Below are 57671 nucleotides of genomic sequence, written 5' to 3' on the forward strand. Positions count from 1 at the left end.
TGCGGAACGGATTGTCGAGGCCAGCGGCGACGAGGCCGACGAGATCGGAGCGTTTGTTGGTGAGGCTTCGAGCAAGATAGTTCACCCGGTAGCCGAGTTCCTTGGCGGCCTGATAGACCTTCTCGCGCGTCTTCGGCGAGACGCTGGCATCCGGCGTGAAGGCGCGCGACACGGCGGCGCGCGAGACGCCGGCCACACGCGCCACGTCGAAGGAGGTTACCTTGCGCGGTCCCTTATCCTTGTCTGCCAACTGCTTTTTCCTTGACCGCCGATGGCCGCATCAGATCGGGCAGATCCGTGCAGATGCCGAGAACCGGAAGCTTCATGAGGTCATCGAGAACAGCCGGCCGTTCCTCGTGCCAGAGCACGATCTCGCGGCCCGCATCGAAGGCGCGGCGCCTTAGCGCGTCGGTCACCAGATCCTGCGGACGCTCGCCAGCCCTCTCCCAGCAAAGATGCAGGATATCGGCGCAGGCCTCGTCGCCGAGCGCGTGCGGATCGTGACCGACCCGGATCAGCACCGAAAGCGGAAAATCGCAGGCCGCGTCGCTAAGTTCGCGTACCTGCGCCGTGTCGAAAGAGCCGAGACAGGCGAAACGCTGGTTCATCTCGGCAAGGTGCTGCCAGCAGCGAATGCCGGTCCCAGGCGCCTTCAGTTCGACATAGAGACCTGTCCCGGTCTCGCGGCCGAGCGCGGCCACCTCCGAAAAACTCGGCACGTCGACGCCGTCGAGGCCGGCGAGCTCTGCCGCCGTCATCTCGGAAATGCGGCGGTCGATGCCGAAGACGCGCTCGAGGTGATCGTCATGCGAGACGACGACCACGCCGTCCCTGGTCAGCTGCGTGTCGAGCTCCCACATTTCCGCGCCGAGTTCGGCGGCGCGGCGAAAAGCAGCGATCGTGTTCTCGCGTTCATGGCCGCTGGCGCCGCGATGGCCGATGCAGAAGGGAAGTCGGCCCTTGCCCAATGGCCAGCCGTAACGCTCGAAAAATGCAGAGAAATCGCGGGTCATCAGAGCCTCCTGCCATTTTCGTCGAAGATGAACACGCCGCGGCTGTCGATCGCCCAGCGGACGTCGTCGCCCACATGGATATCGCTGCGCACCGGCTGGATCGAGCGCAGCAGCGGTCCGCCGGCAAGAGCCACGTCGTAGAGGTTTTCGCGGCCCTGCGTTTCGGCAAAGGTGACCTTGCCCGGTACGGCGATGTCGCCTGCCGGCGTGAAATGCTCCGGCCGAACGCCGAGCATCAGCTTGGTGCCGTCGGCGGCACCGACAGAATCCGGCAGCGGCACGCGGATCTCGCTTTGCGGGATGATGAAGGCGCCCTTGTCCACGACGCCACGCAGGAAGGTGATCGGCGGATTGCCGAGAAAGCCGGCGACGAAGGCGGTCTTCGGATCATTGTACATTTCGGCCGGCGTGGCGATCTGGACGATCTCGCCTTCCTTCATGATGGCGATGCGGTCGCACATGCTCATCGCCTCCACCTGGTCGTGGGTGACGAGAATGGCGGTGATGCCGGTTTCGCGTTGCAGGCGGCGGATTTCCGAGCGCATTTCGAGGCGCAGCTTGGCATCGAGATTGGCGAGCGGCTCGTCGAGCAGCAGCACATCGGGCTTGCGGATCAGCGCGCGCGCCAGGGCCACGCGCTGCTGCTGGCCGCCGGAAAGCTCGGCCGGCCTGCGGCCCATCAGGTTGCCGATGTGAACGAGGGTGCCGATGCGATCGACTTCCTTGCGGATTTCGGCGGCCGGCATGCGCTTCACCTTCAGCGGAAAGCCGATGTTTTCGGCAACCGTCATGTGCGGATAAAGCGCATAGGACTGGAAAACGACGCCGACATTGCGGGCCTGGCTCGGCAGGTCCGTGACGTCGCGGTCGCCGAAGAGGATGCGCCCGCCGCTCGGCCGGTGGATGCCGCAGACGGAAAACAGCGTCGTCGATTTGCCGCAGCCGGAAGGGCCGAGCAGCGCCAGCATCTCGCCGTTGCCGACTTCGAGCGTCATGTTCTCGATGACCTTGGTGGAGCCGAAGCTCTTCGAAAAATTGTCGAGGAGGATGCGCATCAGCCTTTGCTCCCGCCGCCATAGATGTTCATGAGGTATTTGTTGAAGAGCGCGTAAACAATCAGCACCGGAACGAGGTAGAAGACGCCGACCGCTTTGAACATGTTGAAATCATAGTTGTTGTCGTCGGCGAGGAATGCCGCGAGATAGACCGAAAGCACCTGCACCTGGTTACCAGGCGCCAGCACCTGCGGCAGGATGAACTCGCCCCAGCCGGAGAGGAAAGAGAAGAGGCCGAGCGCCATGATGCCGGGCTTGACCTGCGGCAGCACGAGGCTGCGCCAGACCCGGAAGCGCGAGGCGCCGTCGACGACGCCGGCCATTTCGATTTCCCACGGCACCGTGTCGTAGAAGCCCTTCATCAGCCAGATGCCGAGCGGCAGGTCGATCGCCGCCTTCACCAGGATGACGCCGATCAGCGAATTATAGAGGCCGATCATCTGCAACACGATGAAGATGGCGATGATCAGCGTCACCGACGGAAAGGCATGCAACACCATGACGCCGGCAAGGAAGAAGCCGCGCGCCGGCACGTTCAGCCGCGACAGCACGTAGCCCGCCATCGACGAGACGATAAGCACGAGGCTGGTGGTGCAGGCAGCAAAGAGCAGCGTATTCACAGTCACCTGCCAGATGTTCGCCTTGCCCTCCGTCGTCTGCCACAGGAAGCGCCAGTGATTGAGCGTCAAGCCCGAAGGCAGCAGCGCGTCCGCCTGCTTCACGGTTACGGTGTCGAGGAAGAGATAGACATACATCAGCAGCAGTGGCAGGCTGACTATAGTCAGCGCCGTGATGACAGGCCAGCTGCGGTAATTTGCCGAGGGCTGCGATCGTTCGGCCATGGTCAATCCTCGATCAAAGGCTTGGCGACAAGCGTGCCATAGCTGAAGACGCGCAGATAAAGGAGCGACATCGCCACGCCGATGACGACCAGCACCAAGGCCATGGCGGCACCCAACCCGTATTCCAGATTGCCGGCATAGTTCCTCAGCGCAGTGTGATAGGCGGAGAGCGCCCAGACCTCAGTCGCATTACCCGGTCCGCCATTGGTCGCAAGCAGGATTTCATTGAAGGAGGCAAGCAGCGACAGCGTCTGATAGCAGGTGACGAAGAGGATCGGCCAGCGCATCTGCGGCAGGATGATGTAGCGGATCTGCTGCCAGCGCGAGGCGCCGTCGACCTCGCTCGCATAGAACTGGCTCTTCGGAATGGCCTTCATCGCCGAAGAAAAGACCAGCATGCCCATCGAGGCGCCGATGAAGCCGTTGATCAGCACGACGAAGAACCAGGCGTTGTAAGCGTTATCGAGAAGATAGTTCTTCGGCGGATAGCCGAACTTGCCCATCAGGATCGAAATGAACCCGGTGTCCCAGGCGAGCCACTTCCATAGCATCACGTAGATGACGACAGGGGTGATGCGCGGCAGCAGCCAGATGCCGCGGAAGATCGAGGCTGGCGTCGGCGGCATGTAATGCGTCCAGATGGCCAGCAGCAGCGCATAGCCGACATTGAACAGCATCAGCACCAGTGCGACGTAGAGCACGGTATTCAAGAGGACGCGCGCCATATCGGGTGACGTGGTCATGCGCGAGAAATTGTCGGTCGTCCAAACCCAGCCGGTATAAGTGGCCTTGGCGACCGTTTCCTTCTGCTCGGGTGTCAGTTTGAACCCCAGACTGTCCAGTGCCGAAAAGAGCTGTTCCTTGCTGTCGAAGCGGGTGTTGAGGACGGAGCGGTTGAACTGTTCGGAAATCTGTTTGACGTCGCGCGTCGAAGGCCGGTCGGCGAGATCCTTGATCATGCGCTCGACGTCGCGGCGCGCCGTGAACACCTCACCTGCATGTTTGGCGCGCAATTCCGCGGCAATCCCCGGTGTAAGCCCCAGGCCCTCGACGGCTTTGAGGCCCGCCTCGTCGATCGTGTAGCGTGGTTCGGCCATTTCGGCGGCAATGTCCGGTATTGCCGATTTCAGCGCGATCAGGGAGTTGGGCGCGATCTGGTAGACACCGCCGGAAATTCCGGTCGCCGTCGTCATGCTGGTCATCGAAAAGACCGCCGTCAGAACGACCGGCATCAGGAAGAAAAGAACGATCATGATCGCCGCAGGCGCGATCATCACCAGTCCGAGCGTTCTGGACGATTTCATGGAAGCCTCCTCGCGGACCGACCGGGCAGCGTTTCCGCCGCCCGGAAGAGTGCTTCGATCCTAGAGCATGATGCCGAAACGTGTGAGCGGCTTTCGGACGACATCATGCTCTAACCCTTTAATTTAGAACAGGATTCAGATTTCAGGCCGAGCCGGCCTGATATCATCCTGTTCTAACGGATGACGATCTTGTCGCCGAGCGTGCTCTTCAGCTCGCTTTCGGCGTCACCGATCGCGGCGTCTACGGTCTTGGCGCCGGTCCAGGATGCTTCGAGGTTCTTCCACATGATGTTCCAATATTTGCCGAAATCGGAATTGTTCGGCATCGCATTGGCATGCGGCAGCAGGCGCTCGGTGGCTTCGCGGGTCCAGCGGTCAGCCGAGTAGAAGTCGACCGTGGATTCCGACTTGGAGATGCCGAGATGGGCCGATTTGACCGCATGCAGCGCGTTGGTGCGCGGCTCGGAAGCGATCTTGACCAGCTGGGCGGCGATCTCGGTGTCTTCCTGATCGTGACCTGCGGTCAGCAGGTAGACGAGCGGATGGGTCAGCGTGTTGGCCTTGCCGCCTTCGCCGGCGGGGATCAGCGTGAAGATCACGTTGCCGAAGAAGTCCTTCAGGCCTTCCTGGTTGACGAGGCGGGCGTAGTGCCAGGTGCCGCCGTCCCAGATGCCGGCCTTGCCGGTGGCGACTTCCTTCCACCACTGGTCGCCCGGCATGCCGATGTGGTTCTTCTTGGTGACGCCTGCCTTCACGGCATCGGCGAAGAACTGATAGGTGCGGGTCATCGCGGCTTTGTCGAAAACGAGCTTGCCGCCTTCTTCCATCGTGCCGCCGAAGCTGGTGTAGAACTGCCAGTAATCAGGACCGTTGCTGGTGCGTGGATAAAAACCGTAGCCGGCCTGGACGAGGCCCTTGTCCTGCATCTTCTTGGCGTCTTCGAGCAGGTTCTTCATGGTGTACTTGCCGTCCTGGACGCTCTGCGGCAACGCATCCAGATCGGCGTCGCTGTAACCGATCGCCTTCATGTAAGGCTTCCAGAAGAACATCGGACGGGATTCGGCGTCCTGTGGGATGCCGTAGACGGTGCCGTTATAGGACGCGATCTGCAACAGGTTTTCATAGATGTCGCTGAGCGGCCAGGAGTCGAGATCGACATAATCCTCGATCGGAACGATAAGGCCTGCCTGCGACCATGGCGCGATGTCTTCATGGCCGCTGACGACGATGTTCGGGGCGGTCTTGGCTTCGGCGGCGAGGGTCAGCGCCTGCTTGAAGTCCTCCCAGGCCGAATAGGGCTTCTTCTCGACGGTGATCTTCAGCTCTTCGCCCTTGAGGGCGGCTTCGCGTTGCAGCTGCTGGGCTGCGATCTCGATGGCGTCGAGGCGATAGACGTCGTTCGGGCCGGTGCCGCCGGCCCAGACGCTGATGTGGACGTCCTTGGCGAGTGCAATTGCGGAGGTCGAAGCCAGGATGGCGGCTGCGACGGCAAGCGATTTCAATGTCGGCAAAATGGTCATCTTCTTCATCTCCCTGGAAGAGCAGTGTGAGGCCTCTTGACGGGTCATCACTGTTGCGTGACGGCCGTTCCGAAAACCCCACGAAAACGTGGCGTATCCCGCTCTAGGGGGCGAACGTAACGGCCGAATGACAAAATTGAGCACGTGTGCAAAATTATTATGACGATGTTCTCGACGTGGTCAATTGCCGATGCAAAGATCAGTTCAGCTGAAAGTGGAATTCGACATCGACAGCGCTGACGTCAAGTCCGTCGTCGCAACAGCGGCCTTGCCACAATGGCACCCCCAGCCTCAAAGCCCCGACATTCCGCTCTTGCCTGTCTTTTGTCGATCGGCTAATAATTGTGCCGGAGCAATTTCAAGAATGGAGGCGTGCAATGACAGATATTTCCTCGTCCAACGCCTCTTTGGCATAGGCTTCCGAAGCTCCCTACCCTCGATTCAATCCGAGACCTTTCAAGCTTCACCATCCGAAGACGGCACCCGTTTCGCATGCGGCGCCTGGGCACGGCAACGTCCGCGCGCCATGGCGCTGCGATCTTCAGGTTTGAGAGAAGGGCGGTTCAGATTTCTGACCGCAATTGATCATGAACAATCAGCACGCCGGCGAGAGCCTGGCGACATCCATGAGCGAGCTTTGCTCGCGATTTAGCTTTCGAGAGATTTTTGTCGCAACCATCATTGCCCGATGGAGACGTCGTCGCATGGTGAGCAGCCTCGACTCTTTTCCATCATGGCTGCGCCGGGACCTCGCTCTGTCCGAGGAATAGATCGACGCCTCGCTCATATTGTCGGAGAATATCCGGCCGGGATGGTTTCAAGGCAAATCATCCCGGCCGGCTTGCCGCCGTGAAGGCATATGGCTTCTGATTATGCCATCACCGATCTCTACAGCGGCCAAGAGGTCAATCTTCCAAATGCAATTCGACCTCGCCACGCTTTGATTGAAACGCCTAGAACTTTGAGTTACGGAATCATCCTTGGTTTTCTGCATCCATCGCATCCCGCATCTTCCGATCATCATTTTGCACATCCGTTCCATGAGCCTTGAATCCGTCCGCGCCTTCTTCCGCGCCCATGCACCCGATATCGAAATCATCGAAACCGCCGAGAGCTCCTCGACGGTGGCGCTTGCCGCCGAAGCACATGGCGTCGAGCCGGCCCAGATCGCCAAGACGATTTGCCTGCGTGTCGGCGAGCAGATGATGCTGGTCGTTGCCGGCGGCACGGCGCGGCTCGACAATCGCAAGTTCAAGGACACCTTCGGAGCCAAGGGGCGAATGCTCGATGCCGAAGAGGTTGTGGCCGTCACCAGCCATCCGGTCGGCGGCGTCTGCCCCTTCGGCCTGCCCTCGCCGTTGCCCATCTATTGCGATATCTCGCTGAAACGCTTCGATGAAGTCGTGCCGGCCGCCGGCTCGACAAACTCGGCCGTGCGCATCGAAACCGGACGGCTGGCAGAGCTGACCGGCGCCAGCTGGGTCGACGTCTGCCAGTAATGGCGCCGAAGAGCTTCACACGGCGGAAAGAGTCCCTATATTACATCTCGACATGCCGTGATTGCGCATGACAGGAGATCAGGAATGCCGAGTGCCGTTTCGCGTTTTGCCAAGATCGCGGCCATTGCCGCTCTGACGAGCGCCACCGTTTTTGCTTCCCTCGACGATGCCGAGGCGCGCCGGGCCGGCAGCTTCGGTTTCGGAAGCCGCGGCACGCGCACCTTCCAGGCGCCGCCTGTCACCAGCACCGCGCCTGGGACCGCAGCACCGATCGAACGGTCGATGACGCCACGTCCGCAGACCACCGCACCTGCTACCGCTCAGCAGCCCCTCGGCGCTCAGCGCCCCGGTTTCTTCGGCGGCTTCGGCCGTTCGATGATCGGCGGCCTGATTGCCGGTGGCCTTCTCGGCATGCTGCTCGGCCACGGTTTTGGCGGCGGCTTCGGCTTCCTCGGCATGTTGCTGCAGATCGCATTGATCGGCGGCGCCGTCATGCTCGCCATGCGTTATTTCGCCAACCGCCGCCAGCCTTCCTACGGCGTCGGTGGCGGTCAGAGCCGGTCCTATAATATGTCGCCCACGAATAATTCGTCCTTCCAGATCCCGACGATCGGTTCGGGGGGCGGTTTCGGCGGGCAGTCGCGCGGCAATCGGCCGAGTGACGAGATTGGGCTGACGCAGGCCGATCTCGATCAGTTCGAGGAACTGCTGACCCAAGTGCAGACCGCTTACGGCGCCGAGGATTACGGCACCTTGCGCCGGCTGACGACGCCCGAGGCGATGTCCTATCTCGCCGAGGAGCTTGGCGAAAACGCCACCAACGGCGTGCGCAACAGCGTCTCCGACGTCAAGCTGCTGCAGGGCGATATTGCCGAGGCCTGGCGGGAAGACGGTCAGGAATACGCGACGCTCGCCATGCGTTATTCCTCGATCGACGCGATGGTCGAACGCGACAGCGGCCGCGTCGTTTCCGGCGACGACCGCCGTCCGAGCGAAAGCACCGAGGTTTGGACCTTCGTGCGCAAGTCTGGCGCCGACTGGAAGCTTGCGGCGATCCAGGGTGCCGAGCAGCGCGCCGCTTGATGTGGCGCTCAAAACCAATGCTTTGTCTTTAATTCACCGCGACCGGTTTGGAACGCATGCGGGAGACCGTCTCGCGTTCCGCCCGTTTGCAACGCATCGGCGGCAGTCCGCGATCCATCAGGTCCATGTCTTCGAGCACCATGTCGCCCATCTTCTTGAAAGCGCTGTCGAGCGCGCCGGCCCTATGCGCCGAGCGGATGAAACCTTTCAGGCTCCGCACCGGATGATTGGGCGGCAGCGGTTCCTCGGGGTAGACGTCGCTCGCCGCGACGATATGGCCTGACGAAACCGCCGCCATCAGCGCATTGAAGTCGACGACATCGGCGCGGCTGAGCAGGATAAAGGCCGCGCCCTTGCGCATGCTGGCGAAGGACTGAGCGCCGAGAAATCCTCTGTTTTCACTGGTGACGGCGGCGGCGGCGAAGATGAAATCGCTCTTCGTCAGGACATCGTCCAGGCTTGCCGGCTCGACATCGTTTTCTTCGAGGATCGATTGCGGCAGCCAGGGGTCGAACACCCTGATGCGGGCCCTGAAGCCGGAAAGCACCCGGCGCAGCGCCCTGCCGAGATCGCCGAAGCCGACGATGCCGATCTCGGAGCCGGCGATCAGCCGCGCATTTGCATTCCCCTCCCCGCCCCAGAGTTCGCTGCCTTGGCGGAAAGCGACGTCTGCATCGACGATGCCGCGCGCCAAGGCCAGCGCGAAGCCGAGACCGATTTCGGCGACCGGCTCGGCAAAGACCTGGCCGGTCGTCACGACGTGGATACCGCGCTGGAAGAGTACCTCATAAGGCATGTTGTTGAGCAGATTGCTTTCGACATTGAGGATCGAGCGCAAGCCCGGCATTCTGGCCAGCGTTTCCGCCGAAAGCGGCGGCTGGCCGATGATGTAGCGTGCCCTGCCGAGGATGCCGTCGCCGAGCCCGGCGATATTCTCGGGGTCGGCCTCGACGATCTCATATTTCGCCTGCAGTTCGGCGCGCGCGCTGTCGCTGAAAATCAGATCGAGCGTGCGCGGCTCGGGCGCGCTGATCGCCAGCGGCCGTTCGGTATTCGTCATGGGCGTCTCCTCCATCGCGGCGGTTTGCACCGTTTCTGCCGGACGATTGATAGCCCCTGTGCGGAGTTGTTTCCAGTTCGATCTTGAGGCGCGGCGCGTCGGGAGAAGCTATCGAAAGTGGCATCTGCCTGTCAGATAAGCAGTTGAATTGGCTCGGTATTTCATGGTATTTTCGTTGACGGCGTGAATTCTTTGAACTAGCGTAATGCGCGCGACTTGGAACCGTGCCTGTGTTCGGCCGCCGCAGGATATTCGAAAACTCACGAGGGGAATCGAGCAATGAAATCAGCAATCAAGAGCGGCCTGCTTGCCTTGGCTGCCGCAGCGCTTCCGGCCGTCGCCTATGCCCATCCCGCCATCGGCGAAGCTGCCGGCTTCAGCCATGGCTTTGCCCATCCGATCTCTGGCCTCGATCATGTTCTCGCCATGGTGATGGTCGGTGTTTTCGCATTTCAGCTCGGCAGCCGCGCCACTTGGCTCGTGCCGACGACCTTCGTTCTGGTGATGGCGCTCGGTGGTGCCCTCGGCGTTGCCGGCATCAACGTTCCCTTCGTTGAAATCGGCATCGCGCTTTCCGTTGTCGTCCTCGGCGCCGTCGTTGCGCTCCACGTCAAGGCGCCGCCCGCCGCAGCACTCGGTATCGTCGGCCTCTTCGCCGTCTTCCACGGTCATGCACATGGCGCCGAAATGCCGGAAAATGCCGCCGGTGCCGCCTATGCCGCCGGTTTCATGGTCGCGACCGCACTGCTGCACGTCGCCGGCCTCGTCCTTGGTTATCTCATCGGCCGCGCCGGTGAACGTCATGGCCTCTTCGTGACGCGCACGACTGGCGGCATTGCGACGATTCCCGGCGTCGGCATCCTGACCGGCTTGATCTAAGCCGGGCCGCATTCCTGAAACCTGGGCGGCAGCGATTGCAGGCCCTAACATCTCAATCCGACAGAACGCCCGGCATGCGTAGCGCATCGCCGGGCGTTTCTGCGTCATCGCTGCAAACCGCTACGACTTGACCCAGGTCAAATCCAGCCACGTCGCGTCCGGTTATATCTAGCCCACGATCAACGAACGGACATCCAAATTGACGCAGGCATGCCTTGCCGATTGCCGGCGAGACGCGAAAGTCAGTATAGTGATTTCAGAAATTTCTGAAATCACAGACGCAACGGAAACGGCCATGAACCTTCCGCCTCTCGTTCAGTCCTTCGTTCTCCACTTCGGCGAAATGGGGTCCCGCTGGGGAATCAACCGCACCGTCGGCCAGATCTATGCCCTGCTCTTCGTCTCGCCCGCGCCGGTCTGCGCCGAGGAAATCGCCGAGTCGCTCGGCATCTCGCGCTCTAATGTTTCGATGAGCCTGCGCGAACTGCAGGCCTGGAACCTTGTCATCCTGAAACACAAGCCAGACGACCGCCGCGATTTCTTCACCACGCCTGAGGATGTCTGGCAGATATTGAGGACGCTTGCCGAGGAGCGAAAGAAGCGTGAAGTCGATCCGACGCTGTCGGTTCTGCGTGAGATCCTGATGCAGCGGCCGGCCAGCGACGCCGAGCGGCATGCGCAGCAGCGCATGAGCGAGATGCACACGCTGATCGAGCAACTGACGCATTGGTATGAAGACGTAAAACAACTTGAAACAGAAAGGCTCGCAACGCTACTCTCGCTGGGCGCGAAAGTGACCAAGCTTCTGGAGGCCAAGGACCGGGTCGTTTCGCTCGGCCGCAGCCGCCGGCCAAATCCTGCGAACAAGAGTTAGCGCCATGAGCACTGCTTTCTTCGACGCGAAGGACGGATGGGGCGCCGAGCCGGTGCCGGACGGCGATACGGTCTCGTCTGTCACCGGCCCCGATGATGCGAAAGGTGCGCTGCGCAGAGCGGCAATGCTGCAGGCGCTGGCTGCTGCCGTCTGGATCCCGCAGGCCGGGTTGCTGGCCGTGTCGGTCGGCCGCATCGCCGATGGCGGCGGAATGCATGACGTTCTCTGGCCCGCCCTCGGCGTCCTCGCCCTCGGAGTTGCAAGAAGCTGTCTCGACGCGGCTGGTGGCCGCATGGCCTTTCAGGCCGCCCGCGCCGAACTCAGCCGCAGGCGGCAGATCGCCGTCGCGGTACTTTCCATGTCGTCGCCGCTCGATCGCGACCGGCCTGCCTCCGGCAAAGCCGCAAGCGTCATTGGCGACCAGGCCGAACTGATCGTGCCCTACCTCGCCCGTTTCCAGCCGGCGCGGATGAAGGCGAGCCTCGTGCCGCTCCTCATCCTTGCCTTCATCCTTCCGGTCTCCTGGATCGCCGCGCTGGTTCTGCTGTTCGCCGCGCCGCTGATCCCGATCTTCATGGCGCTGATCGGCTGGCGTGCTCGGGCGGCTAGCGAAAGGCAACTCGTCGCGACCGGCGGCCTCAACGGCTTCCTACTTGATCGGCTGCGCGGACTGGCGACCATTCGTGCGCTCGACGCAGTCGATGCAACGGCACTGCGCCTGCGGTTGGAGGCGGAGTCGCTGCGTGTGCGCACCATGGCGGTGCTGAAAATCGCCTTTCTGTCCTCGGCGGTGCTCGAGCTTTTCGCCGCACTCGGCGTGGCGATGATTGCCGTCTATGTCGGCTTCAGCCTGCTCGGTGAGATCCGCTTCGGCACTTGGGTAGGCCGGCTCGACCTGACCGAGGGACTGTTCATCCTGCTGCTCGCACCGGCCTTTTTCGAGCCCCTGCGCGAACTCTCGGCTGTCTGGCACGATCGGGCGGCCGGCGAAGCGGCGCTGAAGGCCCTGGACGCCCTCGCTGCCGGCGGAGTGTCGATCCGAGGAGCAGCCGATGTCGCGCCGGCGGTATCTGCCGTCGCCGAAGCGCCGGCCATCCGTCTTGAGAATGTCGATTTCCGCTACAACGCCGCCGAACCGTTGATCCTCGACGGTTTCAACCTCGATGCCGCGGCCGGCGAACATCTGGCGCTTCTCGGCGCCAGCGGTTCCGGCAAGTCGACGCTTCTTTCGCTGATTTCAGGACTGGCGCCCTGCACCGGTGGCCGTATCGTCATCGGCGGCACCGCACTTGCGGATGACAGCGCCCACGCCTTGCGGGCCAGCATGGCATGGATCGGCCAGAGACCGCATATTTTCGCCGGCACCATCGCCGGCAATATCGCGCTCGGCAGGCCCGGTATCCTGCGCGGCGACGTGACGGATGCGCTCGACGCCGCCAGGCTCGGAAAAGTCGCAGCCGCCTATGGCGACCGGCCGCTCGGCGAAGGCGGGATCGGGCTTTCCGGCGGCGAAGCGCTGCGGCTAGCGATTGCGCGGGCGGCCTGCAATCCGCATCTCCGGATTATCCTGGCCGACGAGCCGACCGCGCATCTCGACGCCGCCACCGCCGCCGAGGTGACCGAGAGCCTGCTTTTGCTCGCCAGGGGCCGCACTTTGATCGTTGCGACCCACGATCCGCTGCTTGCCGCCCGCATGCATCGCACCATGCGCGTCGATGCCGGCATCGTTATGAGGGAGGCCGCCGAATGAGCGGACTTGCCGCCGACCTCAAGCCGATCCTGCGCCTGTTCCTTGCCGAGCGCCGACGTGCGCTGCTGCTCGGCGCAGTACTTTCGGCGGCGACGGTAACCGCCGGCATTGCTCTGCTCGGCCTGTCCGGCTGGTTCATCACCGCCACCTCGCTCGCCGGCCTTTCCGCCGCCGCCATCACATTCGACGTCTTTGCGCCGTCAGCCGGCATCCGCCTGCTCGCCATCGTCCGTACGGCCGCGCGCTACGGCGAAAGGCTTGCGACCCATGACGCAACGCTCGGCGTGCTCGCCGCCCTGCGCGAAAAGCTGTTTCGCGGCTTTGCCGAACCGGGTGCTGCCCGCGCCCTGCTCCATCGTCCCGCACGGCTGCTCTTCCGACTGACGGCCGATATCGATGCGCTCGATTCCCTCTACCTGCGCATCCTCGTGCCGGCCGTGGTGGCGATCGGTGCGGCGCTGGCGGCAAGCCTCGTGCTGGGGCTGATGCATCCCCTGTTCGGCCTGTGTTTCGGCCTTTTTCTTGCCGGTGCCGGCCTCGGCCTGCCTGTCATCGCCGGGCGAGCGGCGCGCAAACATGCCCGCAGACGCGCCCATGGCATCGAGGCGCTGCGGTCGCGGACGATCGATCTCGTCGCCGGCCAGACCGATCTGCTGATGGCCGGCCGGCTTGCCACGCAGAGGGAGACGATTGCCGCGGCAGACCATTACTCCGCCCGCGCCGACGACCAGTTGAACCGCGTTGAGACCGGTCTGACATTCGGCTTCGGCCTTGTCTCAACCCTGCTGCTCACGGCTTCGCTGCTCGCCGTCGCAGCACTTGCGGAAACGAAGGCGATCACCGCCCCTGTCGCCGCGCTTGGCCTGCTTGTCGCCTTTGCGGCAGTCGAACCCTTTGCGGCGCTCCGCCGCGGTGCCCTGGAACTTGGGCGGACGCTGCTTGCGGCAAGGCGCATCGCGCCCCGGCTTGCCGTCGCGGCGACACTCGAACCATTGGGAGTGCCGTTGCCGGGATGCGTTTTTTCGCTGGCGAAGGTGTCAGCCTTCCATGAAAACTCCGCCGTGCCGGCACTCGAGGATATCGACCTTGCGCTTCAACCGGGCGAACGCCTCGCCGTCATCGGCAGCAGCGGTGCCGGCAAGTCGAGCCTGCTTGCCCTCCTTTCCGGTGAATTACCGGCAAGGACGGGAAGTATTGCAGTGGCAAAAGCGACCCTGCTGACGCAACGGACGGAACTGTTCGAGGACAGCCTGCGCGGCAACCTGCTCCTTGCAAACCCGGATGCGAACGAGGCCCATCTTTGCGAAGCGCTCGCCGCCGCCGGCCTGCTTGCCGATATCGAGGCCATGCCGCGGGGGATCGATACCCGGCTCGGCGAAGGCGGGCTCGGTGTTTCCGGTGGCCAGTCGCGCCGGTTGGCGCTTGCCCGGCTCTTCCTGCGCGACACGCCGCTCTGGTTGCTCGATGAGCCGACCGAGGGTCTTGACGGCGTCACCGCCCGCGACGTGCTCAGCCGGCTGTCGGCGATGGCGGCAGGCCGTTCGCTGGTGATCGCCACGCATATCCGCCGGGAGGCCGGGATCGCCGACCGCATCGCCGTCATCGAAGGCGGCCGTATTTCAGAGATTTCGCGCCGCGGAGAGGCGGCGTTCGAAAAGGCGCTCGACCGGCTTCGGCCGGACTGAGCGAGACCGCATGCCCTGAGCGCTGATCGGTGCTGAGGAACGCTTGTATCCCGTGGGACCGTGGGAGAAAGACAATGGAACTAGATATCGTCGCGTTATCGCGCTTCCAATTCGCGCTGACGGCGCTTTACCACTTCCTGTTCGTGCCCTTGACGCTCGGCCTGTCCGTGCTCTTGGCGATCATGGAAACCGTCTATGTCATGACCGGCCGCCAGATCTGGCGGCAGATGACAAAATTCTGGGGCACGCTGTTCGGCATCAATTTCGTGCTCGGCGTCGCCACCGGCATCGTCATGGAATTCCAGTTCGGCATGAACTGGAGCTATTACAGCTATTATGTCGGCGACATCTTCGGCGCGCCGCTGGCGATCGAAGGCCTGATGGCCTTCTTCCTCGAGGCGACCTTCGTCGGCCTGTTCTTCTTCGGCTGGGACAAGCTGTCGAAGGTCGGCCACCTGGTCGCCACCTGGGCTGTGGCGCTGGGGTCGAACTTTTCAGCACTCTGGATCCTGATCGCCAATGGCTGGATGCAGAACCCCGTGGGATCGGCGCTCAATCCGCAGACGATGCGCATGGAGATCACAAGTTTCTTCGACGTGGTCTTCAATCCCGTTGCCCAGGCGAAATTCGTTCACACGGTGTCGGCAGGTTATGTCTGCGCCTCGATCTTCGTGCTCGGCGTCTCGGCCTGGTATATCCTCAAGGGGCGGCATATCGAGCTTGCCAAGCGCTCGATGACGGTCGCCGCCTCCTTCGGTCTCGCATCGGCCCTTTCCGTCGTCGTGCTTGGCGACGAGAGCGGTTATCTCGCCACCGAGAACCAGAAGATGAAGCTCGCGGCAATCGAGGGCATGTGGAAGACGGAACCGGCGCCGGCGGCCTTCACCGCCTTTGGCTTCCCCGACCAGGAGGCGCGCGAAACGCATTTTGCCGTGCACATTCCCTGGGTCATGGGCCTGATCGGAACGCGGTCGCTGACCACCGAAATCCCCGGCATCGACAAGCTCGAACAGCAGGCCGAAAGCCGGATCCGCGACGGCATCAAGGCTTACGACGCGCTGATGCAGATCCGTGCAGTACCGGCACAGGATCAGGTTGCACAGGAAGTGCGCACTTCCTTCGAGGATCTCGGCCATGATCTCGGCTACGCTCTTCTGCTGAAGCGCTACGTCGACGATCCGCGCCAGGCGAGCGACGAGCAGATCGTTCAGGCTGCGCGTGATACGATCCCCCACGTGCCGACGCTCTTCTGGTCCTTCCGTATCATGGTCGGCCTCGGTATCTTCTTCATCCTGCTGACCGCCACCTTCTTCTGGCTGTCGGCGCGCCGCCATCTCGACAAATATCCACTGCTTCTCAGAATTGCCGTGCTGACGATCCCCCTGCCCTGGATTGCCATCGAACTCGGCTGGATCGTCGCCGAGTTCGGCCGCCAGCCCTGGGTGATCGAAGGCGTGTTGCCGACGGCCGCTGCCGTCTCCAGCCTCGGCGCCGGCACCGTGCTTCTGACGATCATCGGTTTTGGCGCACTTTATACCGTGCTGATCGTCATCGAGATGGGCCTGATGATCAAGGCCATCAAGCAAGGACCGGAGCCGGACGACGAGCCGGAAGCGATTCTGATTTCCGAAACCCTCGTCCCGGCCGCGGAGTGACCTGCCATGATCCTTCACGAACTCATCGACTATGAAACCCTGCGTCTCATCTGGTGGCTGCTGCTCGGCGTCCTGCTGATCGCTTTTGCGACGACCGGCGGCTTCGATCTCGGCGTCGGCACACTTTTGCCTTTCGTCGCCCGGACGGATACGGAACGGCGCGTGGCGATCAACACCATCGGCGCCACCTGGGAAGGCAACCAGGTCTGGCTGATCCTCGGCGGCGGCGCCATCTTCGCCGCCTGGCCACCGCTTTATGCGGTCTCCTTCTCGGGCTTCTATCTGGCGATGTTCGCGATCCTCTTCGCGCTCATCCTGCGTCCGGTCGGTTTCAAATATCGCTCGAAGCGGGAAAGCGCCCGCTGGCGCAACGGCTGGGACTGGGCGCTGTTCATCGGCGGTTTCGTGCCGTCGCTGATCTTCGGCGTTGCGGTTGGCAATGTGCTGCAGGGCGTGCCCTTCCGCTTCGCCGACGATATGCGGATCTTCTACGAAGGTTCGTTCTTCGCCCTGCTCAACCCCTATGCGCTGCTCTGCGGCCTGCTCTCGGTCGCCATGCTGACGATGCACGGTGCGGCCTGGCTGGTGCTGAAGGCGAGCGGTCCGATCGCCGACCGCGCCAGAAGTTATGGCAGCATCGCCGCCCTTGCCGTCATCGTGCTTTTCGCACTCGGCGGCCTCTTCCTCTGGATCGGCGTCGACGGCTATCGCATCACCAGCGATATCAGTCCGATCGGCCCCTCCAACCCGCTCTTGAAAACCGTGGCGCTTGAGAAGGGCGCATGGCTCACCAATTACGGTGCCCACTCGTGGATGATCATCGCGCCCGTCCTCGGCTTCGTCGGCGCGGTTTTAGCCTTCATTGCCATGCGGGCAAAGCGCGAGGTCATGACACTGCTTTTCAGCAAGGTCGCGATCTTCGGCATCATTTCGACGGTCGGCCTCTCGATGTTCCCGTTCATCCTGCCCTCCTCGCTCGATCCGCGATCGAGCCTGACGGTCTGGGATGCATCTTCCAGCCACATGACGCTGTTCATCATGCTGGTCGTGACGGTCATTTTCCTGCCGATCATCTTTGCCTACACAGCCTGGGTCTACAAGGTTCTGTGGGGCAAGGTCGACGAGAAATCCATCACCGACAAGAACAGCCACGCCTACTAGAGCGGTTCAGCAGAACCGCGCTAACCTTTTGTTTTTACGCAATTCCGGACGGAAAACCGCTTCGCACTTTTCCTGGAATTGCTCTGAGGGAGACGAAACAATGTGGTATTTTGCATGGATCCTCGGCCTGCCGCTAGCCGCCGCCTTCGCCGTCCTCAACGCCATGTGGTATGAGCTGATGGACGACGCGGCCAGGAAGAAAGCTTCCGAGCCGCGCAAGTAGAAATGCAAGGGCGCGGTTCAAACCGCGCCCCCGGCGGAATGGGCGGCAGGGTCAAGGCGCCTTGACTTCGCCTGGGCTTGGGTTACCGTGTAATTCGCTGTATTACGGAGCGATAAATCATGCTGAACAGTGAAAAATCTCAAGTTTCTCTGAGGCTGCCGACGTCCCTGGTTTTGGAGTTCGATCGTATCGCCGCAATTCTTGACCGTGATCGTACCTGGGTAATGCAGAAGGCGCTCAGTCAATATCTTGCAATTGAAGGGGCCGAAATCCTTGCAGATGCTCAAGGTCTCGATGAACTGGATCGCGGGGACAGCGTCGATCTGGAGGACGTGCTTGAGAAGGCTCGCGCAATCGTCGATGCCGCCGAATATCGACGCCGTATGCGGGTGGGTTGATGCCTCGCGTTCGCCTTTCCAAAAGTGCAGAACGCTGGTTTTTGAGCAGGATTGCCGAACTCGCAGAGGTTAACCCAGCCGCCGCAAAGAAACTCGTTGAACGCCTGGAAAGGCAAAGAGAGCTTCTTTCATCGTTTCCCCAAATGACCGAAAGGGGAATCCTGGAAGGAACGCGCAAGGTAAGTATGCCTCCCTTCGTGCTCACAATTCGCTCGCGAGACGGCATTGTTGAAATTGCGGCAATCAGAGATGCACGGCAGAAGGATGCTTACGCTCCAGTCGAGATGCTGTCCGTAGACGACGATGATGAAATCCACCATGCGAAACACCCCTGATAACCGAGGTTACAAGGGGTGTTGATGAAGCAATGGCTAAGAGGGCTGGCGGCTCGCACCGCGCCCTTTGCCTGTCTCGTCAGCCTTCCAGCCACTTCACCTGCTCGGGCGTCAGCTTGATGTCGAGCGCCGAGAGGCTGTCTTCCAATTCGGCGACGGTGCGCGGCCCGATCAGCGGAATGACCGGGAAAGGCTGGGCGATCACATAGGCGAGCGCGATGTGGATCGGATTGCGGCCGAGCTTGTTGGCAAGCTCGATAGCGCGGTCGCGGCGTCCGAAGTTGCGCTCGGAATACCACACCCGCACGATCTCCTCATCATCTCGCCTGTCGCGGCCGGCGCGATCGGTAAAGAAGCCGCGGCCCTGGCTCGACCAGGCAAAGTTCGGGATCTGCTTCTCGTTCAGCCATTTCTTCCAGTCGTCATCGGAAGCGGCAACGCAGCCGGCCCAGATCGGATCGAGCATCTCGGCGAGCGAGAAGTTGTTGGAAAGCGCTGCCGGCGCCGCCTTGCCAGTCTTTTCGGCATAGGCGATTGCTTCGTCGAAGCGGGCTCGCGTCCAGTTCGAGCCGCCGAATATGCCGCGGATGCGTCCGCGCTTGACTTCGGCATCCATGGCATCGACGAACTCGCCGACGGGCACGTCGGTATTGTCGCGATGCATGAAATAGATGTCGACATAGTCGGTCTTCAGCCGGGAAAGCGACTGGTCGAGCTGCTTTGCAATCATGTCGGGATAGCAGAGCGGCGAGTGGGCGCCCTTGCCGATCAGCACGATCTCCTCGCGCGGCACCTTGCGGCTCGTGTGCCAGTCGCCGAAGATCGCCTCCGTCTTGCCGCCGCCATAGACATAGGCCGTATCGAAGGCATTGCCGCCGGCCTCGTAGAAGGCGTCGAGCGTCAGCGAGGCGGCGGCGAAGTTCGGGAAGAACTCGAAGCCGAGTGTGACGACCGAGGCCGGCTTGGAAATGCCGGGGATCTGACGTTGCGGAACGCTGTTGCCGCGCGCGATCGCGCCGCCGGCAATGTTAGTCGTACGTTTGCTGGCTTTTTCCACGCCGTATTCGAGGCCGACCGAGGCACGCCACTGGTCGAGCACGCGCAGGTTTCCGATCGAATCTGCCCAGCTCATGCCGGGAGAGCTGAACTCGGTCTTGCCGGCGCGGATGGCATCGCCCGCCGCATCCGCCTCGAAGGAATAGAGCCAGCGATCCTCCCTGAGTTCGACGGTTTCTTGGCTGCCGCCCTTGAAGATGTCGATCTTGCCGACGCCGCCCTTGTGACCGGAGGCAAACCAGAAGTCCTGGACCTCGATCCGGCCTTCCGAGCCGATGATGCGCAGCACATTGTCCTGCTGCGCCATGATCGAGCAGGAGACTTCGGCGATGATCTCGTTCGGGAATTTGAGCACGGCTGATGCCCATTCATCGACACCGCTCTCTCCGAGATGGGCGACGCCCGACACCTTCTCCGGTTCGAGGAAGGCCTTGCCCTCCACAGCGCCTGATATCAGCCTGGCCATCGATACCGGATAACCGCCGACGTCGAGAATGCCGCCGCCGGCGGTGTCGTTGGCGAAAAGCCGGTGTTCCGGCTTATAGCTGCCCATGTTGAAGCCGAAGCTCGAGCGGATAATGCGAACGGTGCCGATGACGCCGCTTTTGACGAGTTCGACCAGCTTCTCCGTCTGCGGATGCACGCGATACATGAAGGCCTCGCCGGCAAAAACGCCGGCCTTTTTCGCCTCGTAATAAACCGCTTCGGCATCATAGGCCGAGAGTGCGATCGGCTTTTCCACCAGGATGTGTTTGCCGGCACGTGCCGCCTTGATCGCCCATTCGGCATGGCCGGTGTGGGGGACGGCGATATAGATCGCATCGACCTCCTTGTCGGAGAGCAGCGCCTCGTAACCGTCGACGATGCGGGCGCCGGGGAAACCTTCGGCAAGGCCCGGCTTTGCCGGATTGCGGGTGGCGATCGCCACCAGTCTGCCGGTGCGTGAATGGGCGACGCCGTCTGCAAAGGTGCGGGCGATGGTGCCGGGGCCGATGATGCCCCAGCGGATCGGTTGATCTGAAGTCATGGAAAATCCTCTTTCGTCTTTCTGTCCTGGGATTTGGTTCAGCGGAGCCGTTTACCGGCGCCGTCGAAAAGGAATGTGCGGTTGGCGGGAAGGCCGACCGTCAGCGTTTCGCGATTGCCGGCGACGCGCGATTCCGGCCGCTCGATGATCAGTTGCTCGGGGCCTATGGTGGCGTAGATGTAACTGGTATTGCCGAGGTGTTCGGCGACGTCGATGGTGACGGTGAGGTCGGCATCGCCCGTGCCCGCATCGACGAAATGTTCGGGACGGATGCCGAGCGTCACTTTTGCGCCGGCTTCGATGGGATCGGCGACCGGCAGCGTCAGGCGCGTATTGGCGTCGCTTTCCAGCGCAATCACCGCCCTGCCCGGCTGCGTCTCAGCCACCACGGCCTTGAGGAAATTCATCTTCGGTGAGCCGACGAAGCCGGCGACGAACTGATTGGCGGGATCGTCGTAGAGGTCGAGCGGTGCGCCGATCTGCTCGATATTGCCGGCGCGCAGCACGACGATCCTGTCGGCGAGCGTCATCGCTTCCGTCTGGTCGTGGGTGACGTAGATCATCGTCGTGCCGAGCTGCTTGTGCAGCCTGGAGATTTCGACGCGCATCTGCACGCGGAGTTCCGCATCGAGGTTCGACAAAGGTTCGTCGAACAGGAAGACCTGTGGTTCGCGGACGATGGCGCGACCGATCGCGACACGCTGGCGCTGGCCGCCGGAAAGCTGCTTCGGCCGGCGCTTCATGAGTTCGGTGATCTGCAGGATCTCGGCGACATGGCGCACGCGCCGCTCGGTGTCGGCTTTCGGATTGCCGTTCATGCGCAGGCCGAAGCTCAAATTCTCTTCGACGGTCAGGTGCGGATAGAGCGCATAGGACTGGAAGACCATGGCGATGCCGCGATCGGCCGGTTCGACGTCGTTGACGACCCTGCCGCCAATCTGAAGCTCGCCTGACGTAATGTCCTCGAGGCCGGCGATCATCCTGAGCAGCGTGGACTTGCCGCAGCCGGAGGGGCCGACGAAGACGACGAATTCGCCGTCCTTCACCTCCAGATTGGCGCCGTGGATGATCTCAAAGCCGCCGAAGCGCTTGACGATGTTGCTGAGTGAAAGCTCTGCCATGCAGCCTCCCGATTTATTTGCCCGATTATTTGATTGCGCCGGCCGCGATGCCGGCGATGAAATGGCGCTGAAGAGCCACGAAGATGACGAGGATCGGCGCCGTCAGCAGTACCGCGCCGGCCATGATGCCGCCCCAGGAGACCTTGGTGAGGCCGATCAGCGTTCCCAATGCCACAGGCGCCGTCATCATCCCCGGTCTGGAATTGATCAGCAGCGGCCAGAGGTAATTGTTCCACGAGTGCAGGAAGAGAATGATCGCCAATGCTGCCATGGTCGGGCGGGCCAGCGGCAAGGCGATGCGCAGGAAGATCTGCCATTCCTTGACGCCCTCGACCCGGGCCGCATCGAAGAGCTCGCCCGGCATCATCGAGAAGGATTGCCGCATGAACAGCACGCCGAGCGAATTGAACAGCGGCGGCACGATCAGAGCCACCCAGGTGTTTGCCAGCTTGAACTCGCGCGCCACCATGATGAATTGCGGGATGACGACCACGGAGAAGGGAAGCGTGATCGTGCCGAGGATGATGGCGATGACGACGGAGCGGCCGACGAAACGGTAACGTGCCAGTGCCCAGCCGGCCATCGAAGTCAGCAGCACCGAGAGCACTGTATAGATCAGCGCCACACCGATGGAGATCACCATTGCCCCGATGAAATCGGTATCGGCCTGCAGGTTTTTGAAATTCTCGACGAAGTTGGTCGATGGCCAGAGCACGATGTCAGGGCTGAAGATGCCGTTGTCGGGCATGGTCGAAAAGACGAACATCATCCACAGCGGAAACAGCCAGATCAGCGCCAGCGGCGCCAGTGCGGCATGCAACGCGATCTGGCGCAGCAGAAGGGATTGCGATTTGGATTTCATTTCGGATCCCTCCCGACCCAGAGATTGAGAAGCGAGATCGCCACGGCAAGGGCAGCCATCGTATAGGCGATCGCCGAGGCATAGCCGAAGTTCAGCGAGGTGAAGCCCTGTCGATAAAGCAGCAGGCCGAGCGTCTCGGTGCCGCCGCCGGGACCGCCACGATTGGTGATGAGGAAGGGCTCGGTGAAGAGCTGCATAGTCCCGATCACCGAGAGCACCACGCAGAAGAGGATGATCGGTTTCAGGAGTGGCAGGGTGATGTGGAAGAACTGCTGGACCTTGCTTACCCGGTCGAGCGTCGCCGCCTCGTAGACATCATCGGGAATTGACTGCAGGCCGGCGAGGATGATGATGGCGTTGTAGCCCGCCCAGCGCCATGTGACGGCAAGGATGATCAGCGCCATGGCGGCATTGGCATTGTCGAACCAGGAGACCGGGCTGAGACCGACGGCCGAGATCAGCTTGTTGATGATGCCGAAATCGAGGCTGAACATCAGCCGAAACACCGCGGCATAGGCGACCTCGCCGACGACCACGGGGGCGAAGAAGGCGAAGCGGAAGAGCGGCCGCGCTTTCAGCAGCGGCGAATTGAGCATTACGGCCATAACGGTCGCAAGCGCGATCATGACAGGCACCTGGATCACCAGGATGATCAGCGTGTTGTAGAGGGCATTGTAGAAGGCCGGGTCGTAGAAGAGCCGACCCCAATTGGACTGGAAACTATATTTCCACGGGTTGATGCGGGTGTTCTGAAAGGAAATCAGGAACGAATTGATGATCGGCCACACCCAGAAGGTGGCAAAGATCAGCAGATAAGGGGCGAGGAACGCATAAGCGCTCCGGGTTCTGAACGGCATCGAGCCTCCTCCTCACAAAACCAACGAATGACCAGCCGCCTTGCGGCGGACGGAGAGCCGGGCGCGTCAAGCGCCCGGCTTCGTCATTCACTGCGCGATCGGAAGGCCGGTCGCCGAAGCGATCTGGTTGGCGGCATCGTCGAGAGCCGCCTTCGCATCGGGATAGCCGCCGGAGAAGAACTTCGTCTGCGTCGCCTTGAAGATCGCCTCAGCATCGCTCTGGAAGGCGGTGCCGCGGCTCGGCACGATCTTCGGCAGCGTGGCGAGGATATCGGCCCAGACCTTCTGACCGCCCCAATAGGGCTGCGCTTCGTTGACGAAGGGATCTTGTACGGCCGAGAGCAATGATGGCACCAGGCCGAATTCCTTCAGCATCGTAACCTGGCCCTCGTTCGTGCCGAGGGCGTAGTTCACGAATTTCCAGGCGGCTTCCTTATTTGCGGAGGTCGCCGAAATGGCGAGCGACGAACCGCCGAGATTGGCGGCATGCGGGCCGTCGGCCGTCAGGCTCGGCATCTTGTAGACGCCCCACTTGCCCTTGAGATCGGGCGAGGTCGAGCGGACGGTGCCCTCATACCAACCGCCATACAGCTGGCTCGCGGCCTTGCCGGCGGTGTTGGCCTGGATCTTTTCGTCCCAGTTGGCCGCCGTCAGCGTTCCGGCATCCTTCATTTCCTTCACCTTTTGCAGCGAGGAAACGCAGGCCGGCTGGTTGATGGTGATGGACTGACCGTCGGTCGAGTAATAGCCGCAGCCCTGTTCGTTGGCGATCATGCGAAACCATTCGCTGTCGCCATTGAAGTCCGCCTGGGCCATGACGACGCCGGGATTGGCGGCGGAAATCTTCTTGCCGGCGGCAATAAAGTCGTCCCATGTGCCGATCGTGCTTGGATCGACGCCAGCCTTTTCATAGAGATCGCGGCGATAGAAGACGGCGACAGGGCCGGAATCCCACGGCATGGCATAGGCGACGTCGCCGACTTCAAGTTCGGTGCGCTTGAATTCGGGGAACTTCGCCTGGATCTCGGGCGTGTAACCGAGCTCCTTCAGATTGGCGAAGCAATCCGGGAAACGGCTCCAGAAGATTTCAGCCTCGAAATTCTCGATGCTGACGATATCGGGCAAACCGTCACCGCCAGCGGCGCAGGCAGCCAGCGTCTTGTCGAAGACCTGGCTGTTGCCAAGATCCTCGACGGTGATCTTGATATCGGGAAACTGTTTGTTGAAGCCTGGAAGCGTGGACTTCAATGCCGACGCGGCGACATTCCAGCTCCAGATGGTGAGATTGGCCGACTGCGCGTATGCGGAGCCGGAAGCAAGCACTGCGACAGCTGCGGTCGCAGCGAGAAGTTTGAAGCGCATTGAAAATCCTCCCTTTTCAATTGCCGATCTTTCACGAACGCGGTTAGACTATCTGTAAGGGAGCGGGTGTCTCCTAAAAAGGGAACATGAATTTGGCGGAAAGTAAGGTCGGCACACGTGCAATCTATCAGCCCGGCGCGAGCAGCATCGAGGGTTCGCCGACAACGCTGCAGATGTTTCATGCCCATCCGCCTATTATGGCCATGCCGCACTGGCACGCGCAGGTCGAGGTCAACTACGTGATGCGCGGCACCGTGCACTACCGGATGAGCGATCACGAATTCCGGCTGAACGCCGGCGAGATGTGCCTCTTCTGGGGTGGCCAGCCGCATCAGATGGACGAATCCTCGGATGATTCGCTCTATGCCGGCGCCCACCTGCCGCTCGTCTATTTCTTCCGGCTGCGCCTGCCGATCAGCGTTTCCAGCCGGCTGATGAAGGGTGAGACGCTGCTGACCTCGGCAACGGATGCCGCCGACAGGGAGAACTTCACCCGCTGGTTCCGCTATGCCAACTCAGGCGATCCCGCCAAGGCCCAGCACGCTGTCGACGAGCTGCTGCTGCGCATCGAGCGGATCGCGCTCGAACCCTATTCGATGACGTCGCAGGCGGCCATCAATCTCGACGGTGATCACCCGTATCCGCATTCCTCGCGCAGCGTCGCGCGCATGTGCGATTTCATCGCCGCCAATTTCCTGCACGACATCGATTCGGTCGATATCGCCCGCGCCGCGGACCTGCATCCGAAATATGCGATGAACCTGTTCAAGCGATCGACCGGCATGACGCTCAGCAAATATGTGACGCTGCTGCGGTTGTCGCGCGCCCAGGCAATGCTGATGAGCGAAGGCGCCAATGTGCTGCAGGTGGCGATGGACAGCGGCTTCGGCTCGATTAGTGCCTTCAACAAATCCTTCCGCCATATCGCCGGCATGTCGCCGTCGGACTTCCGCCGCGATATCCGGCTGGTGACGACGGTCCCGGCCGGGGCCTTCCGGAACTAGCTCAGGGCCAGCCGCAATTCGGCGTTCTGTGCGTTCTGCCTGCCGCTTGCTTTTCACTGGGCAAAGAATAACCAACGCCTAAGGTGTCGGCAGAATGCGCACATTTTCTGTGCAAGTGCATGCACTATTGCATTTTCCGGGAATTGACGCCATCGCACTCTCAATAAAATCAATAGTTTATAATTTGGCACACACTTTGCTTCGATATTTGCAGAGTTGGTGGCTAGGGTTCCGGCGTCGCAAGACGCGCTGGTCCGAGAGCTGCCACCGGCGAGGGAGACATCCCGCCGGGTGCACGGCGGGACAAAAGCCCGGGAGACCTCGTAAGCCAAGGGATTGGCGGCACGATGGTCATTGCCGATCCCTTTTGAAGAAAAGCAAAAGGGGAATTTCAATGCAGACTTTTTCGAAGATTCTATCGATTACCGCACTGACGGCGTCCCTGGCGCTGGGACTCGGCTCCATCGCCAAGGCCGAACAGAAGACCGACTTCAAGGTCGCCTGGTCGATCTATGTCGGCTGGATGCCCTGGGGTTATGCCGCCGATCACGGCATCGTCAAGAAATGGGCCGACAAATACGGCATCAAGATCGAGGTGACCCAGTTCAACGACTACGTCGAATCGATGAACCAATATACGGCCGGCGCCTTCGACGCCGTGACGCTGACCAATATGGACGGCCTGTCGATCCCGGCTGCCGGCGGCGTCGATACCACGGCCGTGATCGTCGGTGACTTCTCGAACGGCAATGATGCGGTCATCCTGAAGGACAAGGCGAGCCTTGCCGACATCAAGGGACAGAACGTCAATCTCGTCGAATTTTCCGTCTCACATTATCTGCTGGCCCGCGCGCTCGAAAGCATCAAGCTGACTGAGCGCGACGTCAAGGTTGTCAACACCTCCGACGCCGATATGGTCGCCGCCTACAAGACGGCAGATGTCACCGCCGTAGTCACCTGGAACCCGCTGGTCTCGACCATCCTCGAGGATCCCACGGCCAAAAAGGTCTTCGACAGCTCGCAGGTGCCGGGCGAGATCATCGACCTGATGGTCGCCAACTCAAGCGTGCTCAAGGACAATCCGAATTTCGGCAAGGCGCTCGCCGGCATCTGGTATGAAACCGCAGCACTGCTGACTGCCGACAGCGCCGAAGGCAAGGCTGCCCGCGAGGCGATGGGCCAGGCATCAGGCACCGATCTCAAGGGCTTCGAATCCCAGCTTGCCGTCACCAAGCTGTTTGCCAAGCCGGCCGATGCCGTTGCCTTCACCGCCTCGGACGGCCTGCCGAAGACAATGGATCTCGTCCGCAACTTCCTGTTCGAGAAGGGCCTGCTCGGCAACGGCGCGCCGTCGGCCGACGTCATCGGCATCGAAATGCCCAACGGCAAGGTTCTCGGCGATAGCGGCAATGTCAAGCTGCGCTTCACCGAGACCTACATGAAGGCGGCCGCCGACGGTTCGCTCTGAGCGATGTCAAAGCAGCGGTGCGGTTTTGACCGCGCCGCCCAACCTTCATCAGCGGAGCTTTCCTCATGCGCTGGATCAACACGAGGCCGAGCCGGGGCGCGCAGCTAGCCTTGACGCTGCTGCCCTTCGTGCTGCTGATCGTTGCCTACGCGGCGGGCTCGGCGGCACGGCTGGCGGAAAACGCCAACGACAAGCTGCTGCCAGGACTTGCCGGTTTTGCAGATGCGATCGACCGCTTTGCCTTCATCGCCGATCCGCGCACCGGGCAATACCTGCTCTGGTCCGATACGGGCGCGAGCCTGGTCCGCCTGTTGGCCGGCCTCGGCATCTCGACGATCACTGCGCTCGTCATCGGCATGCTGATCGGCATGCTGCCTTATCTGAGAGCGCTGCTCTCTCCCTTCGTCGCCGTTATCTCGATGGTGCCGCCGCTGGCCCTGCTGCCAATCCTCTTCATCGCCATGGGTCTCGGCGAAGCCTCGAAGATCGCGCTTATCGTCATCGGCGTTGCGCCAACGATGATCCGCGACCTTGCGCTGAAGGCGCTGGAACTGCCACGCGAACAGATCGTCAAGGCTGAAACACTCGGCGGCTCCTCCTGGCAGATCGGCCTTCGTGTCGTGCTGCCGCAGATCCTGCCGCGGCTGATCACTTGTCTGAGGCTTCAGCTCGGCCCGGCCTGGCTGTTCCTGATCGCGGCCGAGGCGATCTCGTCGGATTCCGGCCTCGGCTACCGCATCTTCCTCGTCCGCCGCTATCTCTCGATGGACATCATCTTTCCCTATGTCGTCTGGATCACGCTGCTCGCCGTGGTCATGAACTATATTCTCGATCGCATCCGCATCGCCGTCTTCCCCTGGTCCGAGCTGGAGAAGCAGGCATGAGCGAGTTGGTGATCGAAAAGGTCTGGAAGGAATATGGCGACCAGATCGTGCTTGAAGACGTGTCGCTGACCGTCGCCGCGCGCGCCTTCGTCGCTCTCGTCGGCCCATCCGGCTGCGGCAAGTCGACGTTCCTGCGTATGCTGCTCGGCCAGGAGCGCCCGACCAAGGGCACGATCCTGCTCGCCGGCGCGCCGCTGCCGTTTGAGCCGGGACCGGATCGCGGCGTCGTCTTCCAGCGCTACTCCGTCTTCCAGCATCTGACCGTGCTCGGAAACGTGCTGCTCGGGCGGGAACTCTCTGCGTCCCGCTACAAGGCCAAGCTTTTCGGCGCCGCCCGCCGCGACGCCGTCGACGAAGCCCGGAGGCTGATCGGCGAAGTCGGCCTTTCCGGCGCTGAGGACAAATATCCGGCGCAACTATCAGGCGGCATGCAGCAGCGCCTGGCGCTGGCGCAGGCCCTGATCATGAAGCCGAAGGTGCTGCTGCTCGACGAGCCCTTCGGCGCGCTCGATCCCGGCATCCGCGCCGAGATCCACACATTGATGAAGCGGCTCTGGCACGAGACGCAGATGACCGTCGTCATGGTGACGCACGACATGCGCGAGGCCTTCACGCTGGCGACGCGCGTCGTCGCCTTCGAGCGCAAGCGTGACCGCCCGGAGGAAAAGGAGCGCTACGGCGCGACGATCACCAAGGACATTTCCATCTGGCCGCCGAGGCTCGCCGGCGCGCCCTCCATCTTCAGCCCCGACCGGGACGGCCCGGTCATTTCTCTGGGCCTTCGCCGGGACGACCCGGCTTCCAGTCCGTCAGGAGAAAAACCATGATGCATGTCAGGCGTTCGCCCGAAGAGATCGCTGCCAACCGGCGGCGTTACGAGGAACATCAGAAGAAGGGGCTGGAATTTGCGCCGAAGGCCTTGCCGGCGCCGAGCCCCTTGCCCGCGCCCGCAATCGATGCGGCTGCGATCATCCACCAGGAAACTATCCCCGGCGGCTGGTACTGGTCGACTGTGCTGAAGCGTGGCGAGGCGCTCCGCATCGATCAGGGCGAAGGCGGATCGACCGTGGCGCTCGTCGCCTGGAACGCCACTGACACCAGCGAACGACTCAATCTCGTCGATACGGTCAAGGTTCAGTGGACGACCGCCCTCGGCAAGGGCCGCGTCATCTTCTCGGATATGGGCCGGGTGATGTTTTCGCTGATAGAGGATAGTTCCGGCGCGCATGACTGCCTGATGGGCGGCTCGACGGCAGCTTCGAACGCCGCAAAATATCCCGGCGTCAAGACCCGCAACACCCGCGACAATCTCGTGCTCGTCGCCGGCAAGCTTGGTCTCACCAGACGCGATATTCCGGCAATTCTCAATCTCTTCGCCCCGGTCCGCGTCGACGATGACGGCGGCTTCCACTGGCGCGGCAAGCTCTCCAACAGCGGCGATTATGCCGAGCTGCGCGCCGAGATGGACATGATCGTCGGCTTCTCCAACTGCCCGCATCCGCTCGATCCCGATCCGGTCTACGCGCCGAAGCCGGTCATCGTCACCCGCTTTCGCGCGCCCGCACCCGCAGTCGACGACCTCTCGCGCACGGCGACTGCCGAAGCCCTTCGCGGCTTCGAGAATAACGCCGCGATGCTGGCCTGAGGGAAGATACGATGACCGATTTCATCAAGACTTCAGCTTCGCGCAGCCTCGAAAATGCCGTGCAGGATCATTTCATCGCGGCCGAAGCGCCATGGTCAGGCATCGTGCGCAAGGGCCAGACGATCCGCATCGAGGATAGTTACGGCCAGCAGGCGATCGACACGCTGTTTTATCGAGCCGACGACTTTGCCGAGCGTTATTCCAACCAGGATACGATGCGGGCGCAGAGTGGCGCCTATATCGGCACCGGCACGAAGATCATCTCGAACGAAGGCAACGTCATGCTTGTCATGACGGCCGACAGCTGCGGCCGCCACGATACATCGGCCGGCGCCTGCTCCTGCGAGAGCAACACGGTGCGCTTTGGCCACGGCACGAAATACCTGCATGCCTGCCGCGACAATTTCGTGCTCGAGGTGACAAAACACGGCATGAGCAAGCGCGACATCGTGCCGAACATCAATTTCTTCATGAACGTGCCGATCAAGCCGAACGGCGAGATGACCATCGTCGACGGCATTTCCGCGCCTGGTGACTATGTCGAGCTGGTGGCGGAGATGGATGTGCTGTGCGTCATCTCCAACTGCCCGCAGATCAACAATCCCTGCAACGGCTTCGATCCGACGCCGATCCGGGTGCTGATCTGGGACGGCGAGGACTGATCGATGTTCACCAAAGTCCTGATTGCCAATCGCGGCGAAATCGCCGTCCGAGTCATCCGCACATTGAAGCGGATGGGCATCGCCTCGGTCGCCGTTTATTCCGATGCCGACCGGTTCTCGAAGCCGGCACTGACCGCTGACGAGGCCGTGCGCCTCGGCCCGGCGCCCGCTGCCGAAAGCTATCTTGACGTCGACGCCGTCATCGCCGCCTGCAAGGCAACGGGCGCTGAGGCCGTGCATCCGGGCTATGGCTTTCTCTCAGAGAATATCGGCTTTGCCGAGCGGCTCGCCGCTGAAGGCATCGCCTTCATCGGCCCGCGGCCGGAACATCTGTCGGCCTTCGGCCTGAAGCACACGGCGCGCGAACTGGCGAAAGCGAGCGGCGTGCCGCTGCTGCCCGGCACCGATCTCCTGCAAAGCGTCGAAGAGGCGCTTTCGGCCGCCGAGACCGTCGGTTATCCCGTCATGCTGAAAAGCACGGCCGGCGGCGGCGGCATCGGCATGCAGCTCTGCGCCGATGCGGCCGGCCTCAAGGCCTCCTTCGAAAGCGTGCAGCGGACCGCGCGCGCCAGCTTCGGCGATGCGCGTGTTTACATCGAGTGTTTCGTTGCCGAAGCCCGCCATGTCGAGGTGCAGATCTTCGGCGACGGCAAGGGCCGCGTGATTGCGCTTGGCGAACGCGATTGCTCGCTGCAGCGGCGAAACCAGAAGGTCGTCGAGGAGACCCCTGCCCCTGGCCTTTCCGCGGAAACGCGGGCGCGGCTGCACAAGGCGGCAGTCGATTTGGGGGCTTCGGTCTCCTATGAATCGGCCGGAACCGTCGAATTCATCTATGATCCCCAGCGCGAGGAATTCTATTTCCTCGAGGTCAATACTCGCCTGCAGGTCGAGCACCCTGTCACGGAAGCCGTCTTCGGCATCGACCTCGTCGAATGGATGATCCGGCAGGCGGCAGGCGAGGACGTGCTCTCGGGAGCCAGGGGCCTGACGCCGAAGGGTGCGGCGATCGAGATGCGTGTTTATGCCGAGATGCCGCATGCCGATTTCCGCCCGAGTGCCGGCCTGCTGACTGAGGTCGTCTTCCCGGATAATGCCCGCGTCGACGGCTGGATCGAGACGGGAACCGAGGTGACACCCTTCTACGACCCGATGCTTGCCAAGCTGATCGTGACGGCGGACGACCGGCCGGCGGCGATCGAGAAACTGAAGGCAGCACTCGCCGAAACGTCGATATCAGGCATCGAGACCAATCTCGATTATTTGAGAACGATCGCCGCTTCCGAATTGCTGGCCAGCGCCAAAGTGGCAACGACGGCTTTACGCGACTTCGCCTTCGTTCCAGATGTCGTCGAGGTACTCGCGCCCGGCGCGCAGTCAAGCATTCAAGAATTGCCGGGCCGGCTCGGCCTCTGGCATGTCGGTGTACCGCCGAGCGGGCCGATGGACGAGCGCTCCTTCCGCCATGCCAACCGGCTGGTCGGCAATGCCGACGTGACGGCCGCACTGGAACTGACGGTTTCCGGCCCGACGCTACGATTTTACGCCGACCAGACCGTCGCACTGGCCGGTGCCTGCATGCCCATGACCTGCGATGGCACAAGATTGCCGCACGACCAGCCGGTGCTGATCCGGGCTGGTCAAGTTCTGTCGATCGGCGCAATCGAAGGACCGGGACAACGCGCCTATCTCGCCGTCGCCGGTGGTTTTGCCGCTCCCGTTGTGCTCGGCTCGCGCGCGACCTTCGGCCTTGGCCAGTTCGGCGGCAACGCCACCGGCACGCTGAAGACGGGGCATGTGCTGCATTTTGCCCGCCAAGTACCGGCTGAACCGGTGAGACCAGCGACGGAGCCGGCCGTCTTGACGCGCGAATGGGATGTCGGCGTCGTCTATGGCCCGCACGGGGCTCCCGATTTCTTTCAGGATGGGGATATCGAGACGCTGTTTTCGACGGCTTACGAGGTGCATTTCAACAGCGCCCGCACCGGCGTTCGCCTCATCGGTCTCGCCCCGGTTTGGGCACGTAGCGACGGCGGTGAGGCGGGGCTGCACCCCTCCAACCTGCACGATAATGCCTATGCGATCGGGGCGATCGATTTCACCGGCGATATGCCGATCATTCTCGGCCCCGACGGTCCAAGCCTTGGCGGCTTCGTCTGCCCGGCGGTGATTGCCCGCGACGAGCAGTGGAAGATGGGCCAGTTCAAGCCCGGCGACCGCATCCGTTTTCATGCAGTCGTGCGGCCGGAAGACCCGATCGCCGGCCCGGCGGTGCGGCGGCCCTCGGAAGAAACAGGTTCGCCGATCCTCGGCATCAGCGAGGATGGCCCGGTTTCTGTCGTTTATCGCCGCCAGGGCGACGACAATCTGCTCGTCGAATATGGGCCGATGACGCTCGATATCGCGCTCAGGCTGCGGGTGCACCTGCTGATGCAGGCGGTCGTGGAGGCCCGCCTCCCCGGCGTCGTCGACCTCACCCCCGGTATCCGCTCGCTGCAGGTCCATTATGACGGCACGCAGCTGACGCGCCGGCGCCTGCTTGGGCTGCTTTCCGAGATCGAGGCGACCCTTCCGGCAGCCCAGGAGGTCACGGTGCCGAGCCGCGTCGTGCATCTGCCGCTCTCCTGGAACGATCCGGATGCGGAACTTGCGATGCGCAAATATCAGGAGCTCGTGCGCCCGAATGCGCCCTGGTGCCCGTCGAATATCGAGTTCATCCGCCGCATCAACGGCCTTCCTGACGAACAGGCCGTTCGCGATATCGTCTTTGATGCAAGCTACCTGGTGCTCGGTCTCGGCGACGTCTATCTCGGCGCGCCGGTTGCGACCCCTGTTGATCCGCGCCATCGGCTCGTGACGACGAAGTATAATCCCGCCCGCACCTGGACGCCTGAGAACGCCGTCGGCATCGGCGGCGCCTATATGTGCATCTACGGCATGGAAGGACCGGGCGGCTACCAGCTCTTCGGCCGCACCATCCAGGTCTGGAACACCTGGCGGGAGACGCCGGCCTTTGCCAGGGGCAAGCCCTGGCTGCTGAACTTCTTCGACCAGATCCGTTTCTTCGCTGTTAGTAACCAGGAATTGACGGAGGCGCGCGCGGCCTTCCCGCATGGCGGCTATCCGATCCGGATCGAGGAAACGGAATTCTCCTATGCCGCCTATGAGAAGGAATTGCAGACGAACTCGGCCTCGATCGGCCGCTTCAAGGCAACCCAGCAGGCCGCCTTCGATGCCGAGCGCCAGCGCTGGAAGGAAGCCGGGCTCGACAGCTTCGTCACCGATGAAGGCACGGGCGAAAGTCCGGATGGGGATATTCCGGACGGCTGCTTCGGGGTTGCCAGCGCCGTGCCCGGCAATATTTGGAAATTGCTGGTCGAGCCGGGTGCCTCGGTTGCGGCCGGCGACACACTCGCCATCATCGAATCGATGAAAATGGAAATCAATGTCACCGCCCCTGCGGCAGGCCGCGTCTGCGACCTGCGCGCCGGGCCGGGAAGAAACGTCAAAGCCGGCGATATCATCGTCGTTCTGGAGGAATGCTGACATGCTGCCGACCATCCTCGATCTCTCAAGCCTTCGCGCCGCCTATCAATCCGGCCTGACGCCGCTCGACGCCATCGAAGAGGTGATCGCGCGGCGTGCCGCCTCGAAAGATCCGGCAATCTTCATCACGCCGGTGCCGGATGAGGAATTACGCGCTGCCGCAAAAGCTTTGATGGCACGCGCGCCTGAGGCAAACAGTCTGCCGCTCTGGGGCGTTCCCTTCGCCGTCAAAGACAATATCGATGCCGCCGGCCTGCCGACGACTGCCGCCTGCCCGGCCTATGCGTATCAGCCGGAAGCCGACTCCACCGTCGTTGCCCGGTTGAAGGCGGCCGGCGCCATCATCATCGGCAAGACCAATCTCGACCAGTTTGCAACCGGCCTCAACGGCACGCGCTCGCCCTATGGCGCGCCGCGTTCGGTCTTCGATGCGGCCTATATCTCCGGCGGATCGAGCTCCGGATCGGCGGTCACGGTGGCCTCCGGCCTTGCCGCCTTCGCACTCGGTACGGATACGGCTGGCTCCGGCCGCGTGCCGGCTGCCTTCAACAATCTGGTCGGCATCAAGCCGACGCCGGGTCTCTTGCCGAATACCGGCGCGGTTCCAGCCTGCAAGAGCGTTGACTGCATCACGATTTTTGCTGCGACCGTCGGCGACGGTGTTGCGATCCGCAAGGTCGCCGAAGGCTTCGATGCCGCCGATGCTTTCTCGCGTCGCGCCAAACCGGCGAACCTGCCGGTGTCGGGCTTGCGTATCGGCGTCCTGACCGACGCCGAACGGGAGTTCTTCGGCGACAAGGAGGTGGAGGCGCTCTACGACCAGGCGATCGAGCGGGCCAGAGCACTCGGCGCAACCATCGTGCCTTTCGACTACGCGCCATTCCGCGAGGCGGCCGCCCTTCTCTATGACGGGCCGTGGGTCGCCGAACGTCTGGCGGCGGTCGAGACCTTCCTCACGACGAACGCGGCCGATTTCGACCCGACGGTGCGGGGGATTATCGAAGGCGCCAAGGGCAAGACCGCGGTTGAGGCCTTTAACGGCCGATACCAGCTCGAGGAACTGCGCCGCAAGACCGAGGCCGAATGGGAAAAGGCCGATGTGCTTCTGCTGCCGACCGCACCGACCACTTACTCGGTCGCCGACATGCTGGCCAATCCCGTCGTGCTCAACGGCCGCCTCGGTCGCTACACCAATTTCGTCAACCTGCTCGATTGCGCGGCGATCGCCGTTCCGGCCGGTTTCGGCACAGGTGGCCTGCCGGGCGGCGTCACCGTCATCGCACCTGCCTTCACCGACGATGCGCTGGCGCCGCTTGCCGATGCGCTGCACCGTGCAGCAGGTTCCGGCATGGGCATCGACCGGCAGGCGGCAATACCGGAAGCGAGCCGTGTTGTGCCTGGCGATGACGGTTTCATCGAAATCGCGGTCGTCGGTGCGCATTTGACCGGCATGCCGCTCAATCACGAACTGGCAGGCGCCGGCGGGCGTCTGGTCAAGACCTGCCGCACGGCCGGCGATTATCGCCTCTTCGTTCTGCCCAATACCACGCCGCCGAAACCGGGGCTGCTGCGCGAACCCGGCCATAAGGGTCAGGGGCTGGAGGTCGAGGTCTGGGCGCTGCCGGCCGATGCTTTCGGCAGGTTCGTCCAGAAGATTCCGGCACCCCTCGGCATCGGTAAGCTGGCGCTCGAAGACGGTTCCAGCGTCTCCGGCTTCGTCTGCGAGGCCCATGCGGTGAAAGGTGCCGAGGAAATCACCGCACTTGGCGGCTGGCGCAACTATATCAGCGCCAAGCTGGCGAGCTGAGGAGAGCCTTGCATGGCAGCAAAGCTCATCCGGCGCCTGATCGATCTGCTGCGGGACGGTCTGACCGCCCGCGGCGAAGCGATCGGCAGCGCCTGTGTCAGCCCTGGCGGTTCTGAGAGCGTTCGGCAACCTCGACGATGATGCCGTCGGGATCGCGAACGAAGGCGATCTTGTTCAGCATCTCGGAGTGGACAGCGAAGCGCGGCCGCTCCTTGATCTCGACGTCCGCCTGTTCAAGGCGGGCGAAGGTCTCGTCGACATTGTCGAAATGGAAGGTGAGGTGGCGGACGCCGGCCGTATCGTCAGGCACGTCGACCGCCCTCGACGCGCCGCCGGGCGGCGCAAAGACCTCCAGCATGCCGCCGCCTGCATCGAGGAACGCGACCTGCATGCCATTCGCCATCGTCTTACGCAGCACGAGGCTGAGGCCGAGCAGGCCGCAGTAGAAATCGACGGTGCGGTCCATGTCGCTGACCGTCATGCCGACATGCTCGAAGGATTTCAGCATCGGAGAGCCCTTCCCGGTTCAGACGGTGGCAGCGCTGCGCCATTCCCCTGCCGGAAGCCAGGAGCGATAGAGCGGATGATCGGCGGCGATCGGCATCTGCGTCGGTTGTCCGGTTCGCTGCGAGAAATAGGCGGCCGTTACCAGTTCCAGCGAATTGCGGGCATCCTGCAATGTCACCGGTGGGTCGGTGTCTTCGACGATCGCCTTGTGGAAGAGCTCGAACTGGCGGGTGTAGCCATCCTCGCCAGGCACATAGGCGGCGAGCACCTCATCGATCCGCGCCTGATGTTCCTCTGTCCCGGCGACGAATGTCCACGGATCACGGCCCATCGTATAGGGTTCGATGATGCTTTCGGCGACGAGGTCGTTGAAGCAGAAGCGTAGCCGCGAGATTTCCTTGCGCGAGCCGAGGGTCATCGACAGCGTCGCCAGCGAGCCGTTCTGCATCTTCACCGAAAGGGCTGCCGTATCCTCGACCTCGATCGGATTGACCAGCGTCGCCCCATAGGAAAATACCTCGGCGCAAGGGCCATGCACATAGTTCAGCATGTCATGGGCGTGGATGGCGTGGCCGAGAAGGCCACCGCCCAGTTCGCTCGCCCATTTGCCGCGCCATGGCACGGCATAATAATCCGGGCCGCGCCACCAATGTGTCTCGATCGTCGTCAGGAACGGCTTGCCGGCAAGGCCGCGCTCGATCAGCAGTTTCAGTTTCTGCAGACCGGAACCGTAGCGATACTGGAAGATCGGCATCAGCTTCCTGCCGGGGTAACGATCGAGGATGCGCCCCATCTCGTCGACCTCGGCGATCGAGCCGAAGAGCGGCTTCTCGCAGATCACGTGTTTGCCGGACTCGATACCCTTGCGGCAAAGTCCGAAATGAGAGCTCGGCGGCGTCGAAATGTCGATGATGTCGAGATCGTCACGGGCAAACAGCGAATCCGCATCCTGCGTGTATTCGCCAATGCCGTACTCCTCGCACAGCGCCCTGCCGCGTTCCTCGTCGAGCGAGCAGAGCACGGGGACTTCGAAAAGCTCCTTGTTCCAGCCGAAGCCGGCCAGATGCCGCGCAGCGATGCCTGCACCGATGACGCCGACGCGCAATTTTCTGGTCATGATATCCTCCTCAGCGAGCGCCGATGCGCGCGGCTTTCGCCTGGGCTTCCAGCGAAAGACGGCAGACTTCAAAAACGTGATCCTGGGTCATCGCCGTCTGCGTGCGGTTGCCGACGTCGGCGGTGAAAGCGTCGAAATAGTCGAGCTTTTCGCCGCTGCAATCGATATGGGTCATTTCCTTGCCGTTGACCAGGAAGAGGTGATCCTTGCCCGGCCGGCCGGCGATATCGATATATTTGCGCAGTTCGATGTAGCCTTCGGTGCCGAGAATGGTCAGGCGCCCGTCGCCCCAGGTCGGCAGCGCCTCCGGCGTGAACCAGTCGACACGGACATAACCCGCCGCCTTGTCGGAACGCAGAAGCACCTCGCCGAAATCCTCGAAGGCGGGCTTGTCGGGCATGCCGAAATTGCCGATCGAGCTGGCGATGACCTCGCCTGTGGTCGAGCCGGTATAGAACAGGAACTGGTCGACCTGGTGTGAAGCGATATCGACGATGATGCCGCCGAAGGCTTCGGGATCGAAGAACCAGTCCGGCCGGGTCGGCAGTTGCAGCCGGTGTGGACCGACGCCGAGCGTCTGGATCACCTTGCCGATCGCCCCTTCCTTCACCAGCTTTCCGGCCTTGACGGCGGAGCGCACGCAATGGCGTTCGGAAAAGCAGATCGAAAAGATCTTGCCGGTTTCAGCGACGGTCTTCTTGACGTCCGCGAGCTGGGCGAAGGTCGTCACCCCGGGCTTGTCGGTCATCACGTCCTTGCCGGCCTTCATCGCACGGATGGCGAGACCGGCGCGATCGCGCGGGATCGCCGAGATGCAGACGACGTCGATCGACGGATCGTCGAACAGCTTTTCCCGGTCGATCTGCGGCGCGTCAGGATAGGTCTTCTCAAAGGCCTCGCGCAGTGCCGGCACCGAGGTCTGCGGGCAATAGCCGACGAATTCGCTGCCTGCGGCCAGCAATCCCTTCACGTGATCGAACGTGTGCCCATGGTCGATTCCGACGACGGCAAATCTCAACATTGCTGCAATATCCTCCTGGGATTTTCGTGTGGCCGGCTGACGCCAGCCTCCTCCATGTCGGGCAAAACAGATAACGAAAGCCGCCTCCTGTCAAGGCGAGATGAAGGGGAAAACCGACCAGAGTACAAATTAAATATTTGAAATATAACGATTAATTTGTATCTAAATAGTTATTTTGTAGGTTTTACGCTTGGTCTTTCGACAAAGGGCCACGGCTTGAGCCGATCGGGCGAAAGTCTTTTTCCCCGACGCATCTTGCCCCATCTCCGTGAATGTGATCGATTTCGGCCGCCGCCGGGTTGGAGGGCGGCAACACCCCGCAACGTTTTAAAGAGCGCTCCCCGCTCGCCTGTGACGGAAGATCACCATGTCTCAACCTCTGCTCGATGTCGCCGCTTCGGATGGTCTTTTTGTCGGTCGCATCTGGAATCCCGAAGCGCAGGGACCGAGTATTGTGATGTTACGCGAGGGTATGCTGGTCGACATCACGTCGCGCGAGGCGCCGACGCTGAGCGCCCTGCTCGAGCGGCAGGATGCCGCCGCCTTCGTCCGTGCAGCAAGTGGCAGGGCGGTTGGCTCGCTGGCGGACATCGCCGCCAACAGTACCGGAGCTCCGGATCAAACGCGCCCGTATCTCCTTGCGCCCGTCGACCTGCAGGCAGTCAAGGCCTGCGGCGTTACCTTTGCGCAGTCGATGATCGAGCGGGTCATCGAGGAGAAGGCCGCCGGCAGTCCGGAACGCGCTGCCTCGATCCGCGAGCGCGTCAGCACGCTGATCGGCGGCAGCCTCACCAATCTGAAGGCCGGTTCGCCGGAGGCCGCCAAGGTCAAGCAGGCACTGATCGACGAAGGCATGTGGTCGCAATATCTCGAGGTGGGCATCGGGCCGGATGCCGAAGTCTTCACCAAGGCGCCGGTGCTCTCCTCCGTCGGCTGGGGTGCCGATGTCGGCCTGCATCCGATCTCGACCTGGAACAATCCCGAGCCGGAAGTCGTGCTCGCGGTCAATAGCCGCGGCGAAATTAAGGGTGCGACGCTCGGCAACGACGTCAACCTGCGCGACGTGGAGGGCCGCTCGGCACTGTTGCTCGGCAAGGCCAAGGATAACAACGCCTCCTGCTCGATCGGTCCTTTCATCCGCCTGTTCGACGCCGATTACAGCCTGGATGACGTGCGCAAGGCCGAACTCGACCTGAAAGTCACCGGCCAGGACGGTTTCGTGCTGCATGGCAAGAGTTCGATGTCACAGATCAGCCGCGACCCGACCGATCTCGTCAAGCAGACGGTCGGCGCCCATCATCAATATCCTGACGGTTTCATGCTTTTCCTCGGCACGCTGTTTGCGCCGACGCAGGACCGCGACGCGCCAAAGCAAGGCTTCACCCACAAGATTGGCGATGTCGTCGAGATTTCCTCGGCAGGCCTCGGCGCCCTCGTCAACACCGTGCGCCTTTCCACCGAATGTCCGCCCTGGACCTTCGGCATTTCGGCGCTGATGAGCAACCTCGCAAAGCGTGGCCTGCTCTAACTCTTTGAGTTTGCGCACTTCCGGGCGGAAAACCGCTTCGCGTTTTCCTGAGATGCTAAGCTACTGGTTTCTCCGCCTGCCCTGCAGCAGGTCGAGAACGGAGTTTGCCGCCTCGAGAACGTTTGTCCCCGGGCCGAACACGGCTGCGACGCCGTGTTCGTGCAGGAATTCATAGTCCTGACGCGGGATGACGCCGCCGCAGACGACGATGATATCGCCACCGCCCTGTTCCCTCAGCCTGTCGATCAGCTGTGGTAGCAGCGTCCTGTGGCCGGCCGCCAATGACGAGACGCCGACGACGTTGACCTTTTCGCTGAGTGCGACGCCGGCGGCTTCCTCCGGTGTCTGGAAGAGGGGACCGGCGAGCACATCGAAGCCGATATCGCCGAAGGCCGAAGCGATTACTTTGGCGCCTCGGTCGTGTCCGTCCTGACCGAGCTTGGCGACCATGATCTTCGGCCGGTGCCCCATGGCTTCCGTCACTTCCATCATGCGGGTCTTGAGCACGGCGAGTTCGGGCTCATTTTCATACGCTTGGCCATAGACGCCCTTGATCACCACAGGCGTGGCGGCATGATCGCCGAAGGCAGCGCGCATGGCGTCCGATATCTCGCCGACCGTGGCGCGGGCCCGCGCCGCCTCAATGGCGGCTTCCAGCAGGTTGCCCTTGCCGCTCTGTGCGATCTCTGCCAGGGCCGCCAGCGTTTCGCGCACGGCTCCGCCATCGCGCCGCCGCTTGGTTTCCTCGATACGTCTGATTTGCGCTTTGCGTACTGCGCTATTGTCGATCTCCAGAATGTCGATCGGCTGCTCGTTGTCGAGCCTGTAGCGGTTGACACCGACGATGACCTCCTCGCCCTTGTCGACGGCTGCCTGGCGGCGCGCAGCCGCTTCCTCGATCAACCGCTTCGGCAGGCCGTCATTGACGGCCTTCGTCATGCCGCCGAGCGCTTCCACCTCCTCGATCAGTGCCCAGGCTTTGTCGGCAAGCTCCTTCGTCAGGCTCTCGACGTAATAGGAGCCCGCCAGCGGATCGACCACCTTGGTGACGCCGGTTTCGTGGCTCAAGATCAATTGCGTGTTGCGGGCGATGCGGGCGGAAAATTCCGTCGGCAGCGCGATCGCCTCGTCGAAGGAGTTGGTATGCAGCGACTGCGTGCCGCCGAGCACGGCCGACATCGCCTCGAAAGCGGTGCGGATGATGTTGTTATAGGGGTCCTGTTCCTGCAGCGAGACGCCGGAGGTCTGGCAATGGGTGCGCAGCATCAGCGACGAGGCCTTCTTCGGCTCAAACTCCTCCATGATGCGGGTCCAGAGCAGGCGGGCGGCGCGAAGTTTCGCCGCCTCCATGAAGAAGTTCATGCCGATCGCGAAGAAGAAGGAGAGCCTGCCAGCGAAATCATCGACATTGAGGCCCTTGGCAATCGCCGCCCTGACATATTCGCGACCGTCGGCCAACGTGAAGGCAAGTTCCTGCACCAGCGTCGCGCCGGCCTCCTGCATGTGATAGCCGGAGATCGAGATCGAATTGAATTTCGGCATCTCCTTGGCCGTATATTCGATGATGTCGGCAACGATCCGCATCGAGGGTTCGGGCGGATAGATATAGGTGTTGCGGACCATGAACTCCTTGAGGATGTCGTTTTGGATGGTTCCCGAAAGGTCGGCTCGTGGAACGCCCTGCTCCTCGCCGGCCACGATGAAGGAGGCGAGGATCGGGATGACGGCGCCGTTCATGGTCATCGATACCGACATTTCGCCGAGCGGAATGCCGTCGAACAGGATCTTCATGTCCTCGACGCTGTCGATTGCCACACCCGCCTTGCCGACATCGCCCTCGACGCGCGGATGATCGCTGTCATAACCGCGGTGGGTGGCAAGATCGAAGGCGACCGACAGGCCCTTCTGGCCAGCGGCCAGATTGCGGCGATAAAAGGCGTTGGATTCCTCTGCCGTCGAGAAGCCGGCATATTGGCGAATCGTCCAAGGCCGGCCGGCATACATCGTCGCCCGTGGGCCGCGGGTGAAAGGCGAAAAGCCGGGAAGCGAACCAAGGTGCCCGGCGCCATCGAGATCCTCGGCCGTATAGAGCGGCTTGACGGCAATACCTTCCGGCGTCTGCCAGGTCAGCTTCTCGGGCGAGGTGCGCAGTTCCTTTTGCGCAAGCTCCACCCAATCCGACAGCGTCTTCTTCGTCATGCGGTTCCTCCGGCTTTTTTCATCCCCACCCTACCATTTCACAGGCTCCTCGTGCGATAGAGCCCGAACAGGATGATTTTAGGCCGAGCCGGCTAAAATCTGAATCCTGTTCTACATTATATAGTTAGAGCATGATGTCGTCCGAAAACCGCTTAGACTTTTCGGCATCATGCTCCAGGATAATTAATGCGGCAAATCCTTGATTTCTATTGCCGGCTTTGGGAACCGCCTCATGAAGACAATGCAGATCTATGCCTTCGACATGAACTGCGTCGGGCACATCAACCACGGTCTGTGGACGCATCCGCGCGACCGCTCAACGCAGTATACCGATCTCGACTACTGGACGGAGTTTGCCAAGACCGCCGAACGCGGCAAGCTGGACGGCATTTTCCTGGCCGACATCGTCGGTGTCTACGATGTCCAAAGGGGCAGCCCGTCGCCTGTCATCGAGACGGGCGCGCAGATCCCGGTCAATGATCCGATGATCCCGATTTCGGCGATGGCCTATGTCACGAAACATCTGGGTTTCGGCGTGACCGTCAACACCACCTATGAGCCACCCTTCCTGCTGGCGCGGCGCATGTCGACGCTCGACCACCTGACCAAGGGACGGATCGGCTGGAACATCGTCACCGGTTATCTCGACAGTGCGGCTCGCAGCATGGGTTTCGACAAGCTGCCGGAACATGATGCGCGTTACGACGCAGCCGAAGAATATCTCGAAATTCTCTACAAGCTCTGGGAAGGGAGTTGGGACGACGATGCAGTGGTGCGCGACAAGGCGGGCGGCGTCTATGCCGATCCCTCCAAAGTGCGCTCTGTCCGTCACGACGGCAAATATTACCGGATGGAAGGCATCCATCTTTCCGAGCCCTCGCCGCAGCGCACGCCCCTGCTCTTCCAGGCCGGCGCCTCGGCACGCGGGCAGGATTTCGCCGCACGCCACGCCGAATGCGTCTTCATTTGCCGGGCCGAATCCCAAGGCGGCCAAGCCGACCGTCGATGCGCTGCGGGCGAAGGCGACGGAATTCGGCCGCGGCGCCGACGCATTGAAGATCCTGAGCCTGATCACCGTTGTCGTCGGGCGGACGGAGAAGGAAGCACGGGACAGACTGGAGGAGTACCGCCGCCATGCGAGCGTCGAGGCTTCGCTTGCGCATTACTCCGCTTCGACAGGCATCGACTTTTCGAAGTATGGATTGGACGACGTCATCGACCAGAGCTCGACCAACGCCAATCAATCCGCACTTGCGGCCATCACGAAACAGGCGCCAAAGCCGGTGACGCTGCGTGACATCATCGACCAGATGGTGCTCGGCAGCCGGATGAAGCCGATAGTGGGTTCGCCGGAACAGATCGCCGATCGTCTCGCGACATGGATAAAAGAGGGTGGCATCGACGGCTTCAATCTGGCGCGGACAGTGGCGCCGGAAAGCCTGCGCGATTTCGTCGACATGGTGGTGCCGGTGTTGCAGGAGCGCGGCGTGTTCAAGGCGGACTATGCTGCAGGACCCTTGCGGCAGAAGCTTTTCGGCGGCGGGAACGGCAGGTTGCCCGCCGCTCATCCCGCCGCCCAGTTCCGGCGCTGATTTATCGGTGGTCCAGCTTAGCGACCAGCCGGTCGCCAAGCCACTGGATGCCGCAGACGAGCACGATGAGCACGGCCACCACTGCGACCATCACACTGGTTTCGAAACGCTGATAGCCATAGCGGATGGCGAGGTCGCCGAGGCCGCCGGCGCCGATCGCGCCGGCCATGGCCGAGGCGCCGATCAGCGTTACCAGCGTGACGGTGAAACCGGCGACGATGCCCGGCAGCGCTTCAGGCACCAGCACCTCGCGGATGATCGTCCAGCGATTGCCGCCCATGGCACGCACGGCATCGATCAGCCCGCGGTCGACCTCGCGCAGCGATACTTCGGCGATACGGGCGTAGTAGGGCGTTGCAGCGATGGCGAGCGGCACGATGGCCGCCCAGGTGCCGAGCGCGGTGCCGACGATCAGCCGCGTCAGCGGGATCAGCGCCACCAGCAGTATGATGAAAGGCACTGAGCGAAAGCCGTTGATGACTGCGCCGAGCACGCGATTGATCCAGAGGTTTTCGGCGATGCCGCCGCGCGCCGTCGCAACCAGGGCAAGGCCGAGTGGCAGGCCGGCGACGAGCGAGATCACTCCCGAGGCGAGGGTCATCAGGATCGTCTCCCAAAGGGAGCGAATAAGCAGTTCAAGCATGATCGGTGTCATAACCAAGCACCTCCACCCGGGCGGACCGGGCCGTCAGGAATTGTTCGACCTTTCCGGCAAGCGCGGGGTCGCGCGCGGGAACGGCGATGAAGAACCGCGCCACCGGCTGGTTCTGGATATGGTCGATGCCGCCATGGACGAGGCGGAAGGAATGCGGCAATGCTGCCGAGAGTTCGGCAAATAGCGCGCCCTGCGCCTGTGGCCCGGCGAGATCGACGCTGAGGATCGCTTCGCTGCCCGCCGTCGCCGACAGCCGGCTGGCGATATGCTCAGGAAGCTGCGGGCGGATGCCGCCAAGCAGGCTCCCGGTGATTTCAGCCTGCGGATTGGCGAAGACCGACCAGACCTGTCCTTCCTCGACGATGCGCCCGGCATCGATGACCGCGACGCGATCGGCAATGCCGCGTACCACTTCCATCTCGTGGGTGATGAGCAGAATGGTCAGTCCGAGCTTACGGTTGATGTCCTTCAGCAATGCCAGGATCGACCGGGTGGTTTCCGGATCGAGCGCCGATGTCGCCTCGTCGGACAACAGCAGTGCGGGGCGTGCCGCCAGCGCCCGGGCGATGCCGACGCGTTGTTTCTGGCCGCCGGATAGCGATGCGGGATAAGCCTTCGCCTTGTCTGCAAGGCCGACGAGTTCGAGCAACTCATTCGCCCGTTTCAGGCGCTCGCTCTTTGCAAGACCCTCGATCTTCAGAGGTAGGCCGACGTTTTCCTCGACTGTTTTGGCAGAAAGCAGATTGAAATGCTGGAAGATCATGCCGATGCGGCGGCGCAGCGGCTGCAATTCCTGTTCTGAAAGTCCGGTGATGTCTCGGCCTTCGATAAGGATCTCGCCGCTATCGGCGCGCTCCAGGCCGTTCAGGCAGCGGATCAGCGTCGATTTGCCGGCGCCGCTGCGGCCGATGATGCCGAGAATCTCGCCTCTCTTCACCGTCAGCGAAATACCGTCGAGGGCTGCAGTGGCTCCGAACCGCCGTTTCACGTCGGCCAGTCTCACCACCTCTTCGGAAGCCGCGGCTTGCGACTGTGCCTCGATCGCCGTGGTGGAAACAAGGGAATTCATGTGTTTTTCCTTACAAATACTGAAGGCGGTCCGGGCAGAGAACGCCCGGACCGCTTCTCGGCAGGCCTTAGAGCCTTTCCGGGTTAGATTGCAGCATTCTGTTGGCTCAAACGGAGTCGGATGGTCGACCGGCCGGCGCGCGTCGTAGCCAAGCTCTACGGCCAAGCCGGCCGGTCGATCAGCCGGCCCGTTTCAGCCAACCCGAAGGGCCGGGCATCTTTCCGCCAGGGCAAAGGCGATCGGTTCGGACGTACCAAGGGGTATGCCCTTCGCCAATCGCCTTTGCCCTGACGAAAACCTGCTCCGGCAGAATGCTTCAATCTAACCCGGAAAGGCTAACCCCAGCCCTGCCTCTGATCAATAGGCGCTGAGACCGGTGCCCTTGTAGACCTTGTCGAATTCGGCCTTGACGGTGTCGTTCTGATAAGAAGACACAAGCGTCTTGACCCATTCGGCATCCTTGTTGTCGTCCTTGACGGCGATGAAGTTACGGTATGGATTATCAGTGATCGGCTCCTGGGCAATGCGTTCGGCCGGCGAAAGACCGCTCTTCAGCGCCCAGTCGGTGTTGACGATGCCGGCATCCAGATCGTCGATCGAACGGCCGACGATGCCGGCGTCGAGTTCCTTGATCTCGATCTTCTTCGGATTGTCGGTGACGTCGGCGACGGTCGCGAGAATACCGGTGCCTTCCTTCAGTTTGATCAGTCCTTCGCTCTGGAGAACGCGCAACGCACGGCCTTCGTTCGAGGGATCGTTCGGCACGCCGATGACGGCACCTTCCGGGATCTCTGCGACGGACTTGTATTTCTTGGTGTAAAGGCCGATCGGCCAGACCCCGGTATAACCGACGCGAACGATGTGATAGCCGTGCTGCTGGATCTGGTTGTCGAGATAGGGCTGGTGCTGGAAGGCGTTGGCATCGATTTCGCCGCGCTCCAGCGCTTCATTCGGCTGGGTGTAGTCGTTGAAGATGACGGTTTCGATCTTGAGACCCTTCTTGCCCGCTTCGCTCGCGACCACGCGCCAGATGTCCTCCTCCTCGCCGGCCATGATGCCGACCTTGATCGATTTGTCCTCGGCATGGGAAGGAGCGGGTGCTGCAAAGGAAAAGGCTGCGGCCGCCGAAATGGCGACGGCGGCAAGAGCCGCACGGCGCGAAAGGTGGAAGCCGTGAAGATTTTTGTTCTTGGTCATTGTATATCCCGTCTGACTGAATGAGGCCGAACGCCCCGAGCAGACCGATCATGGCAAATGCGCGGATCGGGAGCGAAGCACGAATGTCTGATGTGGAGGAAGGGCCGGAAAAACTCTTGCCCTGCCATCGATATCGGCAGGATAAATTTCCACCAAATTTATGGATTAATTGCGGCTTGAGAGCATGCTCCAAAACTGAAAACGGCGCCTCCTCGGTGCCGTCTCAAGCTCATTCCGGCATTCCTCATTCGGCAGCAATTAGGGCGTGATTTCGCACAGGAAAGAACGCCTCGAGCTCGCCGATGACCTCGCCGATCCGCTTGGAAAGCGGATCGGATGAGACACGGTAATCGGTGAAGTCGCGGTCGGACGCGTAAACCGCGGTCGGCAGCGTGTGCGACATGAAAAAACCGAAGAGCGGGCGGAGCTGGTGCTCGACCATCAGCGCATGGCGGTCGCCGCCGCCGGTCGCGGTGATGATGATCGGCTTGGCGCGCAGCTCATGCGGGTCGATAAAGTCGATCAGATGCTTGAAGAGGCCGGGATAGCTGCCCTTGTAAGTCGGCGCTCCGATGACCAGCACATCGGCATTGACGATGTCGTCGATGACTTCCCTGGCACGGCTGTCGAGGTCGTCACGGCGCAGCGCCTGGCCAAGCGAGGGGCCGACATCGGTCAGATCGTAGATGGTGTTGTCGAAGCCGTATTTCTCGGCGGCGAGACCAGCAACGTTTTCAACAAGCGCAAAGGTCTTCGACGGGCGGTTGAAACTACCCGCAAGGCCGACCAGTTTGGGAGCAGACATGCCATTTCCTTCCAATATCGTGCCGGGACCGACGTCATTATTGGACGAATATTATCTATAAAAATAGTGGATTAAAGGAATGGTGATCCCTCTTCCCCATAGGAGGAGAAAAATACGTTCGGGCCTGTGGGCGACGGCAACGTGCGAAATCGAGCCGGAGTGTCGGTGACATTCCGGCTCTATCGATTGTCCGTAAGCGATGTCGTCTCACACGGATTTCTGCTTGGGAATACGCGGCAGGAAGACCGTCAGGAGACCGAGCAGCGGCAAATAGGAGCAGATGCGGTAGACGAAATCGATGCCATGGGTATCGGCGAAATCGCCGAGCAGCGCGGCGCCAAGCCCCCCTGCCCCGAATGCGAAGCCGAAGAAGACCCCGGCAATCAGCCCGACGCGCCCGGGCACCAGTTCCTGCGCGAAGACGACGATTGCCGAGAAGGCCGAAGCGAAGATCAGGCCGATGACGATGCTGAGTATACCCGTCCAGAAAAGGTTCGCATAGGGAAGCAGGAGCGCGAAGGGAATGACGCCGAGGATCGAGAACCAGATGACGAAACGGGCACCGAAGCGGTCACCGATCGGCCCGCCGAGGAAAGTGCCGACGGCGACCGAGCCGAGGAACAGGAAGAGCATTAGCTGTGCCTGCTGAACGCTGAGCTCGAACCTGTCGATGACATAGAAGGTGAAGTAGCTCGATACGCTCGCCATGTAGACATTCTTCGTTGCTGTCAGCAGCACGAGAATCAGCAGCGCCCAGACGACCCGGTTCTGCGGCAGCGGCAGGGTCCGGCTTATTGCCGGCTTACTGGCATTCTGGCGCCTGTGGCTGATGTACCAGTTGCCGACCCAACTCAGCACGACCATGCCGACCATGGCGATGGCGGCGAACCAGGAGACGCTGTGCTGGCCGAGCGGCAGCACGATGAAGGCGGCAAGCAGCGGACCGATCGCCTGGCCGGCATTGCCACCGACCTGGAAGAAGGATTGCGCGAAACCGTGGCGACCGCCGGAGGCAAGACGGGCAACGCGCGAAGATTCCGGATGGAAGACCGCCGAGCCGAAGCCGATTAAGCTAGCGGCAACCAGCAGCAGTTCGAAGCTGCCGGCGTTGCCGAGCAGAATGAGGCCGCAAAAGGTACTCGCCATACCAACCGGCAGCGAATAGGGCATCGGCCAGCGGTCGGTGACGATGCCGACCAGCGGCTGCAGCAGCGAAGCCGTGACCTGGAAAGTCATGGTGAGGAGACCGATCTGCACAAAATCGAGATCGTAATTCGCCTTGAACAGCGGATAAAGCGAGGCGAGCAGCGACTGCATGATGTCGTTCAGCATATGGCAGAAGCTGACCGCCACGAGGATGGACATCGTTGTTTTTTCGAAACGGGGCGCGCGCTCGGCAACGGTTGCCATCAATACTTCTCCTGCACAGACACGGCCGGTGCCGTGCGACGTCGCTTTTGTTCGATGGATTTTCGGGCGATCGGGGCTGGGAACACTCTCGTGCGACGGTCGCTGAAGAGCATTTAGCGTAAGCCGGGACGCAATTACAGCCCAGTTTTATCCGTATTGGTACGGCTTTTCTTCGATTTGCGCTTCCGTCGAGTGATTTCTGCGTGATTTCACGACTTTCTGGACGGGGGCTTTCATATCACAGTCAGTCGCGATCGTCGCATATCCACTATGCTATATGAAAACAACCATGGAAAAGCCATGCAGGGGATACTACAGCTGCGCCGATTGAAAATGCGATCGAGGCTGAAAACACGCGATGAATGTCAAGACAGCGAATGCAATAGACAGCTATGTCGGAGCGCGCATCAGAATGCGCCGGCAGTTGCTCGGGATGAGCCAGGAACGGCTTGCCGAGCAGATCGGCGTGACCTTTCAGCAGGTTCAAAAATACGAGAAGGGCATCAACCGCATCGGCGCGAGCCGGCTGCAGCGGATCGCCGAGGTGCTGCACACGTCGCCGAGCTTCTTCTTCGAACAGGAGAATTCCGAGCCGTTGACGCTGCAAGGGCTGGATCTATCCGCGAATATGGATCCGGTCGCCGAATTCCTGCGAACGAAAGAGGGATTGGTGCTCAATCGCGCCTTTCTAAAGATCGCCGACAGCAATATCCGCGAAACGGTCATCGCGCTGGTGAAGGCGATGGCGCAGGCGGAAAGTCGCGGTCTGACATCGGGAGCCTCCGCAGCGGATATCACCCTTCCGCTCGGAGAATAGGCGGGTATCGCAGCGTTTCGCCTGGCGAGCCGACCGGACAATCAGTGGCATTTCCCGAAAGGGCCTGCTTGCGATTTGGCATTTGCTGGATCGCTATATGAGGGACGGCGCCGAGCTCGGCGCTGAATTCTCCGCCTATCGCCTGGATCTTGCGCTGGGCGCTCTGCAGCAGGACCTCGACAGAAGCGCCGTGCCCCTCCCCCAGGCAGATATCAAGACGGTTCTTCGCCACGCGGCCTGAACAGCCACTGACTGTCCAGGTGCTTTTGCCCATTGCGGGCGTACTTCAAAGAGCTGTGCACGCTCGATATCTCGATTCCGACGTATCCGATCGGCTATGATGCCGGTTGTGCGGCCTTCCGATTCGGCCGGCGAATGCGCGATTGCTGATCCGACTGCGGCACCGGGCGGCACGTTCAAGCCTTTGAAAAAGATTGGACAACCTCGCGGTAGGGTCTTGTTAACCCTATTTGCCTTGCCACCCCTCCAGAATCGGCGCTAAATGCGGTTTCACAGCACGTAGGGCTTTTAAATCGCATTTTCGAGATTTCCATGAATATGGCACCGCAGATAGAAAAAGCAATTTCCGATGTCGACCAGCTGATTATTGGTCAGGCGCAGGAACTGTCCGACAAGCTGAAGCAGCATCGGCTCGAGATGTTTCCGCCGCGTGCATTGAAGGGTTTGAGGGAATTTCAGCTTGCCGAGGCGGCGCGTTTCCTCGGCGTCACCAGCGGCTATCTTCGCAACCTGTCGCTGGAAGGCAAAGGCGCCCTTCCCCAGGTCACGCCGTCGGGCCGTCGATCCTATACGGCGGAGCAAATGGAAGAGATGCGCAGCTTCCTGGAGCACAATGCCCGCGCCGGAACGCATTATATGCGTCATCGCCGCGGCAACGAACATCTGCAGGTCGTTGCAGTCGTCAACTTCAAAGGTGGTAGCGGCAAGACGACGAGTGCAGCACACCTTGCCCAGCATCTTGCCCTGACGGGTCACCGTGTCCTTGCCGTCGACCTCGATCCGCAGGCCTCTCTCTCCGCCATTCACGGTTTTCAGCCGGAGTTCGACGTCAACGAAAATGAGACGCTCTACGCCGCGATTCGTTATGACGATCAGCGGCGTCCGCTGAGAGAGATCATCCGTCCGACGAATTTCCCGAACCTTCATCTGGTGCCGGGCAATCTCGAGCTGATGGAATTCGAGCACGATACGCCGCGCGTCCTTGCTCAGGGCAAGGCGGGTGACTATGGACGTGTCTTCTTCGCGCGGCTGGACGAGGCGCTGTCCTCAGTCGCCGACGATTACGACGTGGTCATCATAGACTGCCCTCCCCAGCTTGGCTTTTTGACCATGAGCGCCATTTGCGGCGCAACGGCAGTTCTGATCACCGTTCATCCTCAGATGCTCGACGTCATGTCGATGTGCCAATTCCTGCAGATGCTCGGCGAGGTGCTCAACACACTGAAAGGCGCCGGCGGCAACATGAACCTCGACTGGCTGCGTTATCTCGTCACCCGCTACGATCCGCAGGACGGGCCGCAGACGCAAATGGTCGCCTTCATGCGTTCGATGTTCAAGAACCACGTGCTTACCAATCCGATGTTGCGCAGCGTCGCCATCTCCGATGCGGCGATGACCAATCAGACGCTTTACGAAGTCGAGCGGAACCAGTTTACCCGCGCGACCTATGACCGCGCCATGGAGGCGATGGATGCCGTCAACACCGAGATCGCCGATCTCATCCACAAGGCTTGGGGGCGGAAATGACCGAGAAGTTTACTGCGGTAAACTGGGACGAGGAGCTGGCTGATGGCGCGTAAGAATCTCCTTTCGGGTCTGATGGACGATTCCAAGAAGTTTACTGCGGTAAACAATGAGGACGAACCGCTCCACAGGGACGAGAAGCAGCAGATCACCTATAAGGGGATCGGCGCTCTCGGCGCCGTGACGCGCAGTATCGATGCGCTGGCTGCCAAGGCCGATGCGGCCAAAGCGATCGAGGAAAAGCTGGCGACCGGTGAGACGGTGATTGATCTCGACCCTGCCCTGATCGAAGATTCCTTCGTGACGGACCGGCTGGCGCATACCGACGAACAGTTTCGCGAATTGGTCGAGGCGATCCGGCTGCGCGGTCAGGATTCACCGATCCTCGTCCGGCCGCATCCTGAGAAGGACGGCCGATATCAGATCGCCTTCGGCCACCGTCGCGCGCGGGCCGCCAAGGAACTCGGCCGACCTGTCCGGGCCGTGGTCAAGAAACTCGACGACCGCGACCATGTCATTGCGCAGGGCCAGGAGAATTCGGCACGCGCCGATCTCTCCTTCATCGAGAGGACCATGTTTGCCGACAAGCTCGACACGTTGGGCTTCGACAGGGAAACGATCATGTCCGCGCTCAGCGCCGACAAGACGACGGTTTCCAAGATGCTGTCCGTCACCAAGCGGATCCCAGCCGAAGTCCTGACCGCGATCGGTGCGGCCAAGACCACCGGCCGTGATCGGTGGCACGATCTGTCAGTGAAATTCGAAACCGAAAACATTGGCGCACGAGCGATCGAGTTCACCAGATCGGGGGAATTCGGGACGGCGGAGCCGGATGCCCGCTTCGATATGCTGGTTGCCTTCATCAGCAGGAGGCAACAACAGGCCTCATCCATAGCGGCGATTCAGCCCGCCGCTCACGCCTGGCAGCGCAAGGACGGCGCGGTCAAGGCGAAGATCAAGGATGACGGGAAACAGTTCACCATCGCGCTGAAGGCGGAGAAGGCGTCTGCCTTTGGAGCCTACATCGCCAGCAATCTGGATCGTCTCTACGAGGCGTTCGAGAAGACGCAGGATTTGACCAAGAACGGAGATCAATAAGCAAAAGAAAAGGCCCCCGAACGTTGCCGTCGCGGAAGCCCTCTCTGATCTAGACACCCAGAGAATCACATTTCCGCGAATCATAGTCAAGAGTCTTTGGCACCGAATTTGGTGAGCCGCGATCTTTTGCCTTGAAGAAGGCGAAGAAAATGGAAAGCGGACATGTGACGACGCCCTTCGGGCGGCGGCCGATGACGCTTGGCATGTTAGCAAGCCAGGCGGCTGCTCGAGAAATCGAACCCGGCCAATCTATCGACAAGTGGAAACTCTATCGTGCCCTGTGCGAGGCCAAGCCGCTGCTCGGCATCACCGACCGGGCGCTCGCTATCCTGAACGCCTTGCTGAGCTTTTATCCCAAGGGAGAGCTCTCTGAGGAAAACGGGCTCGTGGTGTTCCCTTCCAATGCACAGCTCTCGCTACGTGCGCATGGAATGGCGGAGCAGACGATCCGTCGCCACCTGGCGGCCCTGATCGAGGCCGGGCTGCTGATCCGCAAGGACAGCCCGAACGGCAAGCGCTACGCCCGCAAGGAGCATGGCGGGGAGATTCGCGAGGCATTCGGTTTTTCGCTGGCGCCGCTGCTGGTGCGCGCTGAGGAAATCGAGCGGTTGGCGGCGGAGGTGGTTGCGGAGCGGTTGCACCTGCAGCGGCTCAGAGAACGCCTGACGCTCTGCCGGCGCGATGTCGCCAAGCTCATCGAGATGGCATTGGAGGAGGGCGCCGCGGGCGATTGGAGCCGGATTCATCTGCATTTTCGTGAGATCGTCGGGCGGCTGCCAAGGTCGCCTTCCGCCGAACAGGTCGCAGCCGCCCTCGACGAATTGGAGATGCTGCGCGAAGAAATCATCAATCAGTTGGAAATGCAGGTTAAAACTCAAAATCAAAGCGGCAATGCCCAACATTATGAGCGGCACATACAGAATTCAAATCCACACTCCATTACTGAACTTGAACCAGCTTCCGAAAAGAAGCAGGGCGCAACGGTGGACGATCGATCGGCGGGTCGAGCCGAACCGACAGTCCGAATACAGAAAGATGAAGAGAGGAACGGGCGTGTGCCGGCCGCAAGTTCTGCCCCCGCTGCCAACGCCGCGCTCAAATCCTTCCCACTGGGGCTGGTGCTGCAGGCCTGCCCGGAAATCGCAGCCTATGGACCGCAAGGCTCGGTCGGCACATGGCGCGAGCTGATGGCCGCGGCTGTGGTCGTTCGCTCGATGCTCGGCGTCAGCCCATCGGCCTATGAGCAGGCCTGCGAAATCATGGGACCTGAAAATGCGGCCACCGTCATGGCCTGCGTTCTCGAAAGGGCAGGGCACATCAACTCCGCCGGCGGTTACCTGCGCGACCTGACGCGACGCGCCGAGAAAGGGGAATTCGCCATCGGGCCGATGTTGATGGCCCTTGCCCGCAGCAATTCGCCGATGAGAGCGAAGACGGGATGAAATGGTGCTTGCAGAAGCTAACTTTGTCCCCTTTACCCTTGCTCAAGGTCATGCAACATGGCGCCATCGTGCTCCAAGCTTCATGCCCACCATGACCATGCGGACTGCATCCTCTGCCGCTCGGGAGAGTAGTTTCGGGGCGCTGAAGATGGCGTCTTCCAGCGAGCAGGGTCTGCTCAGTATCGACGCAAAGGCATCAATGCCATGCTCGAAATTAAGGCGTACGCCTTTACCGATGGTGCCGGCGAGTGCGATGACGGGCACTCCGGCAATTTTTGCCCGTGCAGCCACTTCGGCAGGCACCTTTCCATATGGGGTTTGCCCGTCAAGGCTGCCCTCCGCGGTGATGACCAAATCAGCCTGCGCGATAAACCGGTCGAGCTCCAGATACTGCATGACGATGTCGTAACGCGGATGCAATCTGCCGCCGAGGAGGCCGAGTATCGCGGCTCCAAGTCCGCCGGAGGCGCCGGACCCGGGCGCCATGCCGACATCGATGCCGGTCGTGCACCGAATCGCCGTGGCATACGTCTCCATGGCGGCAGCGAGCAGTTCCACCTGCATCGGCGTTGCGCCCTTCTGCGGCCCGAAAATGCGCGCAACTCCGCGTTCACCGAGGAGGACATTGTGCCAGTTGACGGCAGCATCGATGCGCACGCCTTCAAGACGAGGATCTCGGCCGCTCATATCAATGGCGGCGAGGCGGGAAAGAGCTGCGCCGCCGTGGGGCAGGCGATTGCCGTCCTGGTCGAGGAGACGGATGCCGAGCGCTTCGGCCATGCCGGCGCCGCCATCGTTGATGCCGCTATCGCCACAGCCGAGAAGGACGCGGCGTGCACCTCGGTCGAGCGCGGCACGCACCAGTTCGCCAACGCCATAACTCGTCGTCACGCAGGGATTGCGCTGGTCGCGCGGTACGAGGCTGAGCCCGGCGGCCGCAGCCATCTCGATGACGGCGGTCGGCTCGTCGCTGCCGCCGAGGAAGCCGAAATGCGCCTCGACTGGGTCGTTGACCGGGCCGCTCACCGTCAGCTGGTGAAGCGTACCGCCGGTCGCCTTGATGAGCGCCTTGGTGAAACCCTCGCCGCCATCGACCATAGGCGTTTTGATGACGGTAAGGCTGGGAAAGGCGCGCAGAACGCCACTTTCGATGCAATCCGCCGCCTGATCTGCCGACAGACTTTCCTTGAAACCGGAGGGCGCGACGAGAACCGTGAACGACATGGAATGTTCCTTTCTACTATGACAATGATGTGACAGGGGAGGAACGGGACAGCCCCGAGGCTATTCCAGCATCATAAAAATAAATTAGCCGACTAAATAAAAAGACCGCACGCAGCGGTCTTTCCCTTTTGTCTATCCGTACTGTTCAGTACAGAGGCAGGCCCTGCAGCGGCCAGACGAGTGTGGCGAAGACGGCCAGTAGCACGACGAAGGGCACGATCAGCCAACCGGCGAGCCGGAACAGGTCGGCCTGTCCGAAGGGGGGCGGATCCATCGCGCCGAATAGCGCTACCGGTTTAGCGGAGACCATCAGCGTTTGGCAAAAGCCGCTCGCCAACGTAACGACCATGACGAGATTGAGCGGGTCAACACCGAGGGCTGCGACCGGCAGGGCAAGCGCAGGTATGAGAATGGTTGCCCGCGCCGTGCGCGAGGTGATGACGAGGTGGGAAAGTGTCGCGACTACGGCAGCGAAAAAGACCAGGGGTGCGGGCGATGCCGCGATGCTGTTTCCGGCAAGGTCGACCATCCGCTCGGCCAGCACTTTGGCGGTGCCGGTCTCCAACAGCGCCTCGCCGATGACGAGCGTGCCGGCGAGGAAGAGCAGGAGGTTCCATTCCACGCTCTTGAGCGCCGCCTTCAGCGGTAGGCCGGAGACCTTTTGGTTCGCCAACAGCAGGGCAGCGGCGATGCCGATGAGCGGCATGCCGATGCCGTGCATGGGCTGCGCTGCAAAGAGCAGGATCATCGCGCCGGTCACGGCGAGCACGGTCCATTGCTGGCGTGTCAAAGGGGTCGGGGCCTCGTCGGCGTCGCGCTCGGCGATCGCTATCGCTCGCTCCTCGCGGGTAAGAAAAAGACGCAGCAGCACGGCGCAGGCGAGCAGCGAGCATAGCAGCGAAAAGGGTCCGGCAAGCGCGATCCAGCCCAGGAAATCGGGCCCTTTCTCCTGCAGGCGCTCCATCATCCCGGCCGCGACAAGGTGGGCACCAGCGCCGATCAGCGAAGCGCCGGCGGAGAGCAGGATGACCGAGGGAAAGAGCAGCGCGAGCGCCCGGTTGACCCGCGTATTGCCGATCGCGGTGGCGAGACCAAGATAGACCGGTGCCAGCATGGCGGCGCGCGCCGAGGTCGAGGGGATGATGAAGGCGGTGGCGAAGATCAAGAGCGTCAGCGCCCAGAACAAGCCTCGCACGGTGGCGAACCGGGCGAGCAGCCGACGGATAATTTGTTCGATTACGCCGACCTGACGCAGCACGCCGGCCACAACGAAGGCCGCCAGCATCAGCCAAACAATATCATTGCCGAGCGAGCGGTAAAGCACATCCTCGTCAATCGCGCCGACGACCGGCAGAACAGCGGCGGCGGCGAGCGCCACGGGCGTGTCCGGCAGGTCGAGGATGGTCCAGGCTGTGATCGTTGCGACGAAGACGGCGAGTGTCAGCCGCATCCTCAGGGTGAGGTCGTCGATCGCCAGGAAGATCAGCACGGCGCTGAAGGCGAGCACGATCGCCGCGACGATCTGCTTGACGCGGGCAAGCGGCACGGTGCGCTCGGCTGCCGTAGAGGGTTCCCCGCGCCGGTTGGCGTGGGGGTCCAGAGGGGCGATTGCATATAGGGCCACGATCGCCCTCCTTTCGGGTTTCAGACTGAGCCTCAGTCGTCGTCGGAGGACGAATTTGACGAAGAATTGGAGGAAGAATTCGAGTTCGAATTGCTCGAAGAGTTGGATGAACTGTTCGAGTAGGAGTTGCTCGACGAGTTGGAGCTGCTGTTTGAGCTCGAATTGGAATTGGAATTCGAGTTGGAATTCCGGGAGGAGTTCGACGAACTGTTGGAATTGCGGTTCGAGCTCCAGCTGCTGCGCCGGTCATCGTCCCGGTCGCGGTTATAGCGGGCGTGGCTCGCCTTGTTGCTTTGCGTCATCTTCTGCAAAAGGCGTGTGACCGGGTCATCGGCGAGGGCGGGCGCGGGTGCCGCGGCACCGACCACCAGGAACGCGCTCAGGATTGCGACGAACTTCTTCATGACGTTTCTCCTTTGAGTGACAGCCTCCTTGGCTGCGAGGGAGAAACGGCGGTGAGCGATGGTTATTCCTCAAAAAACTAAAATATTTTCAATAGGATAATTTGAATCTGCAACACACGCGGAAGCACCGCCGCTGCGATGGGCAGCGACGGCGAACCGGAAAATCCGTGTCAAAAAACTATCGCTGCGCGCGGGCGAAGCGGCGGTACCAGCCGTCCGATGCGAGTGTCTTGCGCAGGATCGTCTTACGAACGGTGCCTTCCTCCGGGTTTTCCGTGCGGATGTCGGCGTCGAGGTCGGATGCGTCGCGGAGGAATGGAATGACCTGGACAATCGGTGTGCCGCGCTCCAGCACATGCAGGCCGTCCTCACCGGTGGCGAAGAACGGGAAATGGATTTCCGACTGGTAGGTGTCGGTATCCACGACCCCGGCAACGACCTCGAAGGCGCCGTTCGGTCGATTGAGCGGCGGCACGAACAGGCAGCTCCAGCCGGGCGGCGTGCGGATGGTCCAATAATTGTGGAACTTGCACGGCGGTAACGGCTCGCGCGGATTGCCAGCGA

At 61.8% G+C, this 57671-nt stretch carries 51 protein-coding genes, 1 pseudogene and 1 riboswitch (2 of these 53 only partly in view); of the genes and pseudogenes, 27 read left to right on the forward strand and 25 right to left on the reverse strand.

Annotation, left to right across the window (positions count from 1 at the left end; genetic code table 11):
• The 6 genes from GFM02_RS27750 to GFM02_RS27775 all read right to left on the reverse strand — a co-directional run.
• On the reverse strand, positions 1–250 hold the start of the coding sequence (locus tag GFM02_RS27750) for a LacI family DNA-binding transcriptional regulator (protein ID WP_168323424.1). The gene continues 755 nt to the left of window position 1, outside the view; 250 of the gene's 1005 nt are visible here — the first part of the coding sequence; its start codon is at positions 248–250; its stop codon lies beyond the left edge, outside the window.
• The gene (locus GFM02_RS27755) at positions 234–1013 is read right to left on the reverse strand and encodes a glycerophosphodiester phosphodiesterase (protein WP_168323425.1); all 780 of its coding nucleotides are present in this window, start codon (positions 1011–1013) and stop codon (positions 234–236) included. The genes GFM02_RS27750 and GFM02_RS27755 overlap by 17 nt, the downstream gene beginning before the upstream one ends.
• The gene (locus GFM02_RS27760; protein ID WP_168323426.1) at positions 1013–2068 is read right to left on the reverse strand and encodes an ABC transporter ATP-binding protein; all 1056 of its coding nucleotides are present in this window, start codon (positions 2066–2068) and stop codon (positions 1013–1015) included. The genes GFM02_RS27755 and GFM02_RS27760 overlap by 1 nt, the downstream gene beginning before the upstream one ends.
• Positions 2068–2910 (reverse strand): carbohydrate ABC transporter permease, encoded by an 843-nt coding sequence (locus GFM02_RS27765; protein ID WP_026264655.1) that lies wholly within the window; start codon positions 2908–2910, stop codon positions 2068–2070. The genes GFM02_RS27760 and GFM02_RS27765 overlap by 1 nt, the downstream gene beginning before the upstream one ends.
• Positions 2911–2912: 2 nt before the next feature.
• Positions 2913–4214: a carbohydrate ABC transporter permease gene (locus GFM02_RS27770; protein WP_168323427.1), complete on the reverse strand. Its 1302-nt coding sequence runs from the start codon at positions 4212–4214 to the stop codon at positions 2913–2915.
• Between the two features lie 173 nt (positions 4215–4387).
• On the reverse strand, positions 4388–5734 hold the full coding sequence (locus tag GFM02_RS27775) for an extracellular solute-binding protein (protein ID WP_026264654.1): 1347 nt from the start codon (positions 5732–5734) through the stop codon (positions 4388–4390).
• 859 nt (positions 5735–6593) lie between these two features.
• Between GFM02_RS27775 and GFM02_RS27780 the strand changes: the two genes are divergently transcribed.
• From GFM02_RS27780 to GFM02_RS27790, 3 genes are all read left to right on the forward strand, one after another.
• Entirely contained in the window at positions 6594–6785 is a 192-nt protein-coding gene (locus GFM02_RS27780; protein WP_168303621.1) for a hypothetical protein, read from the forward strand.
• Positions 6775–7233, forward strand: a complete 459-nt coding sequence (locus tag GFM02_RS27785) for a YbaK/EbsC family protein (RefSeq protein ID WP_026264652.1) — start codon at positions 6775–6777, stop codon at positions 7231–7233. Before GFM02_RS27780 ends, GFM02_RS27785 begins: the two co-directional genes overlap by 11 nt.
• Positions 7234–7317: 84 nt before the next feature.
• Complete coding sequence (locus GFM02_RS27790; RefSeq protein ID WP_168323428.1) at positions 7318–8316, forward strand: Tim44 domain-containing protein; 999 nt, start codon at positions 7318–7320, stop codon at positions 8314–8316.
• Between the two features lie 28 nt (positions 8317–8344).
• Here GFM02_RS27790 and GFM02_RS27795 read toward each other — a convergent pair whose 3' ends face one another.
• Positions 8345–9376 (reverse strand): hydroxyacid dehydrogenase, encoded by a 1032-nt coding sequence (locus tag GFM02_RS27795; protein ID WP_168323429.1) that lies wholly within the window; start codon positions 9374–9376, stop codon positions 8345–8347.
• 279 nt (positions 9377–9655) lie between these two features.
• On the opposite strand from GFM02_RS27795, the gene GFM02_RS27800 reads away from it, so the two are divergent.
• From GFM02_RS27800 to GFM02_RS27840, 9 genes are all read left to right on the forward strand, one after another.
• Positions 9656–10255, forward strand: a complete 600-nt coding sequence (locus tag GFM02_RS27800) for a HupE/UreJ family protein (protein ID WP_168323430.1) — start codon at positions 9656–9658, stop codon at positions 10253–10255.
• A 295-nt stretch (positions 10256–10550) separates the two neighbouring features.
• Positions 10551–11129 carry a GbsR/MarR family transcriptional regulator gene (locus GFM02_RS27805; RefSeq protein WP_168271097.1) on the forward strand — a complete coding sequence of 193 codons (579 nt, stop codon included), beginning with the start codon at positions 10551–10553 and terminating at the stop codon, positions 11127–11129.
• 4 nt (positions 11130–11133) lie between these two features.
• The gene (gene cydD, locus GFM02_RS27810; RefSeq protein ID WP_168271098.1) at positions 11134–12879 is read left to right on the forward strand and encodes a thiol reductant ABC exporter subunit CydD; all 1746 of its coding nucleotides are present in this window, start codon (positions 11134–11136) and stop codon (positions 12877–12879) included.
• A complete protein-coding gene (locus GFM02_RS27815; RefSeq protein WP_168323431.1) occupies positions 12876–14564 on the forward strand; it encodes an amino acid ABC transporter ATP-binding/permease protein in 1689 nt (562 codons plus the stop codon). The genes cydD and GFM02_RS27815 overlap by 4 nt, the downstream gene beginning before the upstream one ends.
• A 74-nt stretch (positions 14565–14638) precedes the next feature.
• Positions 14639–16219, forward strand: coding sequence for a cytochrome ubiquinol oxidase subunit I (locus tag GFM02_RS27820; RefSeq protein WP_168271100.1), 1581 nt, complete (start codon positions 14639–14641; stop codon positions 16217–16219).
• Between the two features lie 6 nt (positions 16220–16225).
• Positions 16226–17380 carry a cytochrome d ubiquinol oxidase subunit II gene (cydB, locus tag GFM02_RS27825; RefSeq protein WP_168271101.1) on the forward strand — a complete coding sequence of 385 codons (1155 nt, stop codon included), beginning with the start codon at positions 16226–16228 and terminating at the stop codon, positions 17378–17380.
• A 100-nt stretch (positions 17381–17480) separates the two neighbouring features.
• Positions 17481–17603 (forward strand): cytochrome bd-I oxidase subunit CydX, encoded by a 123-nt coding sequence (gene cydX / locus GFM02_RS27830; RefSeq protein ID WP_017957645.1) that lies wholly within the window; start codon positions 17481–17483, stop codon positions 17601–17603.
• Between the two features lie 119 nt (positions 17604–17722).
• Positions 17723–18001 carry a CopG family ribbon-helix-helix protein gene (locus GFM02_RS27835; protein WP_168271102.1) on the forward strand — a complete coding sequence of 93 codons (279 nt, stop codon included), beginning with the start codon at positions 17723–17725 and terminating at the stop codon, positions 17999–18001.
• Entirely contained in the window at positions 18001–18336 is a 336-nt protein-coding gene (locus tag GFM02_RS27840; RefSeq protein WP_168271103.1) for a type II toxin-antitoxin system RelE/ParE family toxin, read from the forward strand. The genes GFM02_RS27835 and GFM02_RS27840 overlap by 1 nt, the downstream gene beginning before the upstream one ends.
• A 79-nt stretch (positions 18337–18415) precedes the next feature.
• Here GFM02_RS27840 and GFM02_RS27845 read toward each other — a convergent pair whose 3' ends face one another.
• The 5 genes from GFM02_RS27845 to GFM02_RS27865 all read right to left on the reverse strand — a co-directional run bounded on the left by GFM02_RS27845 (position 18416) and on the right by GFM02_RS27865 (position 24621).
• The gene (locus tag GFM02_RS27845) at positions 18416–20419 is read right to left on the reverse strand and encodes an aldo/keto reductase (RefSeq protein WP_168323432.1); all 2004 of its coding nucleotides are present in this window, start codon (positions 20417–20419) and stop codon (positions 18416–18418) included.
• A 38-nt stretch (positions 20420–20457) separates the two neighbouring features.
• Positions 20458–21540, reverse strand: coding sequence for an ABC transporter ATP-binding protein (locus GFM02_RS27850; protein WP_168271105.1), 1083 nt, complete (start codon positions 21538–21540; stop codon positions 20458–20460).
• A gap of 25 nt (positions 21541–21565) precedes the next feature.
• Positions 21566–22402, reverse strand: coding sequence for a carbohydrate ABC transporter permease (locus GFM02_RS27855; protein WP_011649800.1), 837 nt, complete (start codon positions 22400–22402; stop codon positions 21566–21568).
• On the reverse strand, positions 22399–23259 hold the full coding sequence (locus GFM02_RS27860; protein WP_132614002.1) for a carbohydrate ABC transporter permease: 861 nt from the start codon (positions 23257–23259) through the stop codon (positions 22399–22401). Before GFM02_RS27860 ends, GFM02_RS27855 begins: the two co-directional genes overlap by 4 nt.
• Before the next feature lie 87 nt (positions 23260–23346).
• On the reverse strand, positions 23347–24621 hold the full coding sequence (locus GFM02_RS27865) for an extracellular solute-binding protein (protein WP_168323433.1): 1275 nt from the start codon (positions 24619–24621) through the stop codon (positions 23347–23349).
• An 86-nt stretch (positions 24622–24707) separates the two neighbouring features.
• Here GFM02_RS27865 and GFM02_RS27870 point away from each other — a divergent pair, with 86 nt between their 5' ends.
• The 8 genes from GFM02_RS27870 (at position 24708) to atzF (ending at position 35634) form a co-directional block, all read left to right on the forward strand.
• Positions 24708–25625: a helix-turn-helix domain-containing protein gene (locus GFM02_RS27870; protein WP_168323434.1), complete on the forward strand. Its 918-nt coding sequence runs from the start codon at positions 24708–24710 to the stop codon at positions 25623–25625.
• A 212-nt stretch (positions 25626–25837) separates the two neighbouring features.
• Positions 25838–25945, forward strand: a riboswitch (guanidine-I (ykkC/yxkD leader).
• 74 nt (positions 25946–26019) lie between these two features.
• Positions 26020–27093: a putative urea ABC transporter substrate-binding protein gene (locus tag GFM02_RS27875; RefSeq protein ID WP_132613996.1), complete on the forward strand. Its 1074-nt coding sequence runs from the start codon at positions 26020–26022 to the stop codon at positions 27091–27093.
• A gap of 65 nt (positions 27094–27158) precedes the next feature.
• Entirely contained in the window at positions 27159–27977 is an 819-nt protein-coding gene (locus GFM02_RS27880) for an ABC transporter permease (protein WP_168323435.1), read from the forward strand.
• Positions 27974–28804 carry an ABC transporter ATP-binding protein gene (locus GFM02_RS27885; RefSeq protein WP_020047634.1) on the forward strand — a complete coding sequence of 277 codons (831 nt, stop codon included), beginning with the start codon at positions 27974–27976 and terminating at the stop codon, positions 28802–28804. Before GFM02_RS27880 ends, GFM02_RS27885 begins: the two co-directional genes overlap by 4 nt.
• Entirely contained in the window at positions 28801–29622 is an 822-nt protein-coding gene (locus GFM02_RS27890; protein ID WP_168323436.1) for an urea amidolyase associated protein UAAP1, read from the forward strand. The genes GFM02_RS27885 and GFM02_RS27890 overlap by 4 nt, the downstream gene beginning before the upstream one ends.
• Positions 29623–29633: 11 nt before the next feature.
• Entirely contained in the window at positions 29634–30284 is a 651-nt protein-coding gene (locus GFM02_RS27895) for an urea amidolyase associated protein UAAP2 (RefSeq protein WP_020047632.1), read from the forward strand.
• A gap of 3 nt (positions 30285–30287) precedes the next feature.
• Positions 30288–33827, forward strand: coding sequence for an urea carboxylase (gene uca, locus GFM02_RS27900; protein WP_168323437.1), 3540 nt, complete (start codon positions 30288–30290; stop codon positions 33825–33827).
• A 1-nt stretch (position 33828) separates the two neighbouring features.
• Positions 33829–35634 carry an allophanate hydrolase gene (atzF, locus tag GFM02_RS27905; protein WP_168323438.1) on the forward strand — a complete coding sequence of 602 codons (1806 nt, stop codon included), beginning with the start codon at positions 33829–33831 and terminating at the stop codon, positions 35632–35634.
• Positions 35635–35731: 97 nt separating this feature from the next.
• On the opposite strand, the gene GFM02_RS27910 is transcribed toward atzF, so the two are convergent.
• The 3 genes from GFM02_RS27910 to GFM02_RS27920 are packed head-to-tail and all read right to left on the reverse strand — an operon-like array spanning position 35732 to position 38279.
• Entirely contained in the window at positions 35732–36142 is a 411-nt protein-coding gene (locus GFM02_RS27910; protein WP_168323439.1) for a VOC family protein, read from the reverse strand.
• An 18-nt stretch (positions 36143–36160) separates the two neighbouring features.
• Positions 36161–37258, reverse strand: coding sequence for a Gfo/Idh/MocA family protein (locus tag GFM02_RS27915; protein WP_168323440.1), 1098 nt, complete (start codon positions 37256–37258; stop codon positions 36161–36163).
• Between the two features lie 10 nt (positions 37259–37268).
• On the reverse strand, positions 37269–38279 hold the full coding sequence (locus tag GFM02_RS27920) for a Gfo/Idh/MocA family protein (protein WP_168323441.1): 1011 nt from the start codon (positions 38277–38279) through the stop codon (positions 37269–37271).
• Positions 38280–38646: 367 nt separating this feature from the next.
• Between GFM02_RS27920 and GFM02_RS27925 the strand changes: the two genes are divergently transcribed.
• Entirely contained in the window at positions 38647–39807 is a 1161-nt protein-coding gene (locus tag GFM02_RS27925) for a fumarylacetoacetate hydrolase family protein (RefSeq protein WP_168323442.1), read from the forward strand.
• 60 nt (positions 39808–39867) lie between these two features.
• Here GFM02_RS27925 and scpA read toward each other — a convergent pair whose 3' ends face one another.
• A complete protein-coding gene (scpA, locus tag GFM02_RS27930; RefSeq protein ID WP_168323443.1) occupies positions 39868–42006 on the reverse strand; it encodes a methylmalonyl-CoA mutase in 2139 nt (712 codons plus the stop codon).
• A 232-nt stretch (positions 42007–42238) separates the two neighbouring features.
• Between scpA and GFM02_RS27935 the strand changes: the two are divergent.
• Positions 42239–43598 (forward strand): annotated as a pseudogene (locus GFM02_RS27935) (LLM class flavin-dependent oxidoreductase).
• A 1-nt stretch (position 43599) separates the two neighbouring features.
• On the opposite strand, the gene GFM02_RS27940 reads toward GFM02_RS27935, so the two are convergent.
• From GFM02_RS27940 to GFM02_RS27965, 5 genes are all read right to left on the reverse strand, one after another.
• Positions 43600–44253, reverse strand: a complete 654-nt coding sequence (locus tag GFM02_RS27940) for a methionine ABC transporter permease (protein WP_168323444.1) — start codon at positions 44251–44253, stop codon at positions 43600–43602.
• Entirely contained in the window at positions 44234–45322 is a 1089-nt protein-coding gene (locus GFM02_RS27945) for a methionine ABC transporter ATP-binding protein (RefSeq protein ID WP_168323445.1), read from the reverse strand. The genes GFM02_RS27940 and GFM02_RS27945 overlap by 20 nt, the downstream gene beginning before the upstream one ends.
• A gap of 357 nt (positions 45323–45679) precedes the next feature.
• Entirely contained in the window at positions 45680–46519 is an 840-nt protein-coding gene (locus GFM02_RS27955; RefSeq protein ID WP_168323446.1) for a MetQ/NlpA family lipoprotein, read from the reverse strand.
• A 244-nt stretch (positions 46520–46763) separates the two neighbouring features.
• Entirely contained in the window at positions 46764–47324 is a 561-nt protein-coding gene (gene msuE, locus GFM02_RS27960) for an FMN reductase (RefSeq protein ID WP_168323447.1), read from the reverse strand.
• A 207-nt stretch (positions 47325–47531) separates the two neighbouring features.
• Positions 47532–48734, reverse strand: a complete 1203-nt coding sequence (locus GFM02_RS27965) for an MFS transporter (protein WP_168323448.1) — start codon at positions 48732–48734, stop codon at positions 47532–47534.
• A gap of 358 nt (positions 48735–49092) precedes the next feature.
• On the opposite strand from GFM02_RS27965, the gene GFM02_RS27970 reads away from it, so the two are divergent.
• From GFM02_RS27970 to repC, 5 genes are all read left to right on the forward strand, one after another.
• Positions 49093–49551 carry a helix-turn-helix domain-containing protein gene (locus GFM02_RS27970; RefSeq protein ID WP_020047617.1) on the forward strand — a complete coding sequence of 153 codons (459 nt, stop codon included), beginning with the start codon at positions 49093–49095 and terminating at the stop codon, positions 49549–49551.
• 97 nt (positions 49552–49648) lie between these two features.
• A complete protein-coding gene (locus tag GFM02_RS27975; RefSeq protein ID WP_205930491.1) occupies positions 49649–49792 on the forward strand; it encodes a hypothetical protein in 144 nt (47 codons plus the stop codon).
• 311 nt (positions 49793–50103) lie between these two features.
• Positions 50104–51318, forward strand: coding sequence for a plasmid partitioning protein RepA (repA, locus tag GFM02_RS27980; RefSeq protein WP_020047615.1), 1215 nt, complete (start codon positions 50104–50106; stop codon positions 51316–51318).
• 42 nt (positions 51319–51360) lie between these two features.
• The gene (gene repB, locus GFM02_RS27985; protein ID WP_131665580.1) at positions 51361–52413 is read left to right on the forward strand and encodes a plasmid partitioning protein RepB; all 1053 of its coding nucleotides are present in this window, start codon (positions 51361–51363) and stop codon (positions 52411–52413) included.
• A 149-nt stretch (positions 52414–52562) separates the two neighbouring features.
• Positions 52563–53855 carry a plasmid replication protein RepC gene (gene repC / locus GFM02_RS27990; protein ID WP_168323449.1) on the forward strand — a complete coding sequence of 431 codons (1293 nt, stop codon included), beginning with the start codon at positions 52563–52565 and terminating at the stop codon, positions 53853–53855.
• A gap of 48 nt (positions 53856–53903) precedes the next feature.
• Here repC and GFM02_RS27995 read toward each other — a convergent pair whose 3' ends face one another.
• The 4 genes from GFM02_RS27995 to GFM02_RS28010 all read right to left on the reverse strand — a co-directional run.
• Positions 53904–55079, reverse strand: a complete 1176-nt coding sequence (locus GFM02_RS27995; protein ID WP_168323450.1) for a glycerate kinase family protein — start codon at positions 55077–55079, stop codon at positions 53904–53906.
• A gap of 145 nt (positions 55080–55224) precedes the next feature.
• Entirely contained in the window at positions 55225–56703 is a 1479-nt protein-coding gene (locus GFM02_RS28000) for an SLC13 family permease (protein WP_348643998.1), read from the reverse strand.
• Positions 56704–56735: 32 nt separating this feature from the next.
• Entirely contained in the window at positions 56736–57107 is a 372-nt protein-coding gene (locus GFM02_RS28005; protein WP_168323451.1) for a hypothetical protein, read from the reverse strand.
• Positions 57108–57285: 178 nt separating this feature from the next.
• A protein-coding gene (locus GFM02_RS28010) for a DUF6065 family protein (RefSeq protein WP_168323452.1) crosses the window boundary here: on the reverse strand, positions 57286–57671 show its 3' portion. It continues 331 nt past the right edge of the window; the window shows 386 of its 717 coding nt (coding positions 332–717); the start codon falls outside the window, past its right edge; the stop codon is at positions 57286–57288.

Origin of the sequence: Rhizobium leguminosarum bv. viciae (genome assembly GCF_012276115.1) — a bacterium.
Lineage (GTDB): Bacteria > Pseudomonadota > Alphaproteobacteria > Rhizobiales > Rhizobiaceae > Rhizobium > Rhizobium leguminosarum_T.

Bases quoted from the DNA above. Each gene is read 5' to 3' on its own strand.
- GFM02_RS27975 (WP_205930491.1), top strand. From the start codon at position 49,649: ATGAGGGACGGCGCCGAGCTCGGCGCTGAATTCTCCGCCTATCGCCTG.
- atzF (WP_168323438.1), top strand. From the start codon at position 33,829: ATGCTGCCGACCATCCTCGATCTCTCAAGCCTTCGCGCCGCCTATCAA.
- GFM02_RS27775 (WP_026264654.1), bottom strand. From the start codon at position 5,734: ATGACCATTTTGCCGACATTGAAATCGCTTGCCGTCGCAGCCGCCATC.
- GFM02_RS27845 (WP_168323432.1), bottom strand. From the start codon at position 20,419: ATGACTTCAGATCAACCGATCCGCTGGGGCATCATCGGCCCCGGCACC.
- msuE (WP_168323447.1), bottom strand. From the start codon at position 47,324: ATGTCTGCTCCCAAACTGGTCGGCCTTGCGGGTAGTTTCAACCGCCCG.
- GFM02_RS27925 (WP_168323442.1), top strand. From the start codon at position 38,647: ATGTCTCAACCTCTGCTCGATGTCGCCGCTTCGGATGGTCTTTTTGTC.
- GFM02_RS27770 (WP_168323427.1), bottom strand. From the start codon at position 4,214: ATGAAATCGTCCAGAACGCTCGGACTGGTGATGATCGCGCCTGCGGCG.
- GFM02_RS27880 (WP_168323435.1), top strand. From the start codon at position 27,159: ATGCGCTGGATCAACACGAGGCCGAGCCGGGGCGCGCAGCTAGCCTTG.
- GFM02_RS28005 (WP_168323451.1), bottom strand. From the start codon at position 57,107: ATGAAGAAGTTCGTCGCAATCCTGAGCGCGTTCCTGGTGGTCGGTGCC.
- GFM02_RS27815 (WP_168323431.1), top strand. From the start codon at position 12,876: ATGAGCGGACTTGCCGCCGACCTCAAGCCGATCCTGCGCCTGTTCCTT.
- GFM02_RS27955 (WP_168323446.1), bottom strand. From the start codon at position 46,519: ATGACCAAGAACAAAAATCTTCACGGCTTCCACCTTTCGCGCCGTGCG.
- GFM02_RS27910 (WP_168323439.1), bottom strand. From the start codon at position 36,142: ATGCTGAAATCCTTCGAGCATGTCGGCATGACGGTCAGCGACATGGAC.
- GFM02_RS27795 (WP_168323429.1), bottom strand. From the start codon at position 9,376: ATGACGAATACCGAACGGCCGCTGGCGATCAGCGCGCCCGAGCCGCGC.
- cydD (WP_168271098.1), top strand. From the start codon at position 11,134: ATGAGCACTGCTTTCTTCGACGCGAAGGACGGATGGGGCGCCGAGCCG.
- GFM02_RS27835 (WP_168271102.1), top strand. From the start codon at position 17,723: ATGCTGAACAGTGAAAAATCTCAAGTTTCTCTGAGGCTGCCGACGTCC.
- GFM02_RS27865 (WP_168323433.1), bottom strand. From the start codon at position 24,621: ATGCGCTTCAAACTTCTCGCTGCGACCGCAGCTGTCGCAGTGCTTGCT.
- GFM02_RS27860 (WP_132614002.1), bottom strand. From the start codon at position 23,259: ATGCCGTTCAGAACCCGGAGCGCTTATGCGTTCCTCGCCCCTTATCTG.
- GFM02_RS27785 (WP_026264652.1), top strand. From the start codon at position 6,775: ATGAGCCTTGAATCCGTCCGCGCCTTCTTCCGCGCCCATGCACCCGAT.
- GFM02_RS27890 (WP_168323436.1), top strand. From the start codon at position 28,801: ATGATGCATGTCAGGCGTTCGCCCGAAGAGATCGCTGCCAACCGGCGG.
- uca (WP_168323437.1), top strand. From the start codon at position 30,288: ATGTTCACCAAAGTCCTGATTGCCAATCGCGGCGAAATCGCCGTCCGA.
- GFM02_RS27940 (WP_168323444.1), bottom strand. From the start codon at position 44,253: ATGACACCGATCATGCTTGAACTGCTTATTCGCTCCCTTTGGGAGACG.
- GFM02_RS27870 (WP_168323434.1), top strand. From the start codon at position 24,708: ATGAATTTGGCGGAAAGTAAGGTCGGCACACGTGCAATCTATCAGCCC.
- GFM02_RS27965 (WP_168323448.1), bottom strand. From the start codon at position 48,734: ATGGCAACCGTTGCCGAGCGCGCGCCCCGTTTCGAAAAAACAACGATG.
- GFM02_RS27805 (WP_168271097.1), top strand. From the start codon at position 10,551: ATGAACCTTCCGCCTCTCGTTCAGTCCTTCGTTCTCCACTTCGGCGAA.
- GFM02_RS27760 (WP_168323426.1), bottom strand. From the start codon at position 2,068: ATGCGCATCCTCCTCGACAATTTTTCGAAGAGCTTCGGCTCCACCAAG.
- GFM02_RS27895 (WP_020047632.1), top strand. From the start codon at position 29,634: ATGACCGATTTCATCAAGACTTCAGCTTCGCGCAGCCTCGAAAATGCC.
- repA (WP_020047615.1), top strand. From the start codon at position 50,104: ATGAATATGGCACCGCAGATAGAAAAAGCAATTTCCGATGTCGACCAG.
- GFM02_RS27920 (WP_168323441.1), bottom strand. From the start codon at position 38,279: ATGTTGAGATTTGCCGTCGTCGGAATCGACCATGGGCACACGTTCGAT.
- repC (WP_168323449.1), top strand. From the start codon at position 52,563: ATGGAAAGCGGACATGTGACGACGCCCTTCGGGCGGCGGCCGATGACG.
- GFM02_RS27765 (WP_026264655.1), bottom strand. From the start codon at position 2,910: ATGGCCGAACGATCGCAGCCCTCGGCAAATTACCGCAGCTGGCCTGTC.
- GFM02_RS27945 (WP_168323445.1), bottom strand. From the start codon at position 45,322: ATGAATTCCCTTGTTTCCACCACGGCGATCGAGGCACAGTCGCAAGCC.
- GFM02_RS27855 (WP_011649800.1), bottom strand. From the start codon at position 22,402: ATGAAATCCAAATCGCAATCCCTTCTGCTGCGCCAGATCGCGTTGCAT.
- cydB (WP_168271101.1), top strand. From the start codon at position 16,226: ATGATCCTTCACGAACTCATCGACTATGAAACCCTGCGTCTCATCTGG.
- GFM02_RS27915 (WP_168323440.1), bottom strand. From the start codon at position 37,258: ATGACCAGAAAATTGCGCGTCGGCGTCATCGGTGCAGGCATCGCTGCG.
- GFM02_RS27850 (WP_168271105.1), bottom strand. From the start codon at position 21,540: ATGGCAGAGCTTTCACTCAGCAACATCGTCAAGCGCTTCGGCGGCTTT.
- GFM02_RS27790 (WP_168323428.1), top strand. From the start codon at position 7,318: ATGCCGAGTGCCGTTTCGCGTTTTGCCAAGATCGCGGCCATTGCCGCT.
- repB (WP_131665580.1), top strand. From the start codon at position 51,361: ATGGCGCGTAAGAATCTCCTTTCGGGTCTGATGGACGATTCCAAGAAG.
- GFM02_RS27875 (WP_132613996.1), top strand. From the start codon at position 26,020: ATGCAGACTTTTTCGAAGATTCTATCGATTACCGCACTGACGGCGTCC.
- GFM02_RS27800 (WP_168323430.1), top strand. From the start codon at position 9,656: ATGAAATCAGCAATCAAGAGCGGCCTGCTTGCCTTGGCTGCCGCAGCG.
- GFM02_RS27995 (WP_168323450.1), bottom strand. From the start codon at position 55,079: ATGTCGTTCACGGTTCTCGTCGCGCCCTCCGGTTTCAAGGAAAGTCTG.
- cydX (WP_017957645.1), top strand. From the start codon at position 17,481: ATGTGGTATTTTGCATGGATCCTCGGCCTGCCGCTAGCCGCCGCCTTC.
- GFM02_RS27840 (WP_168271103.1), top strand. From the start codon at position 18,001: ATGCCTCGCGTTCGCCTTTCCAAAAGTGCAGAACGCTGGTTTTTGAGC.
- GFM02_RS27885 (WP_020047634.1), top strand. From the start codon at position 27,974: ATGAGCGAGTTGGTGATCGAAAAGGTCTGGAAGGAATATGGCGACCAG.
- GFM02_RS27820 (WP_168271100.1), top strand. From the start codon at position 14,639: ATGGAACTAGATATCGTCGCGTTATCGCGCTTCCAATTCGCGCTGACG.
- GFM02_RS27780 (WP_168303621.1), top strand. From the start codon at position 6,594: ATGGCTTCTGATTATGCCATCACCGATCTCTACAGCGGCCAAGAGGTC.
- GFM02_RS27755 (WP_168323425.1), bottom strand. From the start codon at position 1,013: ATGACCCGCGATTTCTCTGCATTTTTCGAGCGTTACGGCTGGCCATTG.
- scpA (WP_168323443.1), bottom strand. From the start codon at position 42,006: ATGACGAAGAAGACGCTGTCGGATTGGGTGGAGCTTGCGCAAAAGGAA.
- GFM02_RS27970 (WP_020047617.1), top strand. From the start codon at position 49,093: ATGAATGTCAAGACAGCGAATGCAATAGACAGCTATGTCGGAGCGCGC.